This is a genomic window from Pseudomonas sp. 91RF (genome assembly GCF_003576265.1).
Lineage (GTDB): Bacteria > Pseudomonadota > Gammaproteobacteria > Pseudomonadales > Pseudomonadaceae > Aquipseudomonas > Aquipseudomonas kribbensis.
Window position 1 is genome coordinate 1 of record NZ_QWFC01000008.1, and the last position, 54,245, is coordinate 54,245.

At 60.5% G+C, this 54,245-nt stretch carries 53 protein-coding genes; 25 read left to right on the top strand and 28 right to left on the bottom strand.

Features of this window, described 5'->3' with window-relative positions:
• The first annotated feature begins 339 nt into the window (after positions 1-339).
• The 4 genes from DXT77_RS00915 (at position 340) to DXT77_RS00930 (ending at position 2,695) form a co-directional block, all read left to right on the top strand.
• The gene (locus DXT77_RS00915) at positions 340-789 is read left to right on the top strand and encodes a hypothetical protein (protein ID WP_178083430.1); all 450 of its coding nucleotides are present in this window, start codon (positions 340-342) and stop codon (positions 787-789) included.
• 124 nt (positions 790-913) lie between these two features.
• On the top strand, positions 914-1,627 hold the full coding sequence (locus DXT77_RS00920) for a hypothetical protein (RefSeq protein WP_119426259.1): 714 nt from the start codon (positions 914-916) through the stop codon (positions 1,625-1,627).
• A gap of 100 nt (positions 1,628-1,727) precedes the next feature.
• Entirely contained in the window at positions 1,728-1,982 is a 255-nt protein-coding gene (locus DXT77_RS00925; protein ID WP_119426260.1) for a hypothetical protein, read from the top strand.
• Positions 1,983-2,146: 164 nt separating this feature from the next.
• On the top strand, positions 2,147-2,695 hold the full coding sequence (locus tag DXT77_RS00930; protein WP_119426261.1) for a hypothetical protein: 549 nt from the start codon (positions 2,147-2,149) through the stop codon (positions 2,693-2,695).
• A 78-nt stretch (positions 2,696-2,773) separates the two neighbouring features.
• Here the strand turns inward: DXT77_RS00930 and DXT77_RS00935 are convergent, their stop codons facing one another.
• Together DXT77_RS00935 and DXT77_RS00940 are read right to left on the bottom strand one after the other, a co-directional pair.
• Positions 2,774-3,817: an LLM class flavin-dependent oxidoreductase gene (locus DXT77_RS00935; RefSeq protein ID WP_119426262.1), complete on the bottom strand. Its 1,044-nt coding sequence runs from the start codon at positions 3,815-3,817 to the stop codon at positions 2,774-2,776.
• 67 nt (positions 3,818-3,884) lie between these two features.
• Positions 3,885-4,370 (bottom strand): flavin reductase family protein, encoded by a 486-nt coding sequence (locus DXT77_RS00940; protein WP_064597301.1) that lies wholly within the window; start codon positions 4,368-4,370, stop codon positions 3,885-3,887.
• Between the two features lie 323 nt (positions 4,371-4,693).
• On the opposite strand from DXT77_RS00940, the gene DXT77_RS00945 reads away from it, so the two are divergent.
• Both DXT77_RS00945 and DXT77_RS00950 read left to right on the top strand, forming a co-directional pair.
• Positions 4,694-6,100 (top strand): cytosine permease, encoded by a 1,407-nt coding sequence (locus DXT77_RS00945; RefSeq protein WP_119426263.1) that lies wholly within the window; start codon positions 4,694-4,696, stop codon positions 6,098-6,100.
• Between the two features lie 253 nt (positions 6,101-6,353).
• A complete protein-coding gene (locus DXT77_RS00950; RefSeq protein ID WP_119426264.1) occupies positions 6,354-7,454 on the top strand; it encodes a polyamine ABC transporter substrate-binding protein in 1,101 nt (366 codons plus the stop codon).
• 119 nt (positions 7,455-7,573) lie between these two features.
• Here DXT77_RS00950 and DXT77_RS00960 read toward each other — a convergent pair whose 3' ends face one another.
• Complete coding sequence (locus DXT77_RS00960) at positions 7,574-8,554, bottom strand: TerC family protein (protein ID WP_119426265.1); 981 nt, start codon at positions 8,552-8,554, stop codon at positions 7,574-7,576.
• A 204-nt stretch (positions 8,555-8,758) separates the two neighbouring features.
• Here DXT77_RS00960 and DXT77_RS00965 point away from each other — a divergent pair, with 204 nt between their 5' ends.
• A complete protein-coding gene (locus DXT77_RS00965; RefSeq protein ID WP_372238663.1) occupies positions 8,759-9,697 on the top strand; it encodes a Dyp-type peroxidase in 939 nt (312 codons plus the stop codon).
• Positions 9,698-9,734: 37 nt separating this feature from the next.
• Here DXT77_RS00965 and DXT77_RS00970 read toward each other — a convergent pair whose 3' ends face one another.
• Together DXT77_RS00970 and DXT77_RS00975 are read right to left on the bottom strand one after the other, a co-directional pair.
• On the bottom strand, positions 9,735-11,447 hold the full coding sequence (locus DXT77_RS00970) for an amidase (RefSeq protein WP_119426266.1): 1,713 nt from the start codon (positions 11,445-11,447) through the stop codon (positions 9,735-9,737).
• Between the two features lie 138 nt (positions 11,448-11,585).
• Positions 11,586-12,374: a helix-turn-helix domain-containing protein gene (locus tag DXT77_RS00975; RefSeq protein ID WP_119426267.1), complete on the bottom strand. Its 789-nt coding sequence runs from the start codon at positions 12,372-12,374 to the stop codon at positions 11,586-11,588.
• 84 nt (positions 12,375-12,458) lie between these two features.
• Between DXT77_RS00975 and DXT77_RS00980 the strand changes: the two genes are divergently transcribed.
• Complete coding sequence (locus tag DXT77_RS00980) at positions 12,459-13,457, top strand: bile acid:sodium symporter family protein (RefSeq protein WP_114883627.1); 999 nt, start codon at positions 12,459-12,461, stop codon at positions 13,455-13,457.
• Between the two features lie 15 nt (positions 13,458-13,472).
• Here the strand turns inward: DXT77_RS00980 and DXT77_RS00985 are convergent, their stop codons facing one another.
• Complete coding sequence (locus tag DXT77_RS00985; protein WP_119426268.1) at positions 13,473-14,078, bottom strand: response regulator transcription factor; 606 nt, start codon at positions 14,076-14,078, stop codon at positions 13,473-13,475.
• A 113-nt stretch (positions 14,079-14,191) separates the two neighbouring features.
• On the opposite strand from DXT77_RS00985, the gene DXT77_RS00990 reads away from it, so the two are divergent.
• Positions 14,192-15,829, top strand: coding sequence for a hybrid sensor histidine kinase/response regulator (locus tag DXT77_RS00990; RefSeq protein WP_119426269.1), 1,638 nt, complete (start codon positions 14,192-14,194; stop codon positions 15,827-15,829).
• Here DXT77_RS00990 and yecR read toward each other — a convergent pair.
• Together yecR and DXT77_RS01000 are read right to left on the bottom strand one after the other, a co-directional pair.
• The gene (yecR, locus tag DXT77_RS00995) at positions 15,801-16,109 is read right to left on the bottom strand and encodes a YecR family lipoprotein (protein WP_119426270.1); all 309 of its coding nucleotides are present in this window, start codon (positions 16,107-16,109) and stop codon (positions 15,801-15,803) included. The genes DXT77_RS00990 and yecR overlap by 29 nt on opposite strands.
• Positions 16,110-16,153: 44 nt before the next feature.
• Entirely contained in the window at positions 16,154-16,468 is a 315-nt protein-coding gene (locus tag DXT77_RS01000; RefSeq protein ID WP_119426271.1) for a hypothetical protein, read from the bottom strand.
• Between the two features lie 366 nt (positions 16,469-16,834).
• On the opposite strand from DXT77_RS01000, the gene DXT77_RS29790 reads away from it, so the two are divergent.
• Positions 16,835-17,320, top strand: a complete 486-nt coding sequence (locus tag DXT77_RS29790; protein ID WP_158593084.1) for a hypothetical protein — start codon at positions 16,835-16,837, stop codon at positions 17,318-17,320.
• A gap of 562 nt (positions 17,321-17,882) precedes the next feature.
• On the opposite strand, the gene DXT77_RS01010 is transcribed toward DXT77_RS29790, so the two are convergent.
• The 3 genes from DXT77_RS01010 to DXT77_RS01020 form a co-directional block, all read right to left on the bottom strand.
• Complete coding sequence (locus tag DXT77_RS01010; RefSeq protein WP_085711347.1) at positions 17,883-19,061, bottom strand: cystathionine gamma-synthase; 1,179 nt, start codon at positions 19,059-19,061, stop codon at positions 17,883-17,885.
• Positions 19,058-20,434 carry a pyridoxal-phosphate dependent enzyme gene (locus DXT77_RS01015; RefSeq protein ID WP_119426272.1) on the bottom strand — a complete coding sequence of 459 codons (1,377 nt, stop codon included), beginning with the start codon at positions 20,432-20,434 and terminating at the stop codon, positions 19,058-19,060. The genes DXT77_RS01010 and DXT77_RS01015 overlap by 4 nt, the downstream gene beginning before the upstream one ends.
• Positions 20,435-20,693: 259 nt before the next feature.
• Positions 20,694-21,629, bottom strand: coding sequence for a Ppx/GppA family phosphatase (locus tag DXT77_RS01020; RefSeq protein WP_119426273.1), 936 nt, complete (start codon positions 21,627-21,629; stop codon positions 20,694-20,696).
• Between the two features lie 296 nt (positions 21,630-21,925).
• On the opposite strand from DXT77_RS01020, the gene DXT77_RS01025 reads away from it, so the two are divergent.
• Together DXT77_RS01025 and map are read left to right on the top strand one after the other, a co-directional pair.
• Positions 21,926-22,186 carry a ParD-like family protein gene (locus DXT77_RS01025; protein WP_085711344.1) on the top strand — a complete coding sequence of 87 codons (261 nt, stop codon included), beginning with the start codon at positions 21,926-21,928 and terminating at the stop codon, positions 22,184-22,186.
• On the top strand, positions 22,183-22,974 hold the full coding sequence (map, locus tag DXT77_RS01030; protein WP_119426274.1) for a type I methionyl aminopeptidase: 792 nt from the start codon (positions 22,183-22,185) through the stop codon (positions 22,972-22,974). Before DXT77_RS01025 ends, map begins: the two co-directional genes overlap by 4 nt.
• A 61-nt stretch (positions 22,975-23,035) precedes the next feature.
• Here map and DXT77_RS01035 read toward each other — a convergent pair whose 3' ends face one another.
• The 5 genes from DXT77_RS01035 to ribBA all read right to left on the bottom strand — a co-directional run bounded on the left by DXT77_RS01035 (position 23,036) and on the right by ribBA (position 28,268).
• On the bottom strand, positions 23,036-24,190 hold the full coding sequence (locus DXT77_RS01035) for an ABC transporter ATP-binding protein (RefSeq protein WP_119426275.1): 1,155 nt from the start codon (positions 24,188-24,190) through the stop codon (positions 23,036-23,038).
• A 16-nt stretch (positions 24,191-24,206) separates the two neighbouring features.
• Entirely contained in the window at positions 24,207-25,016 is an 810-nt protein-coding gene (locus DXT77_RS01040) for an ABC transporter permease (protein ID WP_119426276.1), read from the bottom strand.
• 6 nt (positions 25,017-25,022) lie between these two features.
• A complete protein-coding gene (locus tag DXT77_RS01045; protein WP_178083431.1) occupies positions 25,023-25,970 on the bottom strand; it encodes an ABC transporter permease in 948 nt (315 codons plus the stop codon).
• Positions 25,967-26,992 carry an ABC transporter substrate-binding protein gene (locus DXT77_RS01050; RefSeq protein WP_119426278.1) on the bottom strand — a complete coding sequence of 342 codons (1,026 nt, stop codon included), beginning with the start codon at positions 26,990-26,992 and terminating at the stop codon, positions 25,967-25,969. The genes DXT77_RS01045 and DXT77_RS01050 overlap by 4 nt, the downstream gene beginning before the upstream one ends.
• 166 nt (positions 26,993-27,158) lie before the next feature.
• Positions 27,159-28,268 carry a bifunctional 3,4-dihydroxy-2-butanone-4-phosphate synthase/GTP cyclohydrolase II gene (gene ribBA / locus DXT77_RS01055; protein WP_119426279.1) on the bottom strand — a complete coding sequence of 370 codons (1,110 nt, stop codon included), beginning with the start codon at positions 28,266-28,268 and terminating at the stop codon, positions 27,159-27,161.
• A gap of 65 nt (positions 28,269-28,333) precedes the next feature.
• On the opposite strand from ribBA, the gene DXT77_RS01060 reads away from it, so the two are divergent.
• The gene (locus DXT77_RS01060) at positions 28,334-28,627 is read left to right on the top strand and encodes a DUF1330 domain-containing protein (RefSeq protein WP_085711337.1); all 294 of its coding nucleotides are present in this window, start codon (positions 28,334-28,336) and stop codon (positions 28,625-28,627) included.
• Between the two features lie 140 nt (positions 28,628-28,767).
• A complete protein-coding gene (locus tag DXT77_RS01065; protein ID WP_256662852.1) occupies positions 28,768-29,250 on the top strand; it encodes a hypothetical protein in 483 nt (160 codons plus the stop codon).
• A 57-nt stretch (positions 29,251-29,307) separates the two neighbouring features.
• On the opposite strand, the gene DXT77_RS01070 is transcribed toward DXT77_RS01065, so the two are convergent.
• The 7 genes from DXT77_RS01070 to DXT77_RS01100 form a co-directional block, all read right to left on the bottom strand.
• Positions 29,308-29,871 (bottom strand): NUDIX hydrolase, encoded by a 564-nt coding sequence (locus DXT77_RS01070; protein WP_119426280.1) that lies wholly within the window; start codon positions 29,869-29,871, stop codon positions 29,308-29,310.
• 1 nt (position 29,872) lies between these two features.
• Complete coding sequence (locus tag DXT77_RS01075) at positions 29,873-30,625, bottom strand: GntR family transcriptional regulator (protein ID WP_074688591.1); 753 nt, start codon at positions 30,623-30,625, stop codon at positions 29,873-29,875.
• A gap of 58 nt (positions 30,626-30,683) precedes the next feature.
• Positions 30,684-31,073 carry a carboxymuconolactone decarboxylase family protein gene (locus tag DXT77_RS01080; protein WP_119426294.1) on the bottom strand — a complete coding sequence of 130 codons (390 nt, stop codon included), beginning with the start codon at positions 31,071-31,073 and terminating at the stop codon, positions 30,684-30,686.
• Positions 31,074-31,207: 134 nt separating this feature from the next.
• Positions 31,208-31,693 carry a flavin reductase family protein gene (locus DXT77_RS01085; protein ID WP_119426281.1) on the bottom strand — a complete coding sequence of 162 codons (486 nt, stop codon included), beginning with the start codon at positions 31,691-31,693 and terminating at the stop codon, positions 31,208-31,210.
• Between the two features lie 12 nt (positions 31,694-31,705).
• Positions 31,706-33,187: an aldehyde dehydrogenase gene (locus DXT77_RS01090; RefSeq protein WP_085603065.1), complete on the bottom strand. Its 1,482-nt coding sequence runs from the start codon at positions 33,185-33,187 to the stop codon at positions 31,706-31,708.
• Positions 33,184-34,017, bottom strand: a complete 834-nt coding sequence (locus tag DXT77_RS01095; RefSeq protein WP_119426282.1) for an alpha/beta fold hydrolase — start codon at positions 34,015-34,017, stop codon at positions 33,184-33,186. Before DXT77_RS01095 ends, DXT77_RS01090 begins: the two co-directional genes overlap by 4 nt.
• Positions 34,018-34,050: 33 nt before the next feature.
• Entirely contained in the window at positions 34,051-34,641 is a 591-nt protein-coding gene (locus tag DXT77_RS01100) for an amino acid synthesis family protein (RefSeq protein WP_007957412.1), read from the bottom strand.
• 325 nt (positions 34,642-34,966) lie between these two features.
• Between DXT77_RS01100 and DXT77_RS01105 the strand changes: the two genes are divergently transcribed.
• Both DXT77_RS01105 and DXT77_RS01110 read left to right on the top strand, forming a co-directional pair.
• Positions 34,967-35,995 (top strand): YCF48-related protein, encoded by a 1,029-nt coding sequence (locus DXT77_RS01105; protein ID WP_085711333.1) that lies wholly within the window; start codon positions 34,967-34,969, stop codon positions 35,993-35,995.
• Positions 35,996-36,023: 28 nt separating this feature from the next.
• Positions 36,024-38,408, top strand: coding sequence for an RND family transporter (locus DXT77_RS01110; protein ID WP_085711332.1), 2,385 nt, complete (start codon positions 36,024-36,026; stop codon positions 38,406-38,408).
• A 56-nt stretch (positions 38,409-38,464) separates the two neighbouring features.
• Here the strand turns inward: DXT77_RS01110 and DXT77_RS01115 are convergent, their stop codons facing one another.
• Both DXT77_RS01115 and DXT77_RS01120 read right to left on the bottom strand, forming a co-directional pair.
• Positions 38,465-39,184, bottom strand: a complete 720-nt coding sequence (locus DXT77_RS01115) for a FadR/GntR family transcriptional regulator (RefSeq protein WP_085711331.1) — start codon at positions 39,182-39,184, stop codon at positions 38,465-38,467.
• Positions 39,185-39,336: 152 nt separating this feature from the next.
• Complete coding sequence (locus DXT77_RS01120; RefSeq protein ID WP_119426283.1) at positions 39,337-41,073, bottom strand: IlvD/Edd family dehydratase; 1,737 nt, start codon at positions 41,071-41,073, stop codon at positions 39,337-39,339.
• 193 nt (positions 41,074-41,266) lie between these two features.
• Between DXT77_RS01120 and DXT77_RS01125 the strand changes: the two genes are divergently transcribed.
• The 8 genes from DXT77_RS01125 to DXT77_RS01160 all read left to right on the top strand — a co-directional run bounded on the left by DXT77_RS01125 (position 41,267) and on the right by DXT77_RS01160 (position 47,949).
• On the top strand, positions 41,267-42,589 hold the full coding sequence (locus DXT77_RS01125; protein ID WP_119426284.1) for an MFS transporter: 1,323 nt from the start codon (positions 41,267-41,269) through the stop codon (positions 42,587-42,589).
• A gap of 143 nt (positions 42,590-42,732) precedes the next feature.
• A complete protein-coding gene (araD1, locus tag DXT77_RS01130) occupies positions 42,733-43,725 on the top strand; it encodes an AraD1 family protein (protein ID WP_119426285.1) in 993 nt (330 codons plus the stop codon).
• Between the two features lie 9 nt (positions 43,726-43,734).
• Positions 43,735-45,315: an aldehyde dehydrogenase (NADP(+)) gene (locus DXT77_RS01135; protein WP_119426286.1), complete on the top strand. Its 1,581-nt coding sequence runs from the start codon at positions 43,735-43,737 to the stop codon at positions 45,313-45,315.
• 96 nt (positions 45,316-45,411) lie between these two features.
• A complete protein-coding gene (locus DXT77_RS01140) occupies positions 45,412-45,720 on the top strand; it encodes a DUF5629 family protein (RefSeq protein ID WP_119426295.1) in 309 nt (102 codons plus the stop codon).
• Positions 45,717-46,892: a lactonase family protein gene (locus DXT77_RS01145; RefSeq protein ID WP_119426287.1), complete on the top strand. Its 1,176-nt coding sequence runs from the start codon at positions 45,717-45,719 to the stop codon at positions 46,890-46,892. Before DXT77_RS01140 ends, DXT77_RS01145 begins: the two co-directional genes overlap by 4 nt.
• Before the next feature lie 156 nt (positions 46,893-47,048).
• Positions 47,049-47,228 (top strand): hypothetical protein, encoded by a 180-nt coding sequence (locus tag DXT77_RS01150; RefSeq protein ID WP_007941320.1) that lies wholly within the window; start codon positions 47,049-47,051, stop codon positions 47,226-47,228.
• Positions 47,229-47,482: 254 nt separating this feature from the next.
• Positions 47,483-47,695: a hypothetical protein gene (locus DXT77_RS01155; RefSeq protein ID WP_119426288.1), complete on the top strand. Its 213-nt coding sequence runs from the start codon at positions 47,483-47,485 to the stop codon at positions 47,693-47,695.
• A complete protein-coding gene (locus DXT77_RS01160; RefSeq protein WP_085711324.1) occupies positions 47,692-47,949 on the top strand; it encodes a hypothetical protein in 258 nt (85 codons plus the stop codon). The genes DXT77_RS01155 and DXT77_RS01160 overlap by 4 nt, the downstream gene beginning before the upstream one ends.
• A 5-nt stretch (positions 47,950-47,954) precedes the next feature.
• Here DXT77_RS01160 and DXT77_RS01165 read toward each other — a convergent pair whose 3' ends face one another.
• From DXT77_RS01165 to DXT77_RS01175, 3 genes are read right to left on the bottom strand one after another with little or no spacing between them, the layout of a single operon-like run.
• Positions 47,955-48,539, bottom strand: a complete 585-nt coding sequence (locus DXT77_RS01165) for a glutathione S-transferase (RefSeq protein WP_119426289.1) — start codon at positions 48,537-48,539, stop codon at positions 47,955-47,957.
• A complete protein-coding gene (locus tag DXT77_RS01170) occupies positions 48,536-52,177 on the bottom strand; it encodes an AAA family ATPase (RefSeq protein ID WP_119426290.1) in 3,642 nt (1,213 codons plus the stop codon). The genes DXT77_RS01165 and DXT77_RS01170 overlap by 4 nt, the downstream gene beginning before the upstream one ends.
• Complete coding sequence (locus DXT77_RS01175; RefSeq protein ID WP_119426291.1) at positions 52,174-53,418, bottom strand: exonuclease SbcCD subunit D C-terminal domain-containing protein; 1,245 nt, start codon at positions 53,416-53,418, stop codon at positions 52,174-52,176. Before DXT77_RS01175 ends, DXT77_RS01170 begins: the two co-directional genes overlap by 4 nt.
• Positions 53,419-53,857: 439 nt before the next feature.
• Here DXT77_RS01175 and DXT77_RS01180 point away from each other — a divergent pair.
• Positions 53,858-54,245 (top strand): hypothetical protein (locus DXT77_RS01180; RefSeq protein WP_158593085.1); only part of this gene is annotated, 388 nt, incomplete at its 3' end.

Sequence of the window (54,245 nt, forward strand, 5' to 3'; positions counted from 1 at the left end):
AATACTCGATCCGTTTCGTCGGTAACCACCACAACACTGTTGTTCGAATGCAGGTCTATGCCACAGAATTTCATCACGGCCTCCTACGCAAAAGACTAAGTTCGCACCTTGAATTTTGCGCCACCTCCGTGAGGTGGGGAGGCCGGCCAGATGATTCTCAGATTTATTATATTTAATAAATTTGTCCCCTTTTTCAGAGTTCAGAGCAGCAAACGAGCTGCTTCTGAATAATTCGCATCTAAAGCTTAAGGATATAAAATTTACATCCGCAATTAGGCCTAGAACCGGTGAGGTCGTTCCTCGTTGTCAAAACTGCATCAACATGTTCGGAGAAGAATGATGGAGATGGATCAAGATTTTTTGGAACTCCATGATTTGGACTGGTTTGCGTCGTGTCTGGACGGAACGATAATGCATTTCGCGACAGGTGGGCGCGGTTTTGTTCCGGATTTTGTAAGGCAATCAATTTCAGCCTATGAAGAAATATATGATTATATTTTTTCAAGATCTGCTGGTTGTGGTGTTGAATTTGTTGAAAAAAATCTCCCAGGGTTTAATGGCGATATACAGCGTAAGAATTATTTGAAATCATTTTTTGAAATGGCTGGTAGAGGCATCTTTAGTTATGATGTTTCTAATGATAGAAGATATAAGCTGATAGCTAAGCCTTTCATTCCTTTACAGTTTTCGGATCTCCCAAGTCAAGTGAGGTATTGTATTTTTCAATCCTCGATGAATGCGCTTAACACAATTTTGCCGTTGGATATTGAGCGCGAGAGGGAAGAATAAGAAACCCTCGATTGGCTGGTTTTGGTAAGTCGAAGAATAAGGGGCAGGTTTATAATATTTAATAAACCTGTCCCCTTTTGTTAGTGGTGCGCGGACAGTAAGAGTTCGTGATGACGCGGGGGGCATGACTACGGCGCTGGAGACCCTCAAAATCGAGGCCCTCATTTCAATGACGACTCTGGAAATCACTATGACTACTGAAGTTAAAATTTTTAGTACACCAGATATCTCTGTTGATAACGAAGTGATTAATATTCGATCAGAAAGTGCGAAGGTCAAAGATGTGCTATCTGCTGCGAGTTTTTTGGTCGAAAGCACATCGAGTGAGTCTTTTGTTTTTGTATTAGAGTTTATTGCTAATGTTATTGAAAAGTCGTTGCCGGCGTATGAGGTTTGGCTACTGGTTGGTAGCTCCGCATGGCAGTCAGACACGAGAATTATCCGCTATCGAGGGTTGTGGGGGGCACTGAAGTTGCAGGGGGTTGAAATACCTAAAGCGACTGATTTGAAAGATGTTACGGTAGAAGCAGATGGGAAATTAAAGTTCTACGGTGCTCTACGATTGTCAGAGTTGCCAGTTCGAAGCGTCGTTGATACGGTTTTGGCTGGATACCGTTGTTATATGGTTGCGCTGCCTAGCGATGCAGGGGCCGATATTGCTTTATCTATGCCTTGGTCTGGAATTGCAAGTGAGGATTTGGATTTTTACCGCTTGATCTGTGAAGTGAAAGGTCTGCTGTTTAAAATGGTGGGTGAGTTTGATGATCCTGAGAGGGGGGTTGTATCTATTGGGGCGCCAATCTTAGTGAAGCAACTTTTGAGTGGGGTCAAAGAGTAAGTGAGAGAAGGGGGGCAGATTCTGAGAGATCCCCAAAAAACTACTCCAAGGTCTGCGCTTCGGGTTGGAAGGGGCGACAGCTTTAAGTGGGACTTAAGAGATGATTGACTCGAAAACCGGTGAGCGGATATTAGTTTGCGTCGACGAGATTTATGGACCGTACATTAGAGTTTCGACATTTCAAGATGGCGGAGCTTTAGAAGATGTATTGGATGAGAAGTTTTTTGTACTTTATTGGAAAGGTACTCCAGACGATTTAAAAGACTTTGGTGGGAATGAGTACTTTTTTGGGGGAGGGGCAGATCCCATTAAACTCCAAAAAATTCTTGACTCGATAGAGTTTGATTGGCTCTAGTGGAGGAAGGGGGCGAATTTGTTTAATTTAATGAATCTGTCCTTTTTTTGCATTTTGCCTTTTTACCGAATCGAGTGATTGACGCCTAAATAGTGGCCATCTAGTATCGCGCCAATATTTGATATCACCTCCGTCTTGTTGCGCTCATTAGGGAAGATTCATACGTGAACAAACCTGCACTCGTCACTCTGACCTTGGCAATCGCGCTTGCAGGTTGCCATTCCAACGTTCGGGATTCTTCTCCCAGCCTGCTGAAAGACGGAGTCCAACTGCACCAGAGTACGGTGGCAGTCGATGCGCAGCACGCCAAGGTGGTGATGAAAGCGACGGGGTCGACGATTCCGGTGGAGTTTTCAATCCGTCGGGCAGACGATCCCGACCGCCGCATGGAATTGCTGGGTACCGTCGTGGATTCGGGGCGAGGCCAGGTGTTCGGCTGGATTGCCAAGCTCAACGAAGTGGGCAACAGCGCGGTGGCCAAGCGCTTCCCGCAACTGGAAACCCAGGCCGATGCCGATAAGGCAATTGAAGTCTCAGGCTATGCGAGTGGCCCTCGTACCGGGGTTGTCCATACCTGCGGGCCAGTGAGCAATTCGTTTACGCCAGAGCGCGGCAAAACGTATCTGGTGGAGTTTGAGTTTGTTGGTGACGGTTGCGAGCAGCGCGTCTACGACGTTACGCTGCCCGAGCAGCGTATTCCTGTGAAGAGTTGATTCGCTGACTTTGCGCTGAAATGAGAAATGAAAACGCCCCGAATTTATCGGGGCGTTTTCATTTGCCAGGCAGCAGGTTTATCTGAACACCGGCACCACATGCTTGATAAACAACTCCAACGACTTCTTCTTCTCCGCATGCGGCAAGCTGTTGTCGCACCAGAAACTGAACTCATCCACCCCCAGTTCCTGGTAATACTTGATCCGCGGAATGATCTCTTCCGGCGTACCGATCATCGCCGTCTTGTGCAGGCTCTCCAGCTCAAACTCCGGCCGTCCGGCAAATTTCTCTTCCGGGCTCGGGGCGAGGAAGCCGTTCACCGGTACTTCCTTGTTGCCGAACCACGCATCGAAGGTGCGGTAGAAACGTGAAATCGCCTTGGCGCCTACCTTCCAGCCTTCCGGGTCATCCACTGAATGCACGTGGGTATGGCGCAGCACCATCAATTGCGGACGCGGCACGTCGGGGTTGTTGTCCAGCGCGGTCTGGAATTTGTTTTTCAGGTCGAGGACTTCTTCGTCGCCCTTCATCAGCGGCGTGACCATCACGTTGCAGCCATTGGCTACGGCGAAGTTGTGGGAGTCCGGGTCGCGGGCGGCGATCCACATTGGCGGGTTCGGCTGCTGGATCGGTTTCGGCACGCTGGTCGACGTGGGGAATTTCCAGATGTCGCCATTGTGGGCGTAGTCGCCTTGCCACAGGGCGCGGACCACCGGGACCATTTCCCGTAGCGCCTGGCCGCCGCTGGAAGCAGGCATGCCGCCGGCCATGCGGTCGAATTCCACCTGATAGGCGCCACGGGCCAGGCCGACTTCCATCCGGCCGTTGCTGATGACGTCAAGCAGGGCGCATTCACCGGCGACCCGCAGCGGGTGCCAGAACGGCGCGATGATGGTGCCGGCGCCGAGGTGAATGGTGGTGGTCTTGGCGGCGAGGTAGGCCAGCAGCGGCATCGGACTCGGCGAGATGGTGTATTCCATGGCGTGGTGTTCGCCGATCCACACGGTGCTGAAACCGCCGGCCTCGGCCATCAACGTCAGTTCGGTCAGGTCTTCGAACAGTTGACGGTGGCTGACGCTTTCGTCCCAGCGTTCCATGTGTACGAACAGGGAAAATTTCATGACGCTACCTCGAATCTCTTGTGGTCGGCCGGTCGCATGCAGGCCTGTTTAAATGCAAACGTGTGGGTCAGGCGAAGGCGGGCAGGGCGCCCATCTTGCCGTGGCAATACACCAGTGGGCCGGTGTCCTGCTGAGGAACGATGAGGTTTTTCACCGCGCCGACCATGATCGCGTGGTCGCCACCTTCGTATTCGCGCCACAGCTCACATTCGATGATAGCTGTCGCGTTGGCCAGGATCGGGTTGCCCAGTTCGCTCAGTGTCCACTCGATGCCCTGGGCCTTGTCCTTGCCTTTGCGGGCGAACGCGTAGGCTTCGCTCTGTTGTCCGCCGGACAGGACGTGAATGGCAAAGCGTTTGTTCTTGATCAGGACGGGATAGGAGTCGGAGCTGTAGTTGGGGCAGAACAGCACCAGGGCCGGGTCCATCGACAGCGAACTGAATGCGCTGGCGGTGAGGCCGACGATCTGGCCGTCGTCATCAAGCGTGGTGATGACGGTGACGCCGGACGGGAACGAGCCCATGACTTGTTTGTAGACGGCAGCATCGATCATTGGTCAATCCTCGAGTGCGGTGAAGCGTGTTTTTATTCGTTTGTGGGTCTGATGGTATACCGTAATACATCGATTGCAAGCGCTTTTTTGGTGAAACGATAAACGTGGTGCATTCGTCGGAAACTCAACATTTACGGGGCTTTCGTCTAGCCGCAAAGCCTGGCTATCGGGGAGGATGCCGGATCAGTTGCCGCCGTAAACAGCGGATCAGTCTTGTGAAAATGTTGGAATACCATAATATGGTGTTCATCTGAGGGGCCGCCCCGAAGCGCCCCCGGTTTGGCTTCATACAACGATAAGAACAGACCCAATCGAGTTCATATATGTCCCAGATGTCCCGGCAAGATCCGTTGATCGAGAATCACACGGTCGACTACGTCCCACTCGCGGAACGCCACGGGAAGGCCCGCGACCTATTCACCCTTTGGTTCAGCACCAACATTGCGCCACTGCCCATCGTCACCGGCGCCATGGTGGTCCAGGTGTTTCATCTCGACCTGTTCTGGGGGCTGCTGGCGATTGCGCTGGGGCACATGATCGGCGGGGTGGTGATTGCCCTGGCATCGGCGCAAGGCCCGCGCATGGGAATTCCGCAGATGGTGCAGAGTCGTGGTCAGTTCGGGCGTTACGGTGCGCTGCTGATCGTGTTTTTCGCCGCAATCATCTACATCGGTTTCTTCATTTCCAACATCGTGCTCGCCGGCAAATCCATCGTCGGCATTGCGCCGTCGGTGCCGGCACCGCTGAGCATCCTGATCGGTGCCCTCAGTGCCACGGCCATCGGCGTGATCGGCTACAACTTCATACATACGCTCAATCGCATCGGCACCTGGGTGATGGGCAGTGCGTTGCTGGCCGGCTTCATCTACATCTTTGCCCATGAGTTGCCGGCGGACTTCTTTACCCGTGGCAGCTTCAATCTGTCCGGGTGGCTGGCAACGGTGTCGCTGGGGATCATCTGGCAGATCAGTTTCTCGCCGTACGTCTCGGACTATTCCCGCTACCTGCCGGCAGACATCGGTATCAGCAAGCCATTTATCGCGACCTATCTGGGCGCCACGCTGGGCACGATTCTGTCGTTCACCTTCGGCGCGGTGGCGGTGCTGGCGACACCCGAGGGCACCGAGGCGATGGCGGCGGTCAAGCAGTCCACCGGTTGGCTGGGGCCGATTCTGATGGTGCTGTTCCTGCTCAACATCATCAGCCACAACGCGCTGAATCTGTATGGCGCGGTGCTGTCGATCATCACCTCGATCCAGACCTTCGCCAGCCAATGGACGCCGAGCATCAAGGTGCGAGTGATCCTGTCGAGCGTCGTGCTGGCGGGTTGCTGTGTGGTGGCGCTGGGGGCTTCGGCGGATTTCATTTCCGAGTTCATCGGCCTGATTCTGGCGCTGCTGCTGGTGTTGGTGCCGTGGGCGTCGATCAACCTGATCGACTTCTACCTGATCAAGCGCGGCAGCTACGACATCGCCTCGATCTTCCGCGCCGATGGCGGGATCTACGGGCGTTTCAATCTGCACGCAATCATTGCCTATTTCATCGGCATCATCGTGCAGCTGCCGTTTGCCAACACATCGTTGTATGTCGGGCCATACGCCAATCTGGTGGAAGGCGCGGACCTGTCGTGGCTGGTCGGCCTGATCGTGACGTGCCCGTTGTATTACTGCCTGGCGACGCGCGGGCAGACGCAGCAGAGCAGGGCGGCAAAGTTGGGTTTTACTGACTGACCGTTCGCCGTCTGTTCAAACAATGCCCGGCCACTCGCCGGGCATTGTCGTTTCAGTATTCTGACGGTCACGCAAATTGGCCATATCGATCCCCTTTTGGCCAATCGGCTACTGTGCGCCTTGTGCGCTTGTCGGCAAGAATCGAAGCCACAACAAGACGCTGCACCTTCCTTGCCCTTGGCTGACCTGACAGCCGCTGCCGTGTACAGAACATAAAAACCATCGACTCACGCTGCATTCGGGGAAACACAACATGGTCACGATGAAACGCATTCTGGGCGCTACTGTTTTCGGGCTGACGCTGCTGGCCAGCGCCGTCCAGGCCGAACAGCGCGAGCTGCGGGTGTACAACTGGGCGGACTACATCCTGCCGTCGGTGCCCAAGGATTTCGCCGCCAAAAGCAACATCAAAGTGACCTGGGACACCTTCGACACCAACGAATCCCTCGAAGCCAAGCTGCTGACCGGCAACTCCGGCTACGACCTGGTGGTGCCGTCGAACCAGTTCCTCGATACCCAGATCAAAGCCGGCGTGTTCCAGAAACTCGACAAGTCCAAGCTGCCGAACTGGAGTCACCAGGATCCGGCGCTGCTCAAGTTGCTCGATTCCAATGACCCCGGCAATCAGTACGGCGTGCCGTACATGGTCGGCACGGTGCTGATCGGGTTCAACCCGGCCAAGGTCAAGGCTGCGCTGGGCGAGAGTGCGCCGGTGGACAGTTGGGATCTGGTGTTCAAACCCGAGAACATGGAAAAACTCAAATCCTGCGGCGTGGCGATGCTCGATTCGCCGTCGGAAATCCTCCCGCTGGCCCTGCATTATCTGGGGCTCGACCCGAACAGCCAGAACCCGGCCGACTATGAGAAAGCCAAGGACCTGATGCTCAAGGTTCGCCCCTACGTCACCTACTTCAACTCGGCCAAGTACATGACCGATATCGCCAACGGCGACATCTGCGTGGCCATCGGTTATTCCGGCAGCTTCTACCAGTTCGGCAACCGTGCCAAAGAGGCGAAGAACGGCGTGGTGGTCGACTGGCGCCTGCCGAGGGAAGGCGCGCCGATCTGGTTCGACACCTTCGCCATTCCGAAGAGCGCGAAGAACGTTGAAGAGGCCCATGAATTCCTCAATAACCTGCTCGATCCGAAGGTCATCGCTTCGATCAGCGACTTCCTCGGCTACCCGAATGCCAACAAGGATTCGCTGCCGCTGATCAACAAGGAAATCACCGGCAACCCGAACCTGACGCCGACCAGCGAAGCGCTGAAGACGCTGTATGTGGTGCAGCCATTGCCGCAGAAACTGGAGCGGGTGCGGACGCGGGTTTGGACCAGTATCAAGTCCGATAAATAATCCAGATTTAAAAATGTGGAAGCGAGCCTGCTCGCGATAGCGTTGTGTCATTCAACATATCAGTTGGCTGACATGACGCCATCGCGAGCTGGCTCGCTCCCACAGGTTTTGTATTCAAGTCACTGACTCTGCCGTTCTTTTTCTGGCGACTTGTCCTTCGTCAGCACCAGACTCAGCACCACGGACGCCAGAATCAGCCCGCCGACAATCGCCAGCGACCACTCCACCGGCATGTGAAACCACGGCATCGCCGTCATCTTCCCGCCGATGAACACCAACACCAGCGCCAGTCCGTACTTGAGCAGATGAAAGCGGTCGGCCATGTCCGCCAGCAGAAAGTACAACGCTCGCAGGCCCATGATCGCGAAGATGTTCGAGGTGAAAATGATGAACGGATCGGTCGTCACCGCGAAAATCGCCGGGATGCTGTCCACCGCGAACATCAGGTCGCTGGCCTCGATCAGTACCAGCACCAGAAACATCGGCGTGGCCCAGCGCACGCCGTTCTGCAGCACGAAAAAGCGCTCGCCGTGAAAGCCGTTGGTGACTCGCAGATGCCCGCGCACCCAGCGCAGAAGCGGATTGTTATCGAGGTCCGGTTGTTGTTCGGCGAACACCAGCATTTTGATCCCGGTGATGATCAGGAACACGCCGAACACATACAGCAGCCAGGTGAACTGCGACACCAGCCACACCCCGGCAAAGATCATCGCCGCGCGCATCACGATCGCCCCGAGTACGCCGTACAGCAGCACCCGGCGCTGCAACTCCGGCGGCACAGCGAAGTAGCCGAAGATCATCACGAACACGAACATGTTGTCGATCGACAGCGATTGCTCGATCAAATAACCGGTGAGGAATTCCAGGGTCTTGCGCTGGGCGATTTCGGGCCCGAACTCGCCGTTCAGATACCACCAGAGCAGCCCGGCGAAGGCCAGCGCCAGCATGCACCACGCAATCACCCAGGATGAGGCTTCGCGCACCGAGACCCGATGCGCCTTGCGCCCGCCGAAGACAAACAGGTCAACGGCCAGCATGGCGAGAACAAAAACGATGAAGGCGGCCCACATCCAGGGTTCGCCGATGTTGATGGGGTGCATGTCGTTCTCCCTGTCTTTATGTTTTTCGGGGTAGACGGGGCCATGCTAGTAGGAGAATTCCGACGAAGAAAAATCGTTTATTTCGTGGGTATTGTTCGTGAATACCGAAGTGTCGATCGCCACGTGCAGCGCACGGGTAATACTTCATTCGACACTTCTTTGCTAACCTCGCTGTCGAGTCAGTCCACCACTCAGGGAGCTACGATCATCGACACGCCAGATCCTCAAGCCGTCTGCAGCCCGATCACCAGCGCTGCGATCTTTATCGTGGCGACCCTTAACGCCGAAGCCGAGGCGGCCGAAAAAGTCCGCGGCTGGTGCGCCGATATCGCAGGCCTGACACGCTCGGTCGGCAAGCGCGTGCCCTCGGGCAACTTGTCCTGCGTCTGCGGGTTTTCTTCCAGCGCCTGGGATCGTCTGTTCGGCAGTCCGCGACCGGCGTCCCTGCATGACTTTCGCGAATTCGGCGTAGAAGGGCGGCGCGCCGTTTCTACGCCGGGCGACCTGCTGCTGCACATTCGCGCCGATCAGATGGACCTGTGTTTCGAACTGGCCACGCAGTTGATGTCAGCGCTGGACGGCGCCGTGACGGTGACCGACGAAGTGCAGGGTTTCCGCTATTTCGACATGCGCAGCATCATCGGTTTCGTCGACGGCACGGAAAATCCGGTCGGTCGCAAAGCCGAGCATTTCACCCTCGTAGGCGATGAAGATCAGACGTTCAGCGGCGGCAGTTATGTGCTGGTGCAGAAGTATCTGCACAACATGAAGGCGTGGAACGACTTGCCGGTCGAAGCGCAGGAACGGGTGATCGGGCGCACCAAGCTGTCCGATATCGAGCTGGATGATTCGGTCAAACCGAGCAACTCCCACAGTGCGTTGACGACCATCACCAAGGACGGCGAAGAGGTGAAAATACTGCGCGACAACATGCCGTTCGGTCGGCCCGGCGCAGGTGAATTCGGCACTTACTTCATCGGTTACGCGCGTTCGCCCGAGCCGCTGGAGCAGATGCTGGAAAACATGTTCGTCGGCAAACCGCCCGGCAATTACGATCGATTGCTGGACTTCAGCACGGCGGTCACCGGCAGTCTGTTCTTCGTGCCTTCGGCGGATTTGCTGGAAGAACTGGCAGAGCGATAAAAAAACGGCGGGATCAATTGATCCCGCCGTTTTGCATTTACTTGCCTGCGGCCAGGGCTGGTGTACGTGGCGGCACCAGACGTTTCGACCCGGTCGCTTCGAACGCTGCTGCCAGACGCAGCAACGTCGAATCGTCATAGGCGCGACCGGCAAACGTCAGCCCCACCGGCATACCGATATCGGCCATCACGCCCATCGGCACGGTAACGGTCGGCACCCCGAGGTGGCGGATCGCGAGGTTGCCGTTGGCGACCCAGATGCCGTTGCTCCAGGCGATGTCCGCCGAGTCCGGGTTGACGTCGGCATCCGCCGGGCCCACGTCGGCGTTGGTCGGGAACAGCACGGCGTCGAGGCCGAGGCGGTCCATCCAGTCTTCGAGGTCGAGCTTGCGGGTCTTCTCCAGACCGCGCAGACCGTCCGGCAGGGTCGGAATCTGATCCCACGGCGTGATGCCGCGCTCGGCCATGCGGACGTACTCATCCATGCCGGCGGCGAGGTCGCCTTCACGGTTGGGCAGGGTGCCCGGGTCGTGCGGGAAGATTTTCGGGCCGTCGACGTCCGCCAGTCGATTGAGTTTCGGGTCACCGTTAGCGCGCAGGAAGTCATCGAACGCCCAGGCCGACAGGTCCCACAGTTCGTGGTGCATGAACTCTTTGGAAACGATGCCGCGATTGAACACGGTCGGTGCGCCCGGACGATCGCCTTCGCAATTGGAGACCAGCGGGAAATCCACTTCGATGACTTCCGCGCCGGCGGCTTCGAGGGCCTGGCGAGCCTGTTTCCACAGGTCGATCACCGAGGCGCGGGTGTTGATGCGTTGCCCGGTCGGACCGCCGATGCCCGGCGCTTCGCTGGTGCCGGCCTCAGGGTCGGCGTTGATGTACATGCGCGGCACGCCGAGGCGTTTGCCAGCCAGAGCATCACTTTTCACTGCCAGATCAAGGTAGGAAGCAGGGCGCACCGAGGCGACGCTCGGGATCGGCACCCAGGGTTGCAGGCGCCACAGGTCGCCACGGGTGTCGGTGTCTTCGGCGACGACTACGTCGAGCACTTCCAGCAGGTCGGCCATGGTGCGAGCGTAGGGTACCACCACGTCCATGGTCGGCGTCAGCGGCCAGTTGCCGCGCACCGAGATCACCCCACGGGATGGCGTGTAGGCGCACAGGCCATTGTTGGATGCCGGGCCACGTCCGCTCGACCAGGTTTCTTCCGCCAGACCGAATGCCGAGAAGCTGGCAGCGGTGGCGGTGCCGGCACCGTTCGACGAGCCGGAAGCAAACGGCGCAGTCAGATAAGCGGCGTTGTACGGACTTTCAGCGCGACCGTAGACCCCGCGCTGCATCCCGCCATTGGCCATCGGCGGCATGTTGGTCTTGCCCAGGCAGATCGCGCCGCCGGCGCGCAGGCGCTCGATGGTGAATGCATCACGCTGGGCCACCAGATCGGCGAACGCCGGGCTGCCGGACGCAGCGGTCAGGCCTTTGACCAGATAGCTGTCCTTGGCGGTGTAGGGGATGCCGTCCAGCGGACCGAGGGTTTCGCCCTTGGCGCGGCGGGCATCGGACGCCTCGGCTTCCTTCAGGGCTTCTGGGTTGCGCACGATCACCGCGTTCAGGGCGGTGTCGGTTTGCGGGCCGTCATAGGCATCGATACGTGCCAGATAGGCCTGGACCAGTTCAACCGCGGTGGTCTGGCCGGATTCGAGCGCCGAGCGCAGTTGAGCAATGGAGACTTCAGTGACTTCGATCATGCTGTTACCGCCGACAGGTTCGCTAAAGGGTGGTTGATCATTGTTATCGTCGAAACGCGTCAATCATTCTTGATGGGCGAAACTCTACCCTGAAGTTTGTCGATTGGCATGTCCTAATTCGATAAATATCGACAAAAATCAGCGAAAAAATTCTCCGGGCGTCTCGCCAAACTGCTGGCGAAAGGCTGCGATGAAGGCCGATGTCGAATCATAACCGCAGGCCAGAGCCACTTCGGTGACCCGTTCGCCACGCTCCAGTGGCGTCAGCGCGCCCAGCAAACGCAAGCGCTGGCGCCATGCGCGAAAAGTCAGGCCGGTATCGCGCAGAAACAGCCGGCTCAGGGTTTTCTCGGTCACGCCGAACTTTTCGCTCCAGTGACTGAGTGTGGTCTGCTGTTCCGGATGTTGCTCGAGACTTTGATAAATCTGCCGCAAACGGAAGTCCTGAGGCAGTGGCAGCATCAGGTCGATTTGCGGGGCTTCGGCCAATTGATCGAGGATCACCTGTGCCAGGCGTCCATGAGGGCCGCTCTGGTCATACTCGACAGGAATCTGACTGAAGGCCCGGATCAACTCACGCAAAAGATCGCTGACGCCGAGCACATGACAACGCTCCAGCGCCCAACCCGCCACGCTGCAATCGATGTACAGGCTGCGCATTTCCGTGTGCGGCGAACTGAATACCCGATGGGGCACCCCCGCCGGAATCCACACGGCCCGCTCTGGCGGGGCGACGAAACGACCGGCGGCGGTCTGCACTTCGAGCACGCCCTGGATCGCGTAAGACAATTGCACCCACGGATGACTGTGGCGACGGGTCAGGGCGCGATTGGGCAGTGATTCGGTGCGCCCATACAGCGGGCGCGGCAGGCTTGGCAGCCCGGGAATGCTACGTCTGACGCTTTTGTCGTGTCCTTTTGGCGGCATCTTGCGGCTCTTCGGCGTTAGTCGGTAATTGCCAGTCACGTTAGAGTCGCTTCCACATACTGGCAACCCCCGGATGAACAAACCATGACGCGCCCAAGATTCCTGCCCGACAACTTCACCCTGACCCTTGTCGCCGTGGTGCTGCTGGCCAGCTTCCTGCCCGCCAGCGGCCAGGTCGCGGTCGGCTTCGGCTGGTTGACCAACATTGCGATTGCGCTGCTGTTTTTCCTGCACGGCGCCAAGCTTTCCCGTGAATCGATCATCGCCGGCGCCGGTCACTGGCGCCTGCATCTGCTGGTGTTCGGCCTGACGTTTGTCCTGTTCCCGCTGCTGGGGCTGGCGCTCAAGCCGCTGCTGTCGCCGATGATCGGTGACAACCTGTACATGGGCATGCTTTACCTCTGCGCATTGCCGGCCACGGTGCAGTCGGCGATTGCCTTCACCTCGCTGGCCCGGGGCAACATTCCGGCGGCAATCTGCAGTGCGGCGGCATCGAGTCTGTTCGGTATCTTTCTGACGCCATTGCTGGTGACCTTGTTGCTGAACGTGCATGGCGACGGCGGTTCGACCGTCGACGCGATCCTGAAAATCAGTGTGCAACTGCTGCTGCCGTTCATCGCCGGTCAGATCGCCCGTCGCTGGATCGGCGCATGGGTCGGTCGCAACAAGAACTGGCTGAAATTCGTCGATCAGGGTTCGATTCTGCTGGTGGTCTACGGCGCGTTCAGTGAAGCCGTCAACGAAGGCATCTGGCATCAGATCCCGGTCATCGACCTGCTCGGTCTCGTGGTGGCCTGCTGCATCCTGCTGGGGCTGGTGCTGCTGGCGTCGACCCTGCTGGGCAAGTTGTTTGGCTTCAACCTGGAGGACCGCATCACCATCCTGTTCTGCGGCTCGAAAAAGAGCCTGGCCACCGGTGTGCCGATGGCGCAGGTGTTGTTTGCCGGCAGCACGATCGGTGTGCTCATTCTGCCGCTGATGCTGTTTCACCAGATCCAGTTGATGGTCTGTGCGGTGCTGGCGCAGCGTTACGCGAAACGACAGGAGTCGGTGCAGGAACTGATGGCGCAGGTTGATCCGTAATCACGGCTGCGGACGCTAACCCGCACCGGAATACTTGACTGCCGCCGCCGCCCGCGACGGCACGTTGAGCACCCGCAACAACGACGACACATGAATCCGCACCGTGAACGGGGAAATATCCAGTTCACGGGCGATTTCCTTGTTGGTCTTGCCCTGGGCGATCAGCCGCAGAACATCCTGCTGACGCGGGGTGAGGGCCGCGCCAGTTTCCAGCGGCAGCAGGCCCGACGGGGCGAACTTCACCAGCACTTCGCCTTCGCGGATCGCCAGGATGGCCTCGCCGATCTCGTCGGGGGCGATGTTCTTGCCGATGAAACCGTCGATGCCCGCCGCCATGACTTCGCCGATCAGTGCCTCGTCATCGACCATCGACACCACGATCAGCGTGGTGCGCGGCAGGCGCCGGCGCAGTTCGCCGAGCTGGCTGACGCAAGTCAGGCCGGGGAAGCGCAGGTCCAGAATCAGCGTGTCTGGCTCATCGCCGGAAGGCAGCAGGGCGAGCACCGCCTCCAGATCGCCGGCTTCTTCGATCAGCGCTTCAGGCAGCAGGCGCCGGACCGTGCGCACCATCGCTTCGCGAAACAGCGGATGATCGTCGGCTATGATGATTCGGCATGTCATGGCACAACCCTCCCTGGGTCGACATTTCTCACGGCGTGCACCTTAGCACCGGGCGAAGGCGTTGCCTGTCGGTTCGTGCTGATTCTGACGATTGCCGCACAAGGACGTTCCCCATGAAGTTCGAAAAGAACACCGAGCTCGACCAGGCCAATCTGCGCATCATCATCGCCAGTATCGCGCTGGTGTACATGGGCGTGCTCGGTTTCCTGCCGGGCCAGCGCTTCGATACCTATCTGCCGGTGGTCACTTACATTGCCCTGTTTCTGCTGGCCTCCGTCGGGTTGCGTCAGGCCATCGTGCGTTGGCCGGGGCATTATCCGGCGCGGCGGATTTTCGGCATGGTTCACGATTACACCGGCACCTGCTTCGGTCTGGTGGTCGGTGGCGAGGCGGCGCTGCCCATCTATGCCGTCATGGTCTGGGTCAACCTCGGCAACGGCATGCGCTATGGCTCGCGCTATCTGGCGATCGCCACGGTATTGGCATTGCTCGCGCTGCTGGCGGTCTATCGGTTGACGCCGTACTGGCAGGCGCAACCGTTCATGGTGCTGATGCTGATGATCACCAGCACGGTGATTCCGGTGTATGCGCACCTGTTGCTGGAGCGCACGCGCAAGGCTTCCGAAGAAGCCGTCGCGGCCAACCTGGAGAAATCGCGATTCCTGGCCCAGGCCAGTCATGACCTGCGCCAGCCGATCCACTCCATCGGCCTGTTTACCGCGTGTCTTCGCGAATCGCGACTGGGCGAGGACGAGCGGCGGCTGGTGGACAACATCGACCGTTCGCTGCTCAACGTGTCGCAGCTTTTCCGCTCGATCCTCGATCTGTACACCCTCGATAACGGCCGGGTTCAACCCAGGATGCAAACGCTGGAGCTGGGGCAGTGGCTGACGGAGTTGATTCGCCAGAATGCCGAAGCGGCGCGTTGGGCCGGGGTGGATCTGCGTCTGCACCGTTGCGAGCATTGGGTGTACACGGATCCGGCGTTGCTGGCGACCATGGTGCAGAACGTGCTGTCCAACTGCTTCAAATATGGCGCGCAGCGACCGGTGCTGGTGGGCGTACGCAGAAAGGGCGCGGGTTTGGCCATCGTGGTTTATGACCGTGGCAGCGGCATCGCCGAGGAGCATCTGCCCAGGGTTTTCGAGGAGTTTTATCGGGTTCGTCAATTGCGCGACAAGGACGTTGAAGGCGTGGGGCTGGGCCTGTCGATCGTCAAGCGGCTGGGGCAGATGATCGGCGTCGAGGTGCTGATTCGCTCACGGCTGGGGCATGGCACGGCCGTGACGCTGCAAGGGTTGCCACGGGCGGCGCCGCAGTTGCCGGTCAGTCGCGACGAGGCTCGTCAGGTCGGATTGCTGACGGGGTTGAAGGTGTGTCTGGTGGAGGATGACCATAACGTTCTGCTGGCGACCTCGGCGTTGCTCGAGCGCTGGGGCTGTGTCGTGCAGGCTGAACTGACGGGGCAGGGGCTGGTCACCGACTGCGACATCATCGTCGCCGACTATGACCTCGGCTCGCACAGCACCGGTATCGAGTGCATCGATGAGGTTCGTCGACAGCGGGGTTTTGCGGTGCCGGCCATGATCATCACCGGGCATGACATTGAAAAAATCCAGGCGGCCCTGCATGACCGCCAGATTGCCATTCTGTCCAAACCGGTGCGCCCGGCCGAGCTGCGCGCGACCTTGCGTGCGCTGCGCGACCGGCAGACCGAAGTGGTCAGCGCTTACACAGATAGTCCTGCGTGATGGTGGTTTGCAGACAGTTGTACTGGCCCATGGTGCGGCAGATATTCTTCTCCGAGCCGGAGACTTCGGCGCTCTTGTAGCCCCAGACCTTGCAGCGTCCTTCGGCCGTCGCCAGTCCCTGGGCCGCGGAAGTTTGCCCGCTTTCGAACTGGCCCAGTTCATAGGAAACCTGGACGACGCCATCGGTCTTGCTGCCGCCGGTGGCTTCCCATTGTTTCGGTGTGGCGCAGCCGGTGAGAACGATGGCGGCGAGGCTGAGGGTGGCGATGAGTGTTTTCATGATCGAACGGAATCCTTTACCGGATGAGAAGGCGGTGTAACGGTTTACTGGACCGGAATCGGCGACGCGCCTTTGGGCAGGCAGGACAGCGGAGGCGTCATGATGCCCATGCTGGCGACCGCGATGATCGCGCCACTGGGCAGTTCGCAGTTGTATTCGCCAGCGGCGGTGTAGGCGGTGTAGTAGGTCAGGGTGCTGTCGTTGCGGATGTTGCCGATTTTGGAGACCGGTTTACCGATGACGGTCTGGGCCCGTTCGCGCATGCTGTCTTCGGTGGGCTTGGCGGTCTGGCATCCGGTGGCGCCGAGAAGCAGGGCACCGAGCACGGTGATTCTGGCTAAGTTGAGGTACAGGTTCATGGTGTTGCTTCCTTGGTGTTGTTGTTTTTCCAGGCACAACGATCCCGCGCACTGCGCAGCGGCAATGTTGGGGAGTGTCGGGGGTTGCGAGGGAATATAACGCCAGGGAACGGGGTGGTCGATTAGCACAAATGTGCTAGTGCGGCGCAACCGGCAGGCCGCCGGTTGCGCCGAAAAGCATTACTGAGGGCTGTTGAACTGGTCTGAATAACTGCCGGTCATGAGGGCAGACGCGACCTGATCGGAGCCTACGCCACGGCGAGAGTAGGCGAGCCTTCTGGCGTCCACCTTGTCGGCCCCATCGGAAGCGACTGCGCCAGCGCCCACGTGATCGGCGCCATCGGAAGCGACTGCGCCAGCGCCCACATGATCGGCGCCATCGGAAGCGACTGCGCCAGCGCCCACATGATCGGCGCCATCGGAAGCGACTGCGCCACCGCCTACATGGTCGGCACCATCGGAAGCGACTGCCCCAGCGCCCACGTGATCGGCCCCGTCGGAAGCGACTGCGCCAGCGCCTACATGGTCGGCACCATCGGAAGCGACAGCCCCGGCGCCCACGTGATCGGCGCCATCGGAAGCGACAGCCCCGGCGCCCACGTGATCGGCGCCATCGGAAGCGACAGCCCCGGCGCCCACGTGATCTGCGCCATCGGATGCAACTGCGCCAGCGCCCACATGGTCGGCCCCATCGGAAGCGACAGCCCCGGCGCCCACGTGATCGGCCCCGTCGGAAGCAACTGCCCCGGCGCCCACATGATCGGCCCCGTCAGACGCCACAGCCTGCGCCTGCGCCGCCCAGACTTCGGGCATCACCACCACCGTTGCAGCGACCGCCAGGACCATGCCTGACCAAAGCTTGTGTTTCATGATTTTCTCCACGACCCATCAGCCACCCAGCATCCGAGCATTCCCCGTCGGTGGACGGTGTGGCTCGTTGGCCCCGGGGTTAACCAGATTGGCGATTGGCACGGGCGCGCCGCAAGGCGCACGGGTGTCGACGTTTTGCATGAAACCTGAACAGCGAACTGAAAAAGTATAGTTCGTCCCGATCGGGTGGCAGGTCCGGGGAGCGCGAAGGCGATAGTCGGTTAACTTCCTTGCAGGCAAGCGCTAGAAGAAAATCAATCTAAAAGCCGCGTAGCGCAAAGCAGCGTGTTTGCTAGGCTCAAGAATGTAGGCGAAGACGCAGACTGATGCGCAAGCGGATAGCGAGGAAGCGTTGGGCGCGTTCCGAAGGGTACACGGTTAGAAAGAACCCCGCGCTGGGTTCCAGCCCTTATGCCGTGTGAAGCAGCAGAGCACATTGCCTGTACTGTGGGAGTCCTGAGAAACCTCGTAAGCCAGAGACCAGCACTGGCCGCCTACTCGAACACCAAAGCCCGCCTCGTGCGGGCTTTGACGTTTCTGCGGGTCAGATGCTGGCCAGGGCTTGCGCCAGATCCGCACGCAGGTCCTCGATATCCTCGACGCCCACCGACAGGCGCACCAGGCTGTCACCGATGCCGAGCTTGGCGCGGGTTTCGGCCGGGATGGTCGCGTGGGTCATGATCGCCGGGTGCTCGATCAGGCTTTCGACACCACCGAGGCTCTCGGCCAAGGCGAAGATCTGCACGTTCTCCAGGAAGCGCCGAGCACCTGCCAGATCACTATTCAGATCCAGGGAAATCATCCCGCCGAAACCGCGCATCTGACGCTTGGCCAGTTCGTGTTGCGGATGGGATTCCAGGCCCGGGTAGTAGACGCGTTTGACCTGCGGCTGCTGCTCCAGCCAGCGCGCCAGCTCCAGCGCGTTGCTGCAATGACGCTCCATACGCAGCGCCAGGGTCTTCACACCGCGCAGGGTAAGGAACGCGTCGAACGGGCCGGAGATGGCACCGACGGCGTTCTGCAGGAAGCCCAGACGCTCGGCCAGAGCAGGATTGTCACCCACTACCGCGATCCCGCCGATCACGTCGGAGTGACCGTTCAGGTACTTGGTGGTCGAGTGCAGCACGATGTCGAAACCCAGTTCCAGCGGACGCTGGATCCACGGGCTGGCAAAAGTGTTGTCGGCCACGCAGATGATCCCCCGTGCCTTGCAGATGCGTGCAATGGCGGCGAGGTCGGACAGGCTCAGCAGCGGATTGGTCGGGGTTTCTACCATGACCATGCGCGTGTCGTCCTGCAGCGACGCTTCGAACGCCGACAGGTCGGCCAGATCGACGTAGCTGAAACGATGCCCGGCACTGCGCTGGCGTACCTTGTCGAACAAGCGGAAGGTGCCGCCGTACAGGTCATTGCCGGAGACGATGTGCGAGCCGGCATCGATCAGTTCGAGCACGGTGGAAATCGTCGCCAGCCCGGAAGCGAAGGCGAACGCCTGGGTGCCGCCCTCCAGATCCGCCACGCAACGCTCCAGGGCAAAACGCGTCGGGTTGTGCGAGCGGCCGTAGTCGAAGCCCTTGTGCACGCCGGGGCTGTCTTGCAGGTAGGTGGAGTTGGCGTAGATCGGTGGCATCAGCGCGCCGGTGGTCGGGTCCGGCGTCTGCCCGGCGTGGATCACGCGGGTGGCGAAACCCTGCGGGCGGGCGTTCTTGTCGTGCTGACTCATGCAAGGGATCTCCGTAGTTGGTTGAGCATGTCGACGCGGGTGATCAGGCCGTGGAAGCCCGAAGCGTCGGCAATGATCGCCACCAGGCCACTGCTGAGCACGGCTTCGAGTTCAGCCAGGGTTGCGGCGGGGGCGAGGGTTTGCAGTTTGTCCGTCATCGCGCTGGCGACGGGTTTGCTGAAGAGCGTGGCATCTTCGTGTACGCGCACCAGAATGTCCGATTCGTCGATCACGCCGACCAGTTGTTTGCCTTCCACCAGTACCGGCAGTTGCGAAACATCCGCCAGGCGCATGCGCTGGAACGCGGTCATCAGGGTGTCGTCGGGGCCGACGCTGACCACTTTGCCGTCTTCGAAGCGGCGGGCAATCAGGTCGCGCAGGTCGCCGTAGCGTTTGCGCTGCAACAGGCCCTGATCGGTCATCCACTGGTCGTTGTAGACCTTCGACAGATAGCGCGTACCGGTGTCGCAGACGAAGCTGACCACACGTTTCGGCACGGTTTGCTCACGGCAGTAACGCAGCGCGGCGGCGAGCAGGGTGCCGGTGGACGAACCACCGAGAATGCCTTCCGAGCGCAGCAACTGACGGGCGTGATCGAAGCTTTCTTCGTCGCTGATCGAGTAGGTGCTGCGCACGCTCGACAGGTCGGTGATCGACGGTATGAAGTCTTCGCCGATGCCTTCCACCGCCCACGAACCGGCGGTGCCGAGGTGCTTGCTGCGGCTGTATTCAGCCATGACCGAACCGACCGGGTCGGCCAGGACCATTTCGAGGTCCGGTTGTACGCGTTTGAAGAAACGGGTCAGGCCGGTCAGCGTACCGGCGGAGCCGACGCCGACCACGATGGCGTCCAGATCATGCTCGGTCTGCGCCCAGATCTCCGGCGCAGTGCTGCATTCGTGGGCCAGCGGGTTGGCGGGGTTGTTGAACTGGTCGGCGAAGAAGGCGCCGGGAATGTCTTTCGCCAGACGGGCAGCGACATCTTGGTAGTACTCGGGATGACCCTTGCCGACATCGGAACGGGTGATGTGTACTTCGGCGCCCATGGCCTTGAGGTGCAGGACTTTTTCCGTGGACATCTTGTCCGGCACTACCAGCACGACGCGGTAGCCCTTGGCGCGGCCTACCAGCGCCAGACCCAGGCCGGTGTTGCCGGCGGTGGCTTCAACGATGGTGCCGCCGGGTTGCAGGCGACCGTCGCGTTCGGCCGCGTCGATCATCGCCAGGCCGATACGATCCTTGATCGAGCCGCCGGGGTTTTGTGATTCGAGCTTGAGAAACAGGGTGCACAGGCCGGTATCGAAGCGTGTGACTTGTACCAGCGGAGTATTGCCGATCAGCCCAAGTACGGCAGGGCGTGATTCCTTTGACATTTCTTCACCTCTTTGTGGTGTTGATCGCGTTCCATTCGCGGGGGAAAAGCTCGCGTGCAACATAGGCGCAGACATCAACTGTCGCAACCATTAGTCAGCGTGCAATTCAGCCATTTCGATCTAACCATAGAACGAAATCAGAGAAGGCAAGGGAGCGATTTACCGAGGTTTATACGAAGGCGCCATTGAGTATTAAAAGGGCGTCTTCAGGGTCATGAATGGCTTGATCTGACGGTGAATATCCGGCAGCGAAAACCGATCAGTGGTTGCTCATCAGGCCGTGCAGGACACCCAGCCGCAAACCGGGTTCCGATGGCTCCATTTGCGCGATGCCGAACACCTTGAAGGCGGCGAGCATGACGACTAGGCCGCCGGGCAGAATGCTCTGACGATGGGATTGCAGGCCGGCGAGTTTCAGTTGCCGCACATTGCTGACTTCCAGCAGGCGAAGCGACAGTCGCAGCAGGCCGCCGTAGGTGATGCCGCCCTGACCGAAGTCGTTCAGGCGATTGGCCTTGAGCACTTTGGCCAGCATCCGTGCCGTTCCCGAGGAGCCGATGGTTTGCTGCCAGCCCTGGGCGCGATAGCGGCGGGCGACCTTTTCGAATTGCAGGATGGTTACCCGTTCGGCCTCTTGCAGGGCGCCGGGGGAAATCTCGCCATTGCGAAAGTAGCGTGCGCTCAGGGTGCCGCTGCCGATGGCGATGCTTTCGGTCAGCAACGGTTGCGAACCCTGGCCGAGGATCAGCTCGGTGGAGCCGCCGCCAATGTCGACCACCAGACGCAGGTCATCGGCGACCGGCAAGGTGTGGGCCACACCGGCGTAGACCAGACGCGCTTCTTCGTGTCCGGAAATCACATCGATGCGAAAGCCCAGATGCCGCTCCGCACTGCCAAGAAACAACTGGGCATTGTCGGCCTCGCGCACGGCGCTGGTGGCCACCGCCCGCACACGGCCCGGCTCGAAACCGCGCAGCTTTTTGCCGAACCGCGCCAGGGCCTGCCAGCCGCGATCCAGCGCCATTTCGTCGAGCGCCCGGCCATCGAATCCCTCGGCCAGCCGCACCGGTTCACGCAAGGTTTTCACTTCCTGAATCATGAAGCCTTTTCTGCTGCGGACCGACTGACCGATCATCATGCGAAACGCATTCGAACCGAGATCGATGGCAGCAAACAGCGAGGCGTCTTCTTTCATGGGAATCCTTGCAAAATCCACCGCCCCAGGCCCGGGCGGTTTGCGAGGATTCTGCAATGGCTTCGATGACAACCTGATGACGCGGGGAGGGCGGTTCAATGAATTTGGCGCTGTCATGACACTGTCATTATCGGGTGCTCATACTTGCTCCCAATACATCGCGTGCTTTTCATGATTTTGGCTGCCAACTTCGGCAGCTTTTTTTTGCCTGCGATTTGAGTGTTCAGCGAAATTTGCAATTCGAAGGAATGCCCGATTAATATACGTTCCATATATATTCCATATCGGATCTTGCCATGGGCATCGTAAAGATTTCAGAGGACATGCACGAAAATCTGCGCATCTCCAGCAACGCACTCAGCCGCTCGATCAACGCGCAGGCCGAGCACTGGATGCGCATCGGCATGCTCGCCGAGCTGTATCCCGACCTCGATCACCACGCCATCTGCCGGTTGCTGATTCGCGCCGAGCAAGCGGGCGGTCTGGATCTGCAACAAATCTGTGCCTTGGCCGATGCCGCGCAGAACATCCCGGTTCAAGAGGCAGCCAAGGCATGAGAAACCCGATCAAGATCAACACCCGGGCCGAGATCGCCCAATCCCGTGTGGCCGGCCAACTGGCCGCCGAGGTGCTGGCGATGCTGGTGCCGCACGTCAAGGCTGGCGTTACCACCGATCAACTCGACCGCTTGTGCAATGACTACATCGTCAATGTGCAGAAGGCGATTCCGGCCAACGTCGGTTATCACGGCTTCCCGAAAACCGTCTGCGCGTCGGTCAACGACGTGGTCTGTCACGGCATCCCGTCGGGCACGCCGTTGAGGGATGGCGACATCCTCAACCTCGACATCGCCGTGATCAAGGACGGCTGGTTCGGCGACACCAGCCGCATGTACGTGGTCGGCCAGGCTTCAGCCGAGGCGCAGCATCTGATCAAGACCACCTACGAGGCCATGTGTGCCGGCATCCGCGTGGTGCGTCCGGGCGCCACCCTGGGTGACATCGGTCATGCGATCCAGAGCCTGGCGGAAAGGGAAGGTTTCAGCGTGGTGCGCGAATACTGCGGGCACGGGATCGGCAAGGTCTATCACGATGAGCCGCAAGTGCTGCATTACGGTTACCCGAATCAGGGCCTGAAGCTGAAGGCAGGGATGATCTTTACCATCGAACCGATGCTCAACGCCGGCAAGCGCCATGTGAAGAACATGCCGGATGGCTGGACCGTGCTGACCAAGGATGGCTCGCTGTCGGCGCAGTGGGAACACATGGTGGCAGTGACGGAGGACGGGTTTGAGGTGTTGACGGTTTGGCCGGATCAGATCGAAGGTTTGACGGCCATCGTTTAAAAAAAGGCCACCGCAACCCGACGTTGCGGTGGCCGCAAGTAACACGCGAAAAGTCCGCAGGTCAGTGAGCGCCCGCCGCTTTGTTCAAGTCGCTTTCGGCCCACTCGGTGTAGACGCAGGCATCGGCTGTCGCCCAGCGTACCTGTACCGGATCGCCGGCCTTCAAAGGCATCCCCGCCGCCGACAATGCCTTCACCGTCATCGAAGTCCCGCCCGAAGTGACCACGCTGCAAGTCTGGCTCTCGCCCAGAAACAGCACCTCGACCACCTTCGCCGAAACCTCGTTCCAGCCCGCCGCCAACGGCTCGCTCGCCGCTTGCTGCACACTCAACGCCAAAGCCTTTTCAGGGCGCACCATCAGCAAAATATCCTGCCCGGTCTGCAATCCGGCAGTCAGTCGAATCGACAGCGACTGGCCTTCAAAACTCGCCGCGCCATTACCCTGAGCCTTGAGCTTGAGGAAGTTCGAGTTGCCGAGGAACGACGCCACAAACGCATTCGGCGGATTCTGGTACAGGTCATAACCGCTGCCGAGCCCGACAATCTTGCCGTGACTGAAAATCGCGATGCGCTGGGACAGGCGCATGGCTTCTTCCTGATCGTGAGTCACGTAGACGATGGTGATGCCGAGACGGCGGTGCAGTTGGCGCAACTCGTCCTGCAAGTCTTCGCGCAGTTTCTTGTCGAGTGCGCCGAGGGGTTCGTCCATCAGCAGGATGCGTGGCTCATAGACCAGCGCGCGGGCGATGGCAACCCGTTGCTGCTGGCCGCCGGACAGTTGCGAAGGACGGCGATGGGCGAATTGCTCCAGTTGCACCAGTTTCAACATCGCATCGACACGCTTGTCACGTTCAGCCGCAGCGAGTTTGCGGATCGCCAGCGGGAACGCGATGTTGTCGCGCACCGACAGATGCGGGAACAGCGAGTAACGCTGGAACACCATGCCGATATCGCGTTTGTGCGGCGGCACATTCACCAGCGACTGGCCGTTGACCAGGATCTCGCCGCTGCTCGGGGTTTCGAACCCGGCGAGCATCGACAGCGTGGTGCTTTTGCCCGAGCCGCTGGAGCCGAGGAAGGTCAGGAACTCGCCGTCCTTGATGTCCAGAGAGATGTTGTCCACGGCGGCGAAATCGCCGTAGTGTTTGTTCAGGTTGCGCAGGCTGACCAGGGGGTTGTCGTTCTGCTGGGATGCGTCTTTGATCACGGCACTCATGTCGTACTCCTGGCGCTCAGGCGCTGATTTCGTTGCGCCGGCGCAGAGCGGCGGCGATCACCATGACCAGCACCGACAGGCCGATCAGCAGCGTCGAAGCGACGGCGATCACGGGCGTCAGGTCCTGGCGCAGGGTGGTCCACATTTTCACGGGAAGGGTTTGCAGGGTCGGGCTGGCCATCATCACGCTGAGCACCACTTCGTCCCACGACACCAGGAAGGCGAAGAGGGCGCCGGCCACCATCCCCGGACGAATCGCCGGAAAGGTCACCCTGAACACCGCTTGCAGGCGTGACGCCCCGCAGATCACTGCCGCGTCTTCAATCGACTGATCGAACAGCTTCAACGAGTTGATGATCGAGATGATGGTAAACGGCAGCGCGACGATCACATGGCTGACCACGAAGGCAAACATCGTCCCGGTGTAGCCGAGCTTGAGGAACAGCGCGTACACCGCCACGGCGATGATCACCAGTGGCACGATCATCGGCAGGGTGAACAGGCCGTAGAGCATTTCCCGGCCGGGAAAGCGCCCGCGCACCAGTGCAAAGGCAGTCGGCAAACCGAGGGCCACGGCGCAGATCGTGGTCAGCACCGCAACCTTGAGGCTGGCGGCCGCTGCGTTCATCCAGTCGGCGTTGGAGAAGAACTGGCCGTACCATTTCAGCGTCCAGCCCGGAGGCGGGAACACCAGCCATTGGGACGAGCCGAACGACAGCAGCACGATGAACACGATCGGCAGCAGCAGAAACAGCGCGATCAGCCCGGTGGTGGCGTACAGGCCGAAGCGCATCCGGCGGCTCATGGCATTGGGAGTCAGGAGCATGTCGGCTTACCTCGCGTTACTGGCGCCAACCGGGGATTCCGGCTGAAGCTTCAGGTAGAAGTAGAACAGCACCAGGGTGATGAGGATCAGCAACGCGGCGCCGGCGCTGGCCAGACCCCAGTTGAGGAACGACTGCACCTGCTGAATGATGAACTCCGGCAGCATCATGTTCTGCGCCCCGCCCAGCAGCGCCGGGGTGACGTAGTAACCGAGCGACATCACGAACACCATCAACCCGCCGGACGCCAGACCCGGCCGGCACAGCGGCAGGAACACCCGGAAGAAGTTGGTCCATGGACTGGCACCGCAAATCGAGCCGGCCTGCAGGATCATCGGGTCTATGGCCTGCATGGTCGCCTGCAACGGCAGCACGATGAACGGGATCATGATGTAGCTCATGCCGATCACCACGCCGGTCAGGTTGTGCACCATTTCCAGCGGCTGATCGATGATGCCCATGGCCATCAAGGCTTTATTGATGACGCCGGAAGCCTGCAGCAGCACCAGCCAAGAATAGGTGCGGGCGAGGAGGCTGGTCCACATCGACAACAGCACGATGTTGAGAATCCAGCGACCCCAGCCGCGCGGCACCAAGGTGATTGCCCAGGCCAGCGGGAAGCCCAGCAGCAGGCTGAATACCGTCACCAGACCCGCCACCGAAAAGGTGTTGAACAGCACCCGGGCGTACGCCGAGTTGGCGAACAGTTGTTCGTAGTTGCCAAGGCCCGGCACCGGTTCCAGCACGCCGCGCAACAGCAGGCCAATCAACGGCGCGAGAAAGAACAGGCCGAGGAACAGCAGCGCCGGCGCGAGGTTGCCGGCGCCGCGCCAGCGTTGCTTGAGGGACGGGGCTGGCGCCATGGCACTGGCCTTTTTTCCGGCGGCCGACCCGGCAGCGCTGGCGGCGCTCCCGGTGGCAGTGGAGGGACGGGACGCGGTGGCCGCCATTTTCATTTGACCAGCCATTCGTTCCACCGTGTCGCGATGGCCTGGCCGTTCTTGGCCCAGTACGCGAAATCAAGAGTGATCTGATCCTTAGCGTAGGCAGTCGGCAGGTTCGGGGCCAGCGTCGAGTCCAGACGCTGCACACTGTCGACGTTGACCGGGGCGTAGGCGGTCAGGTTGGAGAAGTCGGCCTGGCCCTTCGCGCTGCTGGCGCTGGCCAGGAACTTCATCGCCGCGTCCTTGTTTTTCGAACCCTTCGGCACGACCAGGATGTCGGCCATTACGAGGTTCTGTTTCCAGCTCACGCCCACCGGTGCGCCGTCTTCCTGCAGGGCATGGATCCGGCCGTTCCAGAACTGACCCATGCTTGCTTCACCGGACGCCAGCAGTTGCTGCGACTGCGCGCCGCCGCCCCACCAGACGATGTCTTTCTTGATGGTGTCGAGTTTCTTGAAGGCGCGATCCAGGTCCAGCGGGTAGAGCTTGTCGGCCGGCACGCCGTCGGCGAGCAGGGCCAGTTCGAGCACGCCGGGGCTCGGCCATTTGTACAGGGCGCGTTTGCCGGGGTAGGTCTTGGTGTCGAACAGCGCGCTCCAGTCCTGCGGCTTGCTGGCGCCGAGTTTGCCCTCGTTGTAGCCGAGGACGAAGGAGAAGAAGAACGAACCGACACCGTAGTCGCTGACGAAACGCGGGTCGATCTTGTCGCGCTGGATCTGTTTGAAATCGAGGGGTTCGAGCAGGCCTTCGGAGGCGGCGCGCAGGGCAAAGTCGGCTTCGACGTCGACCACGTCCCATTGCACGTTGCCGCTTTCGACCATGGCCTTGAGTTTGCCGTAGTCGGTCGGGCCGTCCTGCACGACGGTGATGCCGCTGGCCTTGCTGAACGGATCGGCCCAGGCCTGTTTCTGCGCATCCTGGGTGCTACCGCCCCAGCTGACAAAGTTCACACTCTCGGCGGCCATCGCGGCCTGACCGGTCACGCTCAGCAGTCCCGCAAGAAAGATCGCGGTTGCAGCTTTGTTCAACACCATTTTTACGCCCTCATTGTTGTGTTTTTGAGCGGGCTTGCGTTGTTGCCCGCCTGTCGGGAGCAGTAGCTGGACGGTTTTTCAGGTCGTCCGGTCTATGGAATATCATATTATGGTATTCCAAACATTGTGCAAGCACTTTGCCTTACCGGCTATCTGGCAAACGGGGTTATTCGGTGAACGGAATGCTCTCGACCACCTCAAGATCGTAGCCGGTCAAACCGGCATATTTCAGCGGCGGGCCCAGGTGGCGCAGCTTGCCGACGCCCAGGTTCTGCAGAATCTGCGCCCCGGTGCCGACCTCCGAATAGATCCGCGATTGCGAGCGACTGAACTGCCGTGGCGGTTGAGTCAGCTGCGGCACCCGCTCCAGCAACGCTTGCGACGACTCATGATTGGCCAGCACCACGACCACGCCATGGCCCTCTGCCGCAACCCGTTGCAGCGCCGCCCACAACGTCCAGTTCGTCGGCCCGCTGTATTCGGCACCGACCAGATCCCGCAGCGGATCGATCACATGCACGCGCACCAGCGTCGGTTCCTCACGGCGCAACTCGCCCATGACCATCGCCATGTGCACGCCGCCCTCGATGCGGTCTTCGAAGGTGATCAAACGGAACGTGCCATGCACCGTCGGCAACTCCCGCTCGCCGATGCGCTCGATGGTGTGTTCGGTGCTCAGGCGATAGTGGATCAGGTCGGCGATGGTGCCGATCTTGATCCCGTGCTTACGGGCGAAGACTTCCAGATCCGGACGGCGGGCCATGGTGCCGTCATCGTTCATCACTTCGACGATCACCGAGGCGGGCGTGAACCCGGCGAGGCGCGCCAGATCACAACCGGCCTCGGTGTGACCGGCGCGGGTCAGCACCCCACCTTCCTTGGCGCGCAGCGGGAAGATATGGCCGGGCTGCACCAGGTCTTCAGCGCGTGCGTTCGGCGCCACCGCAGCGGCAACCGTGCAGGCGCGGTCGGCAGCAGAAATGCCCGTAGTCACACCGACCGCCGCTTCAATGGAAACCGTGAACGCGGTGCTGAACACGCTGCCATTGCTCGGCACCATTTGCTCAAGCCCCAGGCGCTGGCAATGATCGTCAGTCAGGGTCAGGCAAATCAGCCCCCGAGCCTCACGGGCCATGAAGCTGATCGACTCGGGCGTGCAACGGTCGGCGGCCAGCAGCAGGTCGCCTTCGTTTTCCCGGTCTTCGTCATCGACCAGCAACACCATTTTGCCGAGGCGATAATCTTCGATGATTTCTTCGATGCTGTTGAAGGCCATGCTGGACTCTCGATTTGAGTGAAATTCGTGGTATACCATAATACAAATTCAGCCAAGAGGTCACTATGAAGGCGTACTGGATTGCTCACGTGGACATCACCGATCCCGATCACTACAGCCAATACACCCAGCGCGCGCCAAAAGCGTTCGCCGAGTTCGGCGCAAAGTTCCTGGCCAGAGGCGGGCGCAGCGAAGCAATGGAAGGGCGGGCGACGCCGCAGCGCAGCGTGGTGATTGAATTCGACAGTTACGAACAGGCGGTGGCGTGCTACCGCTCGGCGGCGTATCAGGAAGCGAAGAGCTACCGGGAGGAGTGGGCGCGGGCGGAGATCATTATTGTGGAAGGGATGGCGCCGTAACGTCTTGCCTGCAAATCCGCAGGAACTACAGAATCGAACCACGGCCGCGATCTTTTGATATTTTCTCTGGATCAGGAGATCGCCCGTCGGATGGAATCTAATGCCTGCGGTTTTGCACGAAGTGCTCTAAGGGAATATTGATGCGCATGACAAAAGGAATGTTTGCAGGTAGGCGAGTAGGCCTCTGGCTAGTGGCTGCGCTGTTTGTAAATGCAGTCTTTCTGGCTTTTCTGATTTTCGGGAACAGTGCGAAGGGGCGTGATCTGGAGATGGTTAAAACCAAAGAACCCCTGCTGATCGAAGGGCAAGGCGGCGATGACAATTACTATGTCCTGCCGATGGGGACAACGCTATATCACGATAAAAGCTTTCCAGAAGGGCACGATCGTTATGTGGTGTATCTGAATCACAAAGGTGCCATTGCCCACGAAGAGGTCCCAATGGAGCCTGAATATGGCGGTTCCTTTATCGATCCTCTTTGGCTGGCCAATATTGATGCCGATACCATGAAAGACATTTTCAAGCGTTTCCCGCTCTCCAAAAAAGATATCTCCGCTGCTCTCAAAGCCAATGAAATCACCAAAGATGATCTGGCGGATATCATTCGTGCGATGCCGGATTGAGTGAACAACTGTCGAGGCCCCAGGCCCGGCGCTGCATCTCTGGCAAGTGACGTTTAATCAACGCATGAAATGAATCTTGCCGCTGTCGTCATTGCCCATGTACATGCCATACACCCCGGCCTGGCGTTCCTCGATGTAGCGTTCGAGGATCTGCCGGATCGCCGGGTAGTAGATCTGCTCCCACGGGATGTCTTCGGGGGCGAAGAATTTGCAGTCCCGGGTTTCCGGGCCGTACTGGCCGGTGATCTCCAGTGCGAGGGCGCGGAAGATGATGTAGACCTCGCTGATCCTCGGCACGCTGAAGATCGAGTACGGCGAGAGGATTTCCGCGCGCACGCCGCTTTCTTCCCAGACTTCGCGCAGGGCGGCCTGTTCGGTGGTTTCGCCGCTTTCCATGAAACCGGCGGGCAGGGTCCAGGTGCCCGGGCGCGGGGGAATCGCCCGTTGGCACAAGAGGTATTTGCCGTCCTGCTCGATGATGCAGCCGGCGATGATTTTCGGGTTCACATAGTGGATGTAGCCGCAGCCGCGGCACATCAGGCGCTCGTGCGTATCGCCCGGCGGCACTTGCTGACCGAGGTCGGCGCCACCGCATTTCGGGCAAAAGCTCGGGCTGAACATGTCAGTGACCTATGCGTGGTTCTTTCAGCGCGATGGGCAAGGTGATCGCCGGTGTGGCGCCGGTTTCTTCCTGTTTGCGCTTCAGATAATCAAGGGCCACGGCAGCCGCAGCGCGGACGTGATCGACGCACGCCTGATGCGCCGCCAGCGCGTCGCCGCTCTTGATCGCCTCGACCATTTTTTCCATTTCCTGGTTGCTCGCGCCGCGACGGTTTTCCTGGGACACCGAGGTCGCCCGCAGGTAGCTGATGCGCGCCTGCAACTGACGCAACTGGGTGGCCGCGACATGGTTGCCCGAGCCTTCGAGTAGCACGTCGTAGAAACCCTGCACCGAATCGATCACCTGTTGCAGTTCGCCGTCCTTGAGCGCCTTGCGGTTCTCGTCGAGGGCTTTTTCCAGGGCTTTGATGTCCTTGGCCTTGGCGCGCAGGGTGAACAATTGGACGATCAGGCCTTCGAGCACGCAGCGCAGCTCATAGATGTCGACGGCATCGGCGAGGGTGATGATGGCGACGCGCGGGCCCTTGGCGTCGGCGAATTCCACCAGGCCTTCGGATTCCAGGTGCCGCAAGGCTTCACGCACCGACGTACGGCTCACGCCCAGGCGATCGCACAGATCGCGCTCCACCAGGCGATCGCCCGGCAGCAGCTGGAAGTTCATGATGGCGCTTCGCAGTTTATCCAGCACGATTTCGCGCAGGGTGACGGGGTTGCGATTGACCTTGAAGCTGTCGTCGAGTGGCAGGCGTTTCATGGGGTCCGCTCTTTAAGTTGGCTGTCCATGCCAGACGGGCATTCAAACAGCCGAGGGGTTAACTGGAGGCCTCGGCGTCGGCTTCGGCGAAGGCTTCACGGGCGAGCCGGAAACTGTCCACGGCTGCCGGGACGCCGCAATAAATACCGACCTGAAGCAGAATTTCGCGTATTTGCTCACGACTCAGGCCGTTACGCAAGGCGCCGCGCACATGCAGCTTGAGTTCGTGCGGGCGGTTCAGCGCGGAGATCATCGCCAGGTTGATCATGCTGCGCTCCTTGAGCGACAGACCTTCACGTCCCCAGACATGGCCCCAGCAGTATTCGGTGACCATTTCCTGCAGCGGGCGGTTGAAGTCGTCGGCGTTCTCGATCGAGCGCTGCACGTAGGCTTCGCCGAGCACCTCAGTGCGGATCTTCAGGCCCTTTTCGTACTTCTCGTTATTCATCATCCCTCCAATCCACAGATATCCCCCTGTGGGAGCGAGCCTGCTCGCGAAGGCGACTTCTCAGTCGATGCAAATGTTGAAAGATCGACCGCTATCGCGAGCAGGCTCGCTCCCACAGGAATGTTGAATGGCTATCAGGCCAAGGTTGGCAACGCGCCGAGCTTGCCCTTGTGATAGATCATCGGCGTCACCGGCTGCTCCGGCAGGATCAGGTTCTTCACCGCACCAACGATGATCGCGTGATCGCCACCGTCGTACTCGCGCCACAATTCGCACTCGATGATCGCCGTAGCCTTGGCGAGGATCGGATTCCCGAGCTCGCTCAAATGCCACTCGATGCCATTGGCCTTGTCCTTGCCTTTGCCGGCGAAAGCGTGGGCCTCGGCGATCTGGTCGGCGGACAGCAAATGGATCGCGAAACGCTTGCTGTCACGCAGCACCGGGTAGGTGTCGGAGGCGTAGTTGGGGCAGAACAGCACCAGCGCCGGATCAATCGACAGCGCACTGAAGGCGCTGGCGGTGATCCCGACGATGCCGCCGTCCGGGTCGAGGGTGGTGACCACCGTGACCCCGGACGGAAACGAGCTCATGACGTCTTTGTAAATGCCGGGTTCGATCATGTCGCAGGACTCCTAGCGCATCACAAACGGATCAGGCATCGGTGCCTGAGAGAGGTTGATCCACACCGTTTTCAGTTCGGTGTAGGCCAGCACCGAATCGATGCCGCTTTCGCGTCCATAGCCACTGTTCTTGAAGCCGCCGATCGGTGCCATCGCCGACACCGCGCGGTAGGTGTTGACCCAGATGATCCCCGAGCGCACGTCCCGGGCCAGACGATGGGCGCGGCCCAGATCACGGGTCCAGATGCCGGCGGCGAGGCCGAACTGTGAGTCATTGGCAATCGCCAGCGCTTCGGCCTCGTCCTTGAAGCGGATGACCGAAGCCACCGGACCGAAGACTTCTTCCTGCATGATTTTCATCGAGTTGCGGTCGCACTCGAATAGCGTCGGTTCATAGAACCAGCCGTCACCGACGCCACTCGGGCGCTTGCCGCCCAGACGCAGACGCGCACCTTCGGCGATGGCATCGGCCACCAGACCTTCGACTACCGCCAGTTGCTGCGCGGTGGCCATCGGGCCCATTTCGCTGCTGTCGTCCTGCGGGTTGCCGATGCGGATGCGCTGGGCACGCTCCACCAGTCGGCTGACGAACTCGTCGTAGATTTCGTCCTGCACCAGCAGTCGCGAACCGGATACGCAGCTCTGGCCGGACGCCGCGTAGATCCCGGCGATGGCGCCGTTGATCGCGCTATCGAGGTCGGCGTCGGCGAAGATGATGTTCGGCGACTTGCCGCCCAGTTCCAGCGACAGTTTGGCGAAGTTCTCGGCGCTGCTGCGCACCACATGCCGGGCCGTGGCCGCGCCGCCGGTGAAGGCGATCTTGCGGATCAACGGATGGCGGGTGAGGGCGGCCCCGGTGCTTGGGCCGTAACCGGTGACGACGTTGACCACGCCCGGCGGAATTCCGGCTTCGAGGGCCAGGCGCGCCAGTTCCAGAATGGTCGCCGAGGCGTGTTCGGACGGCTTGATCACGATGGTGTTGCCCGCTGCCAACGCTGGGGCCAGTTTGATCGCGGTCAGATAAAGCGGGCTGTTCCACGGAATGATCGCGGCAACCACACCCATGGCTTCGTGCACGGTGTAGGCAAAAAGATCGGGCTTGTCCAGCGGCAGGGTGCCTCCTTCGAGCTTGTCGGCGAGGCCTGCGGTGTAGTGGAAAAACTCCGGCAGATAACCGACCTGACCCCGGGTTTCGCGGATCAGTTTGCCGTTGTCGCGGCTTTCCAGCTGCGCCAGTTGTTCCTTGTTTTCGGCGATCAGGTCACCGAGACGACGCAACAGTTTGCCGCGAGCGGTGGCGGTCAGGCCGCGCCATGCCGGGCTGTCGAAGGCGGTTTGCGCGGCTTGCACGGCGCGTTCTACGTCGGCCTCGTCCGCATCGGGCAGTTCGGCCCAGGGCTCGGCCAGCGCCGGGTTGAGGCTTTCGAAGGTCTTGCCGGAGAGGGCGTCGACCCATTCTCCGCCGATGCACATCTGGAAGCGTGCGAGTGTCATGCAACGATCCCCTTTATATGGTTTTGTCGGGCGTGTGCGGTTTCGAGAAATTCCAGCAGCGTCTGGTTCACCAGCCGAGGCGACTCTACCGGCATCATATGCCGTTGCTCGGGCAGCACGGCAACCTTCGCGCCGGGAATGCGCGCGGCCAGTTGCTCGGCCATTTCCGGGGTCGATCCGGGGTCCAGCTCGCCGGTGGCGATCAGCGTCGGCGCCTGGATGCTGCCCAGGTCGTCGGCGCGGTACATGTCTTGTGTGGCGAACAATTCGTAAGTGGTCAGGTAACCCAGCGGATCATTGCCGGCCAGGGTCTGGCGAATCGCGGCGATCTGCGCCGGGTTGGCCGCCTGGTATTCACGGCTGAACCAGCGCGACAGCGCTGCTTCGGCATTCGCATCCGGCCCGTGCTCGGCGGCTTGGGCGGTACGGGCGATGACGCCGGCGCGCTGTTCTTCGCTGCGGTTGAACACGCTGTTGAGCACCACCAGGCTTTTCAGGCGTTCCGGGTAATGCAGGGCAAAGGCCCGCGCCACCAGACCGCCCATGGAAAAACCGATCACCGATGCCAGCGGCAATTGCAGGTGGTCGAGCAGCTCCAGCAACTGATCGGCATAACCGAGCAGGGCGGTGCCACTGGCCGGGCGCGGGCTGGCGCCATGGCCGAGCATGTCGTAGGCGATCACCCGGTATTGCGTGGCCAGGCCAACGATCTGGCCGCCCCACATTTCTTTGTTCAGGCCCACGCCGTGGATCAACACCACGGGGTGGCCCTGGCCGGTCGCCAGATAACTGGTGCCGGCCGGGGTGAGTTCAGCGGTAGGCCGAATCATGGAGCGCTCCTGCAATGCCTTTTTTTATTGTGATTACTGGGCTTTTTCGGCGGCCAGTTCTTCCAGATCGATGTAGCGGTTGCCGATGCGCGGGTGCAGGCGGCCACCGTCGGCGCAACCGAGCACCACGACGATTTCGTCGGCGCGCGGGGCGTCTTCGATCTGCATTTCCAGGGTGATGTAGTGCGAGCGCAGGCCTTCGTCGTCCTTGTGCATCATCGGGATCTGGATCGAAGTGCCCGGACCGCCGCGCTTGTTGGTGAAGCTCAGGTAGCTCTTGGCCTTGACCGCTTCGCGATAGTGATTGCCGAAGCGCAGGGTGTGGATCACCGCCGAGGCGTGTTCGATCTCGCCATCGGCGCCGACCACCGCGGCCTTGCCGTAAGCCTCGATCTTCTCGGCGCCGCCGATGATGCCCACCAGACGTTCGACCATCATTGCGCCGAGGTCGGAGCAATTGGCGCGGATCTGCGGCTTGAGGTCTTCGACAAAGCCGTTGCCGACCCACGGGTTCTTCATCACGACGGCCAGGCCGACCATGGTCACTGGGGTGTCGGACGCCTTGCCGCCTTCAATGAAGGTCTCTTCGACATAGCTGACGATCTTGCGAATTTCGAAACTCATGAGCTGCTCCGTAGGGGATAAAGAGTGTCTGTGCGTCTGATGGTATACCATAATACCGATCGTGCAAGTCCCCTACGCAAGATTCCCTTCCATCAGTCGGACGAATGTCCGCGCATTCAGCCGCCGCCGTAATCCCTTTCGGTTAACAAAAGATAACGTTGCGCCGATTGTCAGACGTTTCGAATGCCCGATAGGATGAGCCAGCTTCCGAAGTGGCTCTGGATTGCGGGTTTCAGGACTATGCTTCTGACCAGCCGTCGCCGGAGCACACTTGCGGCGCCCTTGAAGGCCGAATGGCCTAACAATAATAAATAGGGGAAGGTCTATGAGTCGTTGCCGCCCGCCGGCGTTACGCAACACCGCGTTGCTGGCCACAGCACTCTCTCTGCTGGGCTTTGCCACCTTGTCGGCGCCTGTCCTGGCTGCCGAAGCGCCCGCCGACGTGGTCTACGCCATCGAATCGGCCAAGGCCCCGAAAAGCCTGATGCTCGATGTCGTTCACGCCGGATCCCGCCTGGTGGCGGTCGGTGATCGCGGGCACATTCTCTACTCCGACGACCAGGGCAAGTCCTGGACCCAGGCCAAGGTGCCGAGCCGCCAGTTGCTGACGGCCGTGTATTTCGTCGATGACAAACACGGCTGGGCCGTCGGCCATGACGCACAGATCCTCGCCAGCGAAGACGGCGGTCAGACCTGGACCAAACAGTTCGAAGACCTCAAGCGCGAATCGCCGCTGCTTGACCTCTGGTTCAAGGACCTCAACAACGGCCTGGCCGTGGGTGCCTACGGCGCTTTGCTGGAAACCACCGACGGTGGCAAAAACTGGCAAGACGTCAGTGACCGCCTCGACAACCAGGACCAGTTCCACCTCAACGCCATCGCCGCCGTCAAGGACGCCGGGCTGTTCATCGTGGGCGAGCAGGGCGCGATGTTCCGCTCCGCCGACTGGGGCCAGACCTGGGAAAAAATCGAAGGCCCGTACCAAGGCTCGCTGTTCGGTGTGATCGGCACTGCCCAGCCGTCCACGCTGCTGGCCTACGGGCTGCGCGGCAACCTCTACCGCTCCACCGATTTCGGCAGCACCTGGCAGCAGGTTGAATTGAAGGCTGCGCGCGGTGCGCTGGAATTCGGCCTGTCCGGTGCCACGCGGCTCGACGACGGCTCCATCATCATCGTCGGCAACGGCGGCACAGTGATCAGCAGCAGCGACAACGGTGAAACCTTCAGCGTGTTCAACCGCCCGGATCGCATCTCGCTGTCGTCGGTCACCGCCGCCGGCAACGGCAACCTGATCCTGAGCGGGCAGGGTGGCGTCCACACCACCACACCCAACGGCACCGAGCTGGGCAAATGAGCCGAATCAATAATAAGAAGGCGGGGCTATGACTTCCTTGAGCACTCATCATCAGGACAAGGCGACGTTCCTCGAACGCCTGATCTTCAACAACCGCCCGGCAGTGATCGTGATCTGCCTGCTGGTCAGCATTTTCCTGTTCTGGCAGGCGACGCTGATCCGCCCGTCCACCAGCTTCGAAAAAATGATCCCGCTCAAGCATCCGTTCATCGAGAAGATGATGGAGCACCGCAACGATCTGACGAACCTGGGCAACACCGTGCGCATTTCGGTGGAAGCCAAGGACGGTGACATCTTCTCCAAGGAGTACATGGAGACCCTGCGCCAGATTAACGATGAGGTGTTCTACATCTCCGGCGTCGACCGTTCCGGCCTGAAGTCGCTGTGGAGCCCGAGCGTGCGCTGGACCGAAGTGACCGAGGAAGGTTTCGCCGGCGGTGAAGTGATCCCGCAGAGCTACGACGGCTCTCAGGACAGCCTCGACATGCTGCGCAATAACGTGCTCAAGTCGGGTCAGGTCGGGCGTCTGGTGGCCAACGACTTCAAGTCGAGCATCGTCGACATCCCGCTGCTGGAGTCCTACCCGGACCCGCAGGACCAGGGCAAGTTGCTGGCGCTGGACTACCGCCAGTTCTCCCATGAACTGGAAGACAAGATCCGCAACAAGTTCGAAGCGCAGAACCCCAACGTCAAGATCCACATCGTCGGTTTCGCCAAGAAGGTCGGTGACCTGATCGATGGCCTGGTGATGGTGGTGATGTTCTTCGGCATCGCGTTCGTCATCACCCTGATCCTGCTGCTGTGGTTCACCAACTGCCTGCGCAGCACGGTGGCGGTATTGAGCACCACGCTGGTGGCGGTGGTCTGGCAACTGGGGTTGATGCATTTCTTCGGGTTCGGCCTCGATCCGTATTCGATGCTGGTGCCGTTCCTGATCTTCGCCATCGGGATTTCCCACGGCGTGCAGAAGATCAACGGTATCGCCCTGCAATCGAGCGAGGCGGACAACGCCCTGACCGCCGCGCGGCGCACGTTCCGGCAACTGTTCCTGCCGGGGATGATCGCGATTCTCGCGGACGCGGTGGGCTTCATCACGCTGCTGATCATCGACATCGGCGTGATCCGTGAACTGGCCATCGGCGCGTCCATCGGCGTGGCGGTGATCGTGTTCACTAACCTGATCCTGCTGCCGGTGGCGATTTCCTATGTCGGCATCAGCAAACGTGCGATTGCCAAGAGCAAGAAGGACGCGAACCGCGAGCACCCGTTCTGGCGCCTGCTGTCGAATTTCGCCAGCCCGAAAGTCGCACCGGTGTCCATCGCGCTGGCGCTGATCGCCTTCGGTGGCGGGCTTTGGTACAGCCAGAACCTGAAGATCGGTGACCTCGATCAGGGCGCGCCGGAACTGCGTCCGGACTCGCGCTACAACAAGGACAACAACTTCATCATCAACAACTATTCCACCAGCTCCGACGTACTGGTGGTGATGGTCAAGACCAAGTCCGAAGGCTGCTCGCGTTACGAGGCCATGGCGCCGATCGACGAGCTGATGTGGAAGATGCAGAACACTGAGGGCGTGCAATCGGCGATCTCGCTGGTGACCGTGTCCAAGCAGATGATCAAGGGCATGAACGAGGGCAACCTGAAATGGGAAACCCTGTCGCGCAACCCGGACGTGCTGAACAACTCCATCGCCCGTGCCGACGGCCTGTACAACAACAGTTGCTCGCTGGCGCCGGTGCTGGTGTTCCTCAACGACCACAAGGCGGAAACCCTGGACCGTGCGGTGAAAGCCGTGCAGGAATTCGCCAAGGACAACAACAAGGACGGTCTGGAATTCATCCTCGCGGCGGGTAACGCCGGGATCGAAGCGGCCACCAACGAAGTCATCAAGCAGGCTGAACTGACCATCCTGATTCTGGTGTACATCTGCGTGGCGGTGATGTGCATGATCACCTTCCGTTCCTGGGCGGCGACCCTGTGCATCGTGCTGCCGCTGGTACTGACCTCGGTGCTGGGCAACGCGCTGATGGCGTTCATGGGCATCGGCGTCAAGGTTGCAACCTTGCCGGTGGTGGCGCTGGGTGTGGGAATTGGCGTGGACTACGGCATCTACATCTACAGCCGTCTGGAAAGTTTCCTGCGTGCCGGCCTGCCGTTGCAGGAAGCCTATTACCAGACCCTGAAATCCACCGGTAAAGCGGTGCTGTTTACCGGTCTGTGCCTGGCCATCGGCGTGTGCACCTGGATCTTCTCGGCGATCAAGTTCCAGGCCGACATGGGCCTGATGCTGACCTTCATGCTGCTGTGGAACATGTTCGGTGCGCTGTGGCTGTTGCCGGCGCTGGCCAAGTTCCTGATCAAGCCTGAGAAACTGGCGGGGCAGAAGGGGAATTCGTTGTTTGCTCACTGATCGGCGAGCCTGAAACGAAAAAGCCGCAACCTTAGGGTTGCGGCTTTTTTATGTCTTCAGGACAGTTCGGTGCCGAGCACAACACTCAGCGCACTGCGCGCATCATCCAGCTGCACCAGCGTCGCATGCCGAGCCCCCAATGCATCACGGTTTTCGATGGCCGTGAGAATCGCCTTGTGCCGAGGCAACGCCAGTTCATGCAGATTCGGCCGCTGGTTCGAATGCTTCAGCGCCTCGGCAATTGCTACCGACAGCATGTTGCACAGGTTCGCCAGCAAGTCGTTGTGGGTTGCATCGGCAATGCGGCTGTGGAAGTCCAGATCCGGTTGCAGCAAGGCCTCCGGTGTCGGTGCGGCTTCCATACGTTGGTAGGCTTCACCGATGGCTGCGATGTCGGCATCGGTGGCGTGCTGGGCGGCGAGGGCCGCGGCAGCCGGTTCGATGATGCTGCGCACGCTGGTCAGCACGTTGAAGAATTCATTCTGCGGGCTGCTTTGCATCAGCCAGTGCAGCACGTCCGGGTCGAGCATGTGCCATTCACGGCGCGGCTTGACCACGGTGCCGACCCTCGGTTTCGAGTACACCAGCCCCTTGGCCACCAACACCCGCGTGGCTTCGCGCAACACCGGCCGACTGACCGCGTACTCCTCGCAGAGCAAGGCTTCGGCGGGCAGTTTGTCGTCAGGCAGAAAACGGCCGGAGACGATCTGCATGCCCAGTTCCTGGACGATGCGCGAGTGCATGCTTTTGCGGTCGGAAGGTTTGCGGTAATCCATGGGGAGCGGCACGATCCTGAGCGATGGAGATGCCGCGCATCATAGCAATGTGGGAGCGAGCCTGCTCGCGATAGCGGTGTGTCAGTCAATATGTATATCAACTGATAGATCGCCATCGCCAGCGGGCTGGCTCCCACAAGGGGATGGCGGTGTCAGTGCGAGTGGCGGGGTACTTCAGCACCTCGACAGCCGACCAGGAAATCAAAGTCACACCCCTGATCCGCCTGCAGCACATGGTCGATATACAACTGACGATATCCACCCACCAGCAATTGCTGTGGCGGTTGCAGATCCGCCATGCGTGCCGCCAGTTCGGTGTCCGGAATATCCAGGTGCAGACGCCCGCTGGCGCAGTCCAGCTCGATCCAGTCGCCTTCCTTTACCGCCGCCAAAGGCCCGCCGGCTGCCGCTTCCGGGGCGACGTGCAAGACCACGGTGCCGTACGCTGTGCCGCTCATGCGTGCATCGGAGATGCGCACCATATCAGTCACGCCCTGAGCCAGCAGTTTGGCCGGCAAGCCCATGTTGCCGACTTCGGCCATGCCCGGATAACCCTTCGGCCCGCAGTTTTTCATCACCAGAATCGAGTTCGCATCGACGTCCAGTTCCGGGTCGTTGATCCGCGCCTTGTACATGTCGAAGTTCTCGAACACCACGGCGCGGCCACGGTGTTGCATCAGTTCCGGCGTGGCGGCAGAAGGCTTGAGCACTGCGCCCAGAGGCGCCAGGTTGCCGCGCAACACGCAGATCCCGCCGTCAGCACGGATCGGATTGTCGAGGGTTCGGATCACCTGGTCTTCGCCGTAGATCGGTGCGTCCTTGGTGTTCTCGCCGATGGATTTGCCGTTGACGGTCAGCGCGTCCGGATTCGGAATCAGATTGGCCTCGCCGAGGCGGCGCAGCACCGCCGGCAAGCCGCCCGCGTAGTAGAACTCTTCCATCAGGAAACGCCCGGACGGTTGCAGGTCGACAATGGTCGGCATGCCGCGCCCCATGCGGGTCCAGTCGTCCAGATCCAGTTCGACGCCGATACGTCCGGCGATGGCTTTCAAATGAATCACCGCGTTGGTCGAACCGCCAATTGCCGCGTTGACCCGGATCGCGTTTTCGAAAGCCTCCTTGGTGAGGATCTTCGACAGCTTCAGATCTTCACGAACCATCTCAACCGCACGCATACCCGACATATGCGCCAGCACATAACGCCGCGCATCCACCGCCGGAATCGCCGCGTTGTGCGGCAGGGACGTGCCCAGCGCTTCGGCCATGCAGGCCATGGTCGAAGCGGTGCCCATGGTGTTGCAGGTGCCGGCCGAGCGGGACATGCCGCCCTCGGCCGCGAGGAAATCGTCAATCGTGATGGTGCCGGCCTTGACCTGTTCGCTGAGCTGCCAGACCACGGTGCCGGAGCCGATGTCCTTGCCCTTGTGCTTGCCGTTGAGCATCGGCCCGCCGGTGACGACGATGGCCGGCACGTCGCAACTGGCTGCGCCCATCAGCAGCGCCGGGGTGGTCTTGTCGCAACCGGTCAGCAGCACCACGCCGTCAATCGGGTTGCCGCGAATCGCTTCCTCGACATCCATGCTCGCCAGGTTGCGGGTGAGCATGGCGGTCGGGCGCAGGTTCGATTCGCCGTTGGAGAACACCGGGAATTCCACCGGAAAGCCGCCGGCCTCGATCACACCGCGTTTGACGTGCTCCGCAATCTGGCGGAAATGCGCGTTGCACGGCGTCAGTTCCGACCAGGTGTTGCAGATGCCGATGATCGGTTTGCCGTGGAACTGATGGTCGGCGATGCCCTGATTTTTCATCCAGCTGCGGTACATGAAGCCGTTCTTGTCGGCCGTGCCGAACCATTGGGCGGAGCGCAGGGTGGGTTGCTTATCAGACATGATCGATTCTCTTATTGTAAGACTATTGTTTGCGAGCTTCAGCTAAACATAAGCGCAAAATCGACGATTTGGAAGTGTTGTTGGGTAATTAGTATTACTATATAGTCGTTTTCGATTGAGGGATGGCCCTGGCAATTTTCCGCGAGAGGCGTCCCCGCAGGTTCCATAAAAACAACAATCGGAGACCGATCCCATGAGCCAGGAACTGCGGCTTGTCCGGCGCATCACGCTGAAACTGATTCCCTTCCTGATCCTGCTGTACCTGATCGCCTATGTGGATCGCTCCGCCGTCGGCTTCGCCAAGCTGCACATGGGCGCCGACATCGGCATCGGCGATGCCGCCTACGGCCTCGGTGCCGGGCTGTTTTTCATTGGCTACTTTCTGCTGGAAATCCCCAGCAACCTGATGCTCGAACGCTTCGGCGCGCGGCGCTGGTTCGCGCGGATCATGATCACCTGGGGCGCGATCACCATCGGCATGGCCTTTGTTCAGGGCCCGCACAGTTTCTACGTGATGCGCTTTCTGCTCGGCGCGGCGGAGGCGGGGTTCTTTCCCGGCGTTCTGTACTACATCACCCAATGGTTCCCGGTACGCCATCGCGGCAAGATCCTCGGGCTGTTCATCCTGTCCCAACCCATCGCGATGATGATCACCGGCCCCGTGTCCGGCGGCCTGTTGGGCATGGACGGCATCCTTGGTCTGCACGGCTGGCAGTGGCTGTTCATCGTCATCGGCACCCCGGCGATCCTGCTGACCTGGCCGGTATTGCGCTGGCTGCCGGACGGTCCGCAGCAAGTGAAATGGATGGACCAGGTCGAGAAGGACTGGCTGACCGGCGAGCTGAAAAAGGATCTGCAGGAGTACGGCCAGACCCGCCACGGCAATCCGTTGCATGCGCTGAAAGACAAACGTGTGTTGCTGCTGGCGCTGTTCTATCTGCCGGTGACCCTGAGCATCTATGGCCTTGGCCTGTGGCTGCCGACCCTGATCAAACAGTTCGGCGGCAGCGATCTGATGACCGGTTTCGTCTCATCGGTGCCTTACATCTTCGGCATCGTCGGCCTGCTGATCGTGCCGCGCAGTTCCGACCGCATGAATGATCGCTACGGGCATCTGGCGGTGCTTTATGTGCTGGGCGCTCTCGGCCTGTTTCTCAGTGCCTGGCTGTCGTTGCCGGTGGCGCAACTGGCGGCGTTGTGTCTGGTGGCGTTCGCGCTGTTTTCCTGCACGGCGGTGTTCTGGACCTTGCCGGGGCGGTTCTTTGCCGGCGCCAGTGCGGCGGCGGGGATCGCATTGATCAACTCGGTGGGCAACCTCGGTGGCTACATCGGCCCGTTCGTGATCGGCGCGTTGAAGGAGTACACCGGCAACCTTGCTTCGGGCCTGTACTTCCTGTCCGGGGTGATGGTGTTCGGGCTGATTCTGACGGGCGTCGTTTATCGCTTGCTGGAGCGCAAGCATGTGCTGCCGGTTGACCAGTTCGCCGCCAGCGCACGGGGTGCCACCCGTACCTGAATGACTATCACCGACCCTGTGGGAGCGAGCCTGCTCGCGAAGAGGCCATCACATGCAACACGCGGGTGGCTGACACACCGCTTTCGCGAGCAGGCTCGCTCCCACAGGGGAACGCGGTGTTTTTGAGGCAATAGGAGAAGAACATGCATCTGGTTCAATTCGAATTGAGTAACGGCGAGCGCCGTGTCGGGGTGGTCGAGAACGGTCTGGTGCGAGAAGTGCAGGATGCTCGCACCGTACGTGATCTGGCACTGACGGCGATCGAGGCCGGCAGTACATTGGCGCAGCAAGTGCAAACCCTCGGTCTGGGCATCAGCCACGACTACGCGCAGTTGCTCAGAGACCTGCGCATCCTGCCACCGCTGGATCACCCGGATCCCGCGCACCTGCTGGTCAGTGGCACCGGCCTCACGCATCTCGGCAGCGCCTCGGCCCGGGACAAGATGCACCAGCAGGCCGGCGATGAAGCGACGATGACCGACACCATGCGCATTTTCAAATGGGGTGTGGAGGGCGGCAAACCGGCGGCGGGGCAGGCCGGGGTGCAACCGGAATGGTTCTATAAGGGTGACGGCAGCATTGTCGTGCGTCCCGGTCAGCCGTTCCCGTTGCCGCCGTTTGCCGAAGACGCCGGTGAAGAGCCGGAGATGGCCGGCCTCTACGTCATCGGCCACGACGGCAAGCCGTATCGCCTCGGTTTCGCGGTGGGCAACGAATTCTCCGATCACGTCATGGAGCGCAAGAATTACCTGTACCTGGCCCACTCCAAACTGCGCAGTTGCAGCTACGGCCCGGAACTGCGCGTCGGTGAATTGCCGCAACATCTGGCCGGCACCAGCCGCATCCTGCGCGACGGTGAAGTGCTGTGGCAGAACGAGTTCCTCAGCGGCGAGGCCAACATGTGCCACAGCCTGGCGAACCTCGAATATCACCACTTCAAGTACAGCCAGTTCCTGCGTCCGGGCGACGTGCACATTCACTTCTTCGGTACCGCGACCCTGTCATTTGCAGACGGCGTTCGCATTCAGCCCGGCGACGTGTTCGAGATCAGCCAGGCCGAATTCGGTGCGCCGTTGGTCAACGGCATCGCCCCGGTTGAAGCCGTTTTCCAACCGGACAGCATCGGCACCCTTTAAGGAGATCCCATGACTCAGATTCTCGGTCACAACTACATCGGCGGGCGTCGCAGCGCGGCGGGCAGCGTCAAACTGCAGAGTATCGACGCCACGACGGGCGAGGCGCTCCCTCACGATTTCATTCAGGCGACGCAGGAGGAAGTGGACGCCGCCGCCAAAGCCGCCGCTTCTGCCTACCCGGCCTATCGCAGCTTGAGCGCCGAACGACGCGCGCAATTTCTCGATGCCATCGCCGATGAGCTGGATGCGCTGGGCGATGACTTCGTCGCGGTGGTCTGCCGTGAAACCGCGCTGCCTGCCGGGCGGATTCAGGGTGAACGTGGCCGCACCAGCGGCCAGATGCGGTTGTTCGCCAAAGTCCTGCGGCGCGGTGATTTCTACGGTGCGCGCATCGACCTGCCGTTGCCGGATCGTCAGCCGCTGCCGCGTCCCGATCTGCGCCAGTACCGCATCGGCCTCGGCCCGGTAGCAGTGTTCGGCGCGAGCAATTTTCCGCTGGCATTTTCCACCGCCGGCGGCGACACCGCGTCGGCACTGGCTGCCGGTTGCCCGGTGGTGTTCAAGGCCCACAGCGGCCATATGGCCACGGCCGAACTCGTGGCTGACGCGGTGATTCGGGCGGCAGAGAAAACCGCGATGCCGGCCGGGGTGTTCAACATGATTTATGGCGGTGGCGTCGGCGAGTGGCTGGTCAAGCATCCGGCGATTCAAGCTGTCGGCTTCACCGGTTCGCTGAAGGGCGGACGGGCGCTGTGTGACATGGCGGCCGCGCGTCCACAGCCGATCCCGGTGTTCGCCGAGATGTCGAGCATCAACCCGGTAATCGTTCTGCCCCAGGCCCTGGCCGTGCGTTCGGAAACAGTCGCCCGTGATCTGACCGCGTCGGTGGTGCAGGGCTGCGGTCAGTTCTGTACCAACCCGGGCCTGGTGATCGGCATTCGCTCGCCGCAATTCACGGCGTTCGTTGAGCAAGTTGCCGCGCTGATCGGCGACCAACCGGCGCAAACCATGCTCAATGCCGGGACCCTTGGCAGCTACGGCAAGGGTCTGGAAAAACTCTTGGCGCATGCCGGCATCGAGCATCTGGCCGGCAACCCGCAGCAGGGCAATCAGGCGCAGCCGCAGTTGTTCAGGGCTGATGCCAGCCTGTTGACCGATGGCGACGAAGTGCTTCAGGAAGAAGTGTTCGGCCCGACCACGGTGGTCGTCGAAGTGGCCGATCAGGCGCAACTGAGTGCGGCGCTGCATGGTCTGCATGGGCAACTCACCGCGACGATCATCGGCGAGCCGGCAGACTTCGTGCAGTTCCCGGAACTGACGCCGTTGCTGGAGCAGAAGGTCGGGCGGATCCTGCTCAACGGTTACCCGACCGGTGTCGAGGTGTGTGATTCGATGGTTCACGGCGGGCCGTATCCGGCAACGTCCGATGCTCGCGGCACCTCGGTCGGCACCCTGGCCATTGATCGCTTCCTGCGCCCGGTGTGCTTCCAGAACTACCCCGACAGCCTGCTGCCGGAACCGCTGAAAAACGCCAATCCGCTGCGGATTCAGCGGCTGGTTGACGGCAAGCCTTCACGCGAAGCGCTCTAAGCCGAATCGCCGGGCCTTGTGTGGGCAAGCTCCCCTGAGGCCCGGCGGCCACATTGAGCTATCATTGCCACTTTCCCCCTGAAAGACATGATCGACATGACTGCCGTACCAGACACCCTTCTCAACGCCCTCGAACACTGCGGTATGGTCGAAATCGACGGCCTGCACGCCTTCGAATTCGCCCTCGATGAAGACGACAACCTGCATATCGAGTGCATCGATGGCCGAACGGCCAGGCATTGGGAGTTCACACCGGCCCAGGTTGAAGCGGCGACGTTCGACCAGGACCTGCAGAGCTGGTTGATCATCGGTTTTGCCAGCGACACCAAAACCGTCGGCGAACACCGTCTGGTCTGCCTCGGTGATGTGCTCAGCAGCGCCGACGACGAGGATGAAACCGAATGAACATGCGTAAATTCTGGCCGTTGCTGATGGCCGGCAGCGTCGGTGCGATGGGCCTGTCCAGTGCCTCGGCCGAAAGCTACCAGTTGCTGGTCGGCTCCTACACCGCCGGCACCAGCCAGGGCATCTACCGGATGAACTTCGACAGCGCCACCGGCCAGATCGACGCCAAACCGTTGCAGGTGATCAAGAGCGAAAACCCGTCGTGGCTGACCCTCTCCAGGGATCTGCACCGGGTGTTCGTGGTCAACGAAAACGGCCCGGGCCAGAAAGACCCGGTCGGTCGCGTCAGCAGTTATTCGATCGACCCCAAGACTCACGCCCTGACCCTGATCAATCAGGTCCAGAGCCTGGGCAACGAGCCGACCCATTCGAGCCTCAGCGGCGATGCCAGTCATCTGTTCGTCAGCAACTATTCCGTGGTCGAAGATCCGGGCGGCACCCTCGCGGTGTTGCCGGTGGGCAGCGACGGCAAGCTCAAACCGGTGGTGCAGATGAGCGCGCACCCGGCGAGCCGGGTCAATCCCGAGCGTCAGGCCTCGAACCACGTGCACTCGACAATTTCCTCGCCGGATGGCCGTTATGTGTTCTCCAATGATCTCGGCGCGGACAAAGTCTTCATCTACCAGTTCGACCCGAAAGCCAACCCGGACCTGCCGCTGACTCCGGCGAAAACCGCTTCGGTGCAACTGCCACCGGGCAGCGGCCCGCGTCATCTGCTGTTCAGCGCTGACGGCAAACATGCCTGGCTGACCATGGAAATGAGCGCCCAGGTTGCCGTGTTCGACTACAAGGACGGCGTGCTGACCCAGACGCAAATGGTTGATCTGGCGGCCGGCCAGCCGACGTCGGACAAAGCCGCTGCGGCGCTGCATGCGTCCGCCGATGGAAAATTCCTCTACGTCAGTAACCGTGGCACCGCCAATCAGCTGCTGGTGTTCGCCATCGACCCGGCCAACGGCCAGCTCAAGGAACTGCAGCGACGTTCGGTGGAAGGCGATCACCCGCGCGAGTTCAGCCTCGATCCGAGCGGCAAATTCCTGCTGATCGCCAACCAGAAGAGCAACCAGATTGTCGTGGTCGAACGCGACGGCAAGACCGGTCTGCTCGGCAAAACCGTGCAAAAACTGCCGATGGACGCCCCGAGCGACCTCAAGTTTCTCGTGCGTCAATAAGCCGCAGGCCCCGGTCTACGGGGCCTGACGCTTTGTATTAATCCTGCTGATAACAGGTAATGGTGCAAAGCATTTCAAGCGAGCAACCCTCGAGCGTTAAGTTTGCTTCACGGCCCAACCGGGCAAGCAAGCCAACCGAACACGAGGGTTACCGCCATGAACTTCAATCTCTTCTCCGTTATCGCCGCTTCTGCCATCTCCGCCACCGTTGCTCTGCCAGCCAGCGCCAACGTTGAAATCAGCGACAAAAAATCCCACACCCAGAGCTACACCCAGAAATACCTGCAACAGAGCGCCAACTTCTACGCCGCGCTGGATCACAAAGCCCAACACTGAAATTTCCGTCACGCCCTGGAACTGCCCAAGGCTGCGATCCTTTGATCTTGTTTATCAAAAGCAAAATCAAAAGATCGCAGCCTTGGGCAGTTTTTTGCGTGTGTATTGTCAGGCGATAGACTTTTTCGAACGGCGAGATAGACCGGCTAAATAATCAACGAAGCTGATGGTCACTATGGCAAACGCTGAGTGGTTACCCCGGCTTTTTTGATTGATTCTGTGGGCGTCGAAACATTGTCCACGGAGCACACGTCATGGCCAGTTCAATCATCACTTCCGCCAAACGCGGCGCCTACCTGGCCATCGGTCTGTACCTGGTCATGGTGCTGTTCGTCAGCCTCGCGTCCCAGTCGCAACACAGCTTCGATGCGCCGATCCAGGTCGCGCATCCCGGCGTCCAGTTCGAACTTCGCTCGCAAAACGCAGCGGTAGATTCAACTGAACTCGCGGGAGCCGTCGGAGCATGAAAGGCTACAGATTCTGGGTCATCGCCGGTCTGGCGATCATGACCAATGGCGCGTCCCTGTTGGGATTCGGTCAGGGCTCGGTCGGCGGGCTCGCCCGCGCCATAGAGGCCAACCACACCATCGCCCACAACATCGAACGGGCCAATGCGCTGGGGCTGCTGGCCGGCAATCCACCGGTGAAAACCGAAGTCAGTTTTCTGGGACCGTTCCAAGTGGATTGCTCGGCCATCGGCATGTGCCAGGTACTGGCGTAAGGCGCTTACTTTTTCATGATGGCGGTAAACAGGTCCGACTCAAGAAAACGTTGTAACCACGCCTGCAATCGCTGATAGGGCGTCGTCGCAAACCAGTCACGATCCACATGGGCGAACTGGCGGACGAAGGGCAGCAACGCGATATCGGCCAGGCAGGGATGATCGGTCAACAAGTAATCGCGACCTTCGAGCAACTCATCCAGCTTCTGGAGGAACAGCGCACCTTCCGCGCGATAAACCTCCATCGGCTTCTCCGGATAACGCTCGGCGTACTTGTAGCGATTCAGGTGCACCTTGAACACCTGATCGTTGGCTTCGATCAACTCGGCAATCCTTGAATCGCCACCCAGCAACCAGTTATCCGGATCATTCTGCGCCAAGGCCCAGCGCATGATTTCCAGGCTCTCATCGATCACCTGACCACCGGCATCCAGCACCGGTACGGTGCCTTTGGGCGAGATCGCCAGCATCTCCGCCGGTTTGGCCTTGAGACTGACTTCGATGATGTCCACCGGCACGCCCGAATAACGCAGGGCCATCCGCGCCCGCATCGCGTACGGGCAGCGGCGGAACGAATACAGCGTGTTCATTTCACCTCCAGTGTGCTCAAACCATTGCCCTGGCGCTGCACCTGAATCTGCACCGGAATCCGCTCGTGCATTTCCTGCACGTGGGAAATCACCGCGACCTTGCGGCCCTGAGCCTGCAAGCCGTCGAGGGCGTCCATGGCCAGTTGCAGGGATTCCGGATCGAGGCTGCCGAAACCTTCGTCGATGAACAGCGATTCGATCTTCAACGTGCTCGACGCCATCGAAGCCAGGCCCAATGCAAGAGCCAGCGACACCAGGAAGGTTTCGCCGCCGGACAGCGAATGCACCGAGCGCAGTTCGTCGCCCATTTCGGTGTCCATCACCAGCAGGCCGAGCATGCTGCCGCCGCGTTTGAGGCGATAGCGTTTGACCAGTTGCCGCAGTTGCGCGTTGGCGTGATGCACCAGCAAGTCGAGGTTGTAGGCCTGGGCGATCTTGCGGAAGGTGTCGCCGGTGGCCGAACCGATCAAGGCATTGAGTCGTGCCCAGCGCTGATACTCGGCATAGGCGTCGGCGATCTGCTGCGCCAGCGCGGAGTTGGCGTTCTGCCGGCGCTGATCTTCGACTTGCTCGGCGCGCAGTTCGGCGCAGAGCTGTTCGCTGACGCCGCACTGATTCTGCAAGTCGGCGAGGGCGGCGGCGAGTTGTTCGGCTTCAAGGTTGCCGTTGTGTTGCGCCCGATGTTCGAGCAATTGGCGATCACGCTCCTGCAACAGCACTTTGGCGTGTTCCAGGGCCTTTTCGTTGCGCTGCAAACGCTCGCGCAGCTCGCCGACCTGCGTGTCATCAACCCGCAACAGATCTTCGAGACCGCCGTCATCCAGTTCCGGATGGCGGGCGCGCCAGTCGGCAATCTTGCCCGCCAGATCTCGGTCTTCGGTTTCCAGCGCCTGCAAACGCTCTTGCTGCGCTTTGAGTTCGGCGGCGATTTGCACGAGTTGCGTGCGCACGCCTTGCAGGGCCTGAGTAGTGGTGGATTCGGCGTTGCGCGCCTGTTCCACCGCGAGTTCAAGCTGCTGCTGCCAGTGTTCTGCGCAGTTGTGATTGCCCAGCAATTGCGCGAGTTTCTCCTGGCTGGCCTGCTGTTGAGCGGCCAGCGCGCTGAGCTGTTGCTCAGCGGTTTGCAGCTGCTGGACACGGCTCTGCTGACGATCCTGTTCTTTCTCAAGCGTCTGCTGGCGTTGTTGCTGTTCGGCCAGTTCTTCTTTTTGCTGATCGACTTGCGCCAGACGCTCGGCGATCTGCCGGTCGAGCTGCATGAAGGTCGCGGCCGGTTCGGCGCGCAGGGCTTCGTGAGTTTCGGAGGGCAGCAGTGTGGCGAAGGCTGCGAGTTCTTCGTCCAGACGCTGGCGGTCAGCGCTCAACTCGCGCTGCTGATTGCTCAGGTGCTGCGCCGCGTGCTGGTGTGCGGTTTCGGCGTGACGCAATTGCTGGGTCAGGCGCGCCGCATCCTGTTGCAAAGTGAGCAGGGCGGTCTGGCGTTGTTCGTCCTGGGCGATGCTCTGGTTCAGTTGATCGTTCTGGCGTGTCAGCCACGCAGCGCGCTTGTCGCTGTCCTGATTCAATAATTGCGCGGCCAGTGGATGAGATTCGATGCTCGGCGTCAGCGTTTGCTGTTGTGCCGCCAGTTGTTCCTGCTGTTGCAGCAACTCTTTCTGTTGAGCAATCACGCCCCCGACGCTGGTACGCAGCTCGGTGAGTTTTTCCTTCAGTTGATCGACCGCTTGCTGCGCGCTGGCCTGCTCGCTTTCATCGTGACGGCCGAGGCTTTGCAGCAGGGCTTCCGGCTGGTGATACGGGTGTTCGTTGCTGCCGCAGACCGGACACGGCTGGTCATCCTGCAATTGCGCACGCAGTTCTTCGACACTGGCGCTGCGAGCCAGACGCTGGCGTTCGAGCAGTTCGCGGGTGACGTTGAGGGTCTGTTCGGCGACAGTCAGTTCGGACTTGGTTTTCACCCCGTCCTGGGTCAGGCGCTCGCGCTCCTGTTGTGCATCGAGCTGACGCTGTTGCAGCTCGGCACTGCGTTTTTCCAGTTCCTGCTGACTGGCCCACAGGCGCGTCAGGTCTTCGACCGCGCGCAGTTGTTTGCGGTTGTCCTGCAACAGGGTGCCGAGAATGCCGATCTGTTCGGCGACGGCATCCGGTTCGGCGCCGGCCTCCTTGAACAGCACTTCAAGCTGCTGTTTTTGCGTGGCCAGTTCTTCGGTGGCGCGCGTGGCGTTCTGTTCGAGACTCGCCAGTTCGCTTTCGCCCTTGTTCAACCGGTTGCCGATCAGCATCAGTTGCTGCAAGCGGTCACGGTAGGCATTCCAGGCTTCACTCAACGGTGCCAGATGAGCGCTTTGCTCCAGATCGGTGGCGATGCGTTGCAGGCGTTCCGCGATCTGCTTTTGCTGGTCGAGCAGGGTCTGGATCGTGCTTTGGCCCTCAGTGCTGGCCTGTTCGGCGGCCTGCTTTGCCTCGGTGCCGGAAGCAATATCCTTGGCCAGACGGGCGAGGGTGCTTTGCTCATCGAAGGCCTGACGCAGCAGCGGAGCACTGTCGCTCTGTTGCTTCTGCGCTTCGGTCAGCGCGATTTGTGCAGCACTCAGCGCTTGTTCAAGTTGAGCCTGGCGTTCAGTCAGCTCGGCTTGTTGCTGAGTGTACGCGCTGATTTGCGCCGCCAGCGGTGTCAGCTGTGCATCGATTTCAGCCTTGCGGGCGAACTGGTGCCGTTGCGGGGCGAGTTGTTCCAGGCGTGTCAGGCGCAAGCGTTCGCCGGCCAGCGTTTCGCGCTCCTGTTCGGCGTTCTGCAGTTGCTCGGCGGCTGCCTGCTGCGCGTCCTGCAACAGGTGCAGATCCTTGAGCCAGGTGTGCTGCTGCTCAAGCTGTTTGAGCTGCGCCTGTTGCAACTTCAATTGCTGCTGGGCAGCGTTGAAGCGTTCGTCGAGTTCGGCGCGGGCCTCGGGCGGCAGCGGGGTCACGCCGGTGGCCTGATCCTGCAACTGCTTGTGGGCTTCGCGGGCTTCTTTGGTCTTGTCGAACGCGCGTCGGCCAAGGCGGGTGTAGAGCGCCGTGTCGGTGAGTTTTTCCAGCAGCTCGCTGCGATCGTTGTCGTCGGCCTTGAGGAACGCACTGAATTCGCTCTGGGCCAGCAACACGGCGCGGGTGAATTGTTCGAAATTCAGGCCCAGCGCGGCTTCGAGTTGAACCTTGTACTCACCTTTCTGGCTGGCGAGCAGTTGATCCTGATCGATGTCGCGCAGGCTCTGACGGCTGGCCTGCAACTTGCCGCCGGCCTTTTCCCGGGCGCGGTTGGCTTCCCAGCGCGCGCGATAGCGGCGGCCATCGACGCCGACAAAGTCCACTTCGGCAAACCCCTCGCCCGTGCCGCGTCGCAGCAGGGTACGCGGGTCGCCGGTGGCGATTTCGCCGTCGGCGTCCGGCACCTTGGCGTCACGCCCGGTGTTGTTCAGACGCGGCACGGCACCGAACAGCGCCAGGCACAAAGCATCGAGCAAGGTACTTTTACCGGCACCAGTCGGCCCGGTGATTGCGAACAGACCGGCGCTGGCCAGCGGTTCAGCGGTGAAGTCGATCTCGAACGGGCCCGCCAGCGAAGCAAGGTTCTTCAAACGAATGGCGAGAATCTTCATGGCTGCTCGCCCTCCATTTGTACGTCCTGCAGCAGCGTGGCGAAGTCCTTGAGGGTTTGTTCATCGACCTCGTTGCCGTAATTGTCGAGCCAGGCGCGGCTGAACAATTCCTGTGGTGTGAGCTGGTCCAGTTCGATCAGCGCGCTGCTGTCTTCAGCGCCGTCAGCACCACGGTTGCCGGCGTATTCGGCGGCGATTCGCACCAGTCGCACAGCCTTGCCTTGCAGGGCACTTTCGACCTGATGGCGCAGATCCGGTTGCGGCTCGTCGAGGGTCACGCGCACTTCCAGCCACGGCTGGCGCTGGGTTTCGGCCAGCAGATCAATGTTCGGCAGGTCGGCCAGTTGCAACAGGATTTCCGCCAGCGGCGCTGGGCCGAGGCGTTGCAGGTTGACGGAACGGGGGATCAGTATCGGCTCGACGCTGACCAGGGTTTCGCCGTCGAGCACGACGTCGAGAATCTGGTGCTGATAACTGATCTCCGAGAACGACAATGGAATCGGCGAACCGCTGTAGCGAATCCGCTCTTCGCCATTGACCTTCTGCGGCTTGTGCAAATGGCCGAGGGCGACATAGCTGATGCTCGGCCCGAACAGACTGGCCGGCAGGGCTTCGGCGTTGCCGATGATCAGGCTGCGTTCGGAGTCTTCCGAGACCGACCCGCCAGCCATGTGCGCGTGGCTGATGGCGATCAGGGCCTGGCCCGGCTGGCGCCTGGCGTTGGCTGCTTCGATCAGCCATTCATGCACCTGACCAACGCCGCGCAAATAGTTGTCGCCCAGATGCGCGCCGGTCACTTCGGCAGGTCGCAGGAACGGCAGCGCGAGGCACCACGCGGCGATCTCGCCGGACACATTCGGCAGCGGCAACAACAGGCGTTCCGAATCGAGCTGGCCGTCGTCCAGCCACAACACCCGGCCCAACGCATGGGTACGCAAACGCCGCATCAACGGTGCGGGCAATTCGATCCGCGAGCCGGAATCGTGGTTGCCGGCAATCATCACGATGGTCAGCAACGGCTGCTGCTCGTGGGCACTGACGATGAAATCGTAGAGGCGTTCCTGGGCTTTGACCGGCGGATTCACCGTGTCGAAGATGTCGCCGGCGATCAGCAGCACGTCCGGCTGCGCCAGCTTCAGTTGGCGCAGCAGCCACTCGAGAAAACAGGCGTGCTCGAAATCGCGCTCCTGGCCGTGCAGGTTCTGCCCAAGGTGCCAGTCGGAGGTGTGAAACAGACGCAAGGCTGACTCCGCAATATAAAGAGGTGATGGCCGCGTGGAAGGAGAGGGCGGCGAAAGAGGGGGAGTTTACAGATTATTGGGACAGGCGGGATTGTGCGAATGGGCGTGGATCCTGCTGGCTGAAAATTCCTGCGCAATTAGCTGTCAGTCATTTCTCTTTCGGAAGCGTCGACGGCGTGTTTGTCGGATTTCGCTACTTGATCTGCGAAATATCCTGCGCGTCTGCCGGAGTCGGACGATTTTCCGGATGCCGTTGATCGATAACACTGTTTCGGTGAAACCATTAATTGACGCCAAAATGATGGCTATCTAATATCGCGCCACTATTTTGATGTCACTTTTCTGGTCGAGTGATCGGGTGTGTTTACCCGGTGCAATACCTGGTCCTGTTGACGCCCGGAATGTACTTCCGGTTCATGCCTGCTCCCGAGATTCTGAAATGGATATTCGCCTCCTGACCTTCATGGCTGGCCAGCCTTCTGCGGCCGTAAAAAATCGCGAAACCTTTTTGGGCATGCCCAAACGCGGTCTGGCGTTTCTGCTGGCCAACGTCATGTTCTGGCAGCCGATGTGGGCGCAGGCAGACGGGATTGTGGTGGCCAACCCCGGCACCACCCTCGACCGCGCCGGCAACGGCGTACAGATCATCAACATCGCCACGCCCAACGGCAGCGGCCTGTCGCACAACCAGTTTCATGAGTACAACGTCGGAACGCAGGGCGTCATCCTCAACAACGTGGCGGCGCAGACCGGGCAGACGCAACTGGGCGGGATCATCGTCGGCAACCCCAACCTGAGCAACCGGGTCGCGGCGCAAGCGATCCTCA

Bases quoted from the DNA above. Each gene is read 5' to 3' on its own strand.
- DXT77_RS01020 (WP_119426273.1), bottom strand. From the start codon at position 21,629: ATGAAAGAAGACGCCTCGCTGTTTGCTGCCATCGATCTCGGTTCGAAT.
- DXT77_RS00975 (WP_119426267.1), bottom strand. From the start codon at position 12,374: ATGCCGCCAAAAGGACACGACAAAAGCGTCAGACGTAGCATTCCCGGG.
- ribBA (WP_119426279.1), bottom strand. From the start codon at position 28,268: ATGGCCTTCAACAGCATCGAAGAAATCATCGAAGATTATCGCCTCGGC.
- DXT77_RS01015 (WP_119426272.1), bottom strand. From the start codon at position 20,434: ATGTCAAAGGAATCACGCCCTGCCGTACTTGGGCTGATCGGCAATACT.
- DXT77_RS01100 (WP_007957412.1), bottom strand. From the start codon at position 34,641: ATGAGTTTCGAAATTCGCAAGATCGTCAGCTATGTCGAAGAGACCTTC.
- DXT77_RS00935 (WP_119426262.1), bottom strand. From the start codon at position 3,817: ATGAAATTTTCCCTGTTCGTACACATGGAACGCTGGGACGAAAGCGTC.
- DXT77_RS00960 (WP_119426265.1), bottom strand. From the start codon at position 8,554: ATGCACCCCATCAACATCGGCGAACCCTGGATGTGGGCCGCCTTCATC.
- DXT77_RS01165 (WP_119426289.1), bottom strand. From the start codon at position 48,539: ATGAACACGCTGTATTCGTTCCGCCGCTGCCCGTACGCGATGCGGGCG.
- DXT77_RS01135 (WP_119426286.1), top strand. From the start codon at position 43,735: ATGACTCAGATTCTCGGTCACAACTACATCGGCGGGCGTCGCAGCGCG.
- DXT77_RS01050 (WP_119426278.1), bottom strand. From the start codon at position 26,992: ATGGTGTTGAACAAAGCTGCAACCGCGATCTTTCTTGCGGGACTGCTG.
- yecR (WP_119426270.1), bottom strand. From the start codon at position 16,109: ATGAAAACACTCATCGCCACCCTCAGCCTCGCCGCCATCGTTCTCACC.
- DXT77_RS01025 (WP_085711344.1), top strand. From the start codon at position 21,926: ATGGGCATCGTAAAGATTTCAGAGGACATGCACGAAAATCTGCGCATC.
- DXT77_RS01120 (WP_119426283.1), bottom strand. From the start codon at position 41,073: ATGTCTGATAAGCAACCCACCCTGCGCTCCGCCCAATGGTTCGGCACG.
- DXT77_RS01060 (WP_085711337.1), top strand. From the start codon at position 28,334: ATGAAGGCGTACTGGATTGCTCACGTGGACATCACCGATCCCGATCAC.
- DXT77_RS01075 (WP_074688591.1), bottom strand. From the start codon at position 30,625: ATGAAACGCCTGCCACTCGACGACAGCTTCAAGGTCAATCGCAACCCC.
- DXT77_RS01105 (WP_085711333.1), top strand. From the start codon at position 34,967: ATGAGTCGTTGCCGCCCGCCGGCGTTACGCAACACCGCGTTGCTGGCC.
- DXT77_RS01150 (WP_007941320.1), top strand. From the start codon at position 47,049: ATGAACTTCAATCTCTTCTCCGTTATCGCCGCTTCTGCCATCTCCGCC.
- DXT77_RS00950 (WP_119426264.1), top strand. From the start codon at position 6,354: ATGGTCACGATGAAACGCATTCTGGGCGCTACTGTTTTCGGGCTGACG.
- DXT77_RS01110 (WP_085711332.1), top strand. From the start codon at position 36,024: ATGACTTCCTTGAGCACTCATCATCAGGACAAGGCGACGTTCCTCGAA.
- DXT77_RS00985 (WP_119426268.1), bottom strand. From the start codon at position 14,078: ATGACATGCCGAATCATCATAGCCGACGATCATCCGCTGTTTCGCGAA.
- DXT77_RS00945 (WP_119426263.1), top strand. From the start codon at position 4,694: ATGTCCCAGATGTCCCGGCAAGATCCGTTGATCGAGAATCACACGGTC.
- DXT77_RS01090 (WP_085603065.1), bottom strand. From the start codon at position 33,187: ATGACACTCGCACGCTTCCAGATGTGCATCGGCGGAGAATGGGTCGAC.
- araD1 (WP_119426285.1), top strand. From the start codon at position 42,733: ATGCATCTGGTTCAATTCGAATTGAGTAACGGCGAGCGCCGTGTCGGG.
- DXT77_RS00915 (WP_178083430.1), top strand. From the start codon at position 340: ATGGAGATGGATCAAGATTTTTTGGAACTCCATGATTTGGACTGGTTT.
- map (WP_119426274.1), top strand. From the start codon at position 22,183: ATGAGAAACCCGATCAAGATCAACACCCGGGCCGAGATCGCCCAATCC.
- DXT77_RS01095 (WP_119426282.1), bottom strand. From the start codon at position 34,017: ATGATTCGGCCTACCGCTGAACTCACCCCGGCCGGCACCAGTTATCTG.
- DXT77_RS01145 (WP_119426287.1), top strand. From the start codon at position 45,717: ATGAACATGCGTAAATTCTGGCCGTTGCTGATGGCCGGCAGCGTCGGT.
- DXT77_RS01160 (WP_085711324.1), top strand. From the start codon at position 47,692: ATGAAAGGCTACAGATTCTGGGTCATCGCCGGTCTGGCGATCATGACC.
- DXT77_RS01045 (WP_178083431.1), bottom strand. From the start codon at position 25,970: ATGAAAATGGCGGCCACCGCGTCCCGTCCCTCCACTGCCACCGGGAGC.
- DXT77_RS00940 (WP_064597301.1), bottom strand. From the start codon at position 4,370: ATGATCGATGCTGCCGTCTACAAACAAGTCATGGGCTCGTTCCCGTCC.
- DXT77_RS00990 (WP_119426269.1), top strand. From the start codon at position 14,192: ATGAAGTTCGAAAAGAACACCGAGCTCGACCAGGCCAATCTGCGCATC.
- DXT77_RS01140 (WP_119426295.1), top strand. From the start codon at position 45,412: ATGACTGCCGTACCAGACACCCTTCTCAACGCCCTCGAACACTGCGGT.
- DXT77_RS01065 (WP_256662852.1), top strand. From the start codon at position 28,768: ATGCGCATGACAAAAGGAATGTTTGCAGGTAGGCGAGTAGGCCTCTGG.
- DXT77_RS01010 (WP_085711347.1), bottom strand. From the start codon at position 19,061: ATGAGTCAGCACGACAAGAACGCCCGCCCGCAGGGTTTCGCCACCCGC.
- DXT77_RS29790 (WP_158593084.1), top strand. From the start codon at position 16,835: ATGATCGGCGCCATCGGAAGCGACTGCGCCAGCGCCCACATGATCGGC.
- DXT77_RS01085 (WP_119426281.1), bottom strand. From the start codon at position 31,693: ATGATCGAACCCGGCATTTACAAAGACGTCATGAGCTCGTTTCCGTCC.
- DXT77_RS00925 (WP_119426260.1), top strand. From the start codon at position 1,728: ATGATTGACTCGAAAACCGGTGAGCGGATATTAGTTTGCGTCGACGAG.
- DXT77_RS01070 (WP_119426280.1), bottom strand. From the start codon at position 29,871: ATGTTCAGCCCGAGCTTTTGCCCGAAATGCGGTGGCGCCGACCTCGGT.
- DXT77_RS01040 (WP_119426276.1), bottom strand. From the start codon at position 25,016: ATGCTCCTGACTCCCAATGCCATGAGCCGCCGGATGCGCTTCGGCCTG.
- DXT77_RS01035 (WP_119426275.1), bottom strand. From the start codon at position 24,190: ATGAGTGCCGTGATCAAAGACGCATCCCAGCAGAACGACAACCCCCTG.
- DXT77_RS00920 (WP_119426259.1), top strand. From the start codon at position 914: ATGACTACGGCGCTGGAGACCCTCAAAATCGAGGCCCTCATTTCAATG.
- DXT77_RS01125 (WP_119426284.1), top strand. From the start codon at position 41,267: ATGAGCCAGGAACTGCGGCTTGTCCGGCGCATCACGCTGAAACTGATT.
- DXT77_RS01080 (WP_119426294.1), bottom strand. From the start codon at position 31,073: ATGAATAACGAGAAGTACGAAAAGGGCCTGAAGATCCGCACTGAGGTG.
- DXT77_RS01000 (WP_119426271.1), bottom strand. From the start codon at position 16,468: ATGAACCTGTACCTCAACTTAGCCAGAATCACCGTGCTCGGTGCCCTG.
- DXT77_RS00970 (WP_119426266.1), bottom strand. From the start codon at position 11,447: ATGATCGAAGTCACTGAAGTCTCCATTGCTCAACTGCGCTCGGCGCTC.
- DXT77_RS01115 (WP_085711331.1), bottom strand. From the start codon at position 39,184: ATGGATTACCGCAAACCTTCCGACCGCAAAAGCATGCACTCGCGCATC.
- DXT77_RS01155 (WP_119426288.1), top strand. From the start codon at position 47,483: ATGGCCAGTTCAATCATCACTTCCGCCAAACGCGGCGCCTACCTGGCC.
- DXT77_RS00980 (WP_114883627.1), top strand. From the start codon at position 12,459: ATGACGCGCCCAAGATTCCTGCCCGACAACTTCACCCTGACCCTTGTC.
- DXT77_RS01170 (WP_119426290.1), bottom strand. From the start codon at position 52,177: ATGAAGATTCTCGCCATTCGTTTGAAGAACCTTGCTTCGCTGGCGGGC.